The 55330-nt window shown below is 72.7% G+C and carries 54 protein-coding genes and 2 pseudogenes (1 of these 56 cut by a window edge); 31 read left to right on the forward strand and 25 right to left on the reverse strand.

What is annotated here, in order from left to right; all coding sequences use genetic code 11:
- The first annotated feature begins 3 nt into the window (after nt 1-3).
- Nucleotides 4-414 carry a hypothetical protein gene (locus tag ACWGKU_RS11050; protein WP_452191411.1) on the forward strand — a complete coding sequence of 137 codons (411 nt, stop codon included), beginning with the start codon at nt 4-6 and terminating at the stop codon, nt 412-414.
- Nucleotides 415-532: 118 nt separating this feature from the next.
- Here ACWGKU_RS11050 and ACWGKU_RS11055 read toward each other — a convergent pair whose 3' ends face one another.
- Nucleotides 533-826 (reverse strand): hypothetical protein, encoded by a 294-nt coding sequence (locus ACWGKU_RS11055; RefSeq protein ID WP_380542257.1) that lies wholly within the window; start codon nt 824-826, stop codon nt 533-535.
- Between the two features lie 73 nt (nt 827-899).
- On the opposite strand from ACWGKU_RS11055, the gene holA reads away from it, so the two are divergent.
- Nucleotides 900-1898, forward strand: a complete 999-nt coding sequence (gene holA / locus ACWGKU_RS11060; RefSeq protein WP_401054372.1) for a DNA polymerase III subunit delta — start codon at nt 900-902, stop codon at nt 1896-1898.
- A gap of 76 nt (nt 1899-1974) precedes the next feature.
- Here holA and ACWGKU_RS11065 read toward each other — a convergent pair whose 3' ends face one another.
- Both ACWGKU_RS11065 and rpsT read right to left on the reverse strand, forming a co-directional pair.
- Nucleotides 1975-2790, reverse strand: coding sequence for a hypothetical protein (locus ACWGKU_RS11065; RefSeq protein WP_401054371.1), 816 nt, complete (start codon nt 2788-2790; stop codon nt 1975-1977).
- Nucleotides 2791-3067: 277 nt separating this feature from the next.
- Complete coding sequence (gene rpsT / locus ACWGKU_RS11070; RefSeq protein WP_030309778.1) at nt 3068-3337, reverse strand: 30S ribosomal protein S20; 270 nt, start codon at nt 3335-3337, stop codon at nt 3068-3070.
- Between the two features lie 397 nt (nt 3338-3734).
- Here rpsT and lepA point away from each other — a divergent pair, with 397 nt between their 5' ends.
- Nucleotides 3735-5603: a translation elongation factor 4 gene (gene lepA / locus ACWGKU_RS11075; RefSeq protein ID WP_401053709.1), complete on the forward strand. Its 1869-nt coding sequence runs from the start codon at nt 3735-3737 to the stop codon at nt 5601-5603.
- Between the two features lie 130 nt (nt 5604-5733).
- Here lepA and ACWGKU_RS11080 read toward each other — a convergent pair whose 3' ends face one another.
- The 4 genes from ACWGKU_RS11080 to ACWGKU_RS11095 form a co-directional block, all read right to left on the reverse strand.
- Nucleotides 5734-6813, reverse strand: coding sequence for an NAD(P)/FAD-dependent oxidoreductase (locus tag ACWGKU_RS11080; protein ID WP_452178217.1), 1080 nt, complete (start codon nt 6811-6813; stop codon nt 5734-5736).
- Nucleotides 6814-6901: 88 nt separating this feature from the next.
- The gene (gene sigJ / locus ACWGKU_RS11085; RefSeq protein ID WP_452191409.1) at nt 6902-7927 is read right to left on the reverse strand and encodes an RNA polymerase sigma factor SigJ; all 1026 of its coding nucleotides are present in this window, start codon (nt 7925-7927) and stop codon (nt 6902-6904) included.
- Between the two features lie 82 nt (nt 7928-8009).
- Entirely contained in the window at nt 8010-9908 is a 1899-nt protein-coding gene (locus ACWGKU_RS11090) for an ABC transporter ATP-binding protein (RefSeq protein ID WP_452178219.1), read from the reverse strand.
- 155 nt (nt 9909-10063) lie between these two features.
- Nucleotides 10064-11797 (reverse strand): ABC transporter ATP-binding protein, encoded by a 1734-nt coding sequence (locus tag ACWGKU_RS11095; protein ID WP_452178216.1) that lies wholly within the window; start codon nt 11795-11797, stop codon nt 10064-10066.
- A gap of 306 nt (nt 11798-12103) precedes the next feature.
- Here ACWGKU_RS11095 and ACWGKU_RS11100 point away from each other — a divergent pair, with 306 nt between their 5' ends.
- From ACWGKU_RS11100 to ACWGKU_RS11110, 3 genes are read left to right on the forward strand one after another with little or no spacing between them, the layout of a single operon-like run.
- Nucleotides 12104-14026 (forward strand): AMP-dependent synthetase/ligase, encoded by a 1923-nt coding sequence (locus tag ACWGKU_RS11100; protein WP_380542275.1) that lies wholly within the window; start codon nt 12104-12106, stop codon nt 14024-14026.
- 57 nt (nt 14027-14083) lie between these two features.
- Nucleotides 14084-15313, forward strand: coding sequence for a radical SAM family heme chaperone HemW (gene hemW, locus ACWGKU_RS11105; protein ID WP_452178215.1), 1230 nt, complete (start codon nt 14084-14086; stop codon nt 15311-15313).
- A 40-nt stretch (nt 15314-15353) separates the two neighbouring features.
- Complete coding sequence (locus ACWGKU_RS11110; RefSeq protein ID WP_401047066.1) at nt 15354-15911, forward strand: Uma2 family endonuclease; 558 nt, start codon at nt 15354-15356, stop codon at nt 15909-15911.
- 6 nt (nt 15912-15917) lie between these two features.
- On the opposite strand, the gene ACWGKU_RS11115 is transcribed toward ACWGKU_RS11110, so the two are convergent.
- Genes ACWGKU_RS11115 through htpX form a run of 3 tightly spaced genes read right to left on the reverse strand, consistent with a single transcriptional unit; the run spans nt 15918 to nt 18314 of the window.
- Nucleotides 15918-16745, reverse strand: a complete 828-nt coding sequence (locus ACWGKU_RS11115) for a DUF3097 domain-containing protein (RefSeq protein WP_452178214.1) — start codon at nt 16743-16745, stop codon at nt 15918-15920.
- Nucleotides 16746-16776: 31 nt separating this feature from the next.
- Complete coding sequence (gene pspAB, locus ACWGKU_RS11120; protein WP_380542287.1) at nt 16777-17361, reverse strand: PspA-associated protein PspAB; 585 nt, start codon at nt 17359-17361, stop codon at nt 16777-16779.
- A gap of 32 nt (nt 17362-17393) precedes the next feature.
- On the reverse strand, nt 17394-18314 hold the full coding sequence (gene htpX / locus ACWGKU_RS11125; protein WP_401047062.1) for a zinc metalloprotease HtpX: 921 nt from the start codon (nt 18312-18314) through the stop codon (nt 17394-17396).
- Between the two features lie 289 nt (nt 18315-18603).
- Between htpX and hrcA the strand changes: the two genes are divergently transcribed.
- The 16 genes from hrcA (at nt 18604) to ACWGKU_RS11205 (ending at nt 33843) form a co-directional block, all read left to right on the forward strand.
- Entirely contained in the window at nt 18604-19638 is a 1035-nt protein-coding gene (gene hrcA / locus ACWGKU_RS11130) for a heat-inducible transcriptional repressor HrcA (protein ID WP_359903053.1), read from the forward strand.
- 75 nt (nt 19639-19713) lie between these two features.
- Nucleotides 19714-20853 carry a molecular chaperone DnaJ gene (dnaJ, locus tag ACWGKU_RS11135; protein ID WP_380542290.1) on the forward strand — a complete coding sequence of 380 codons (1140 nt, stop codon included), beginning with the start codon at nt 19714-19716 and terminating at the stop codon, nt 20851-20853.
- Between the two features lie 75 nt (nt 20854-20928).
- Nucleotides 20929-21678 (forward strand): 16S rRNA (uracil(1498)-N(3))-methyltransferase, encoded by a 750-nt coding sequence (locus ACWGKU_RS11140; protein ID WP_452178213.1) that lies wholly within the window; start codon nt 20929-20931, stop codon nt 21676-21678.
- A 131-nt stretch (nt 21679-21809) separates the two neighbouring features.
- A complete protein-coding gene (locus ACWGKU_RS11145; protein WP_452178212.1) occupies nt 21810-25073 on the forward strand; it encodes a S41 family peptidase in 3264 nt (1087 codons plus the stop codon).
- Between the two features lie 114 nt (nt 25074-25187).
- The gene (locus ACWGKU_RS11150; RefSeq protein ID WP_452178211.1) at nt 25188-25934 is read left to right on the forward strand and encodes an RDD family protein; all 747 of its coding nucleotides are present in this window, start codon (nt 25188-25190) and stop codon (nt 25932-25934) included.
- 52 nt (nt 25935-25986) lie between these two features.
- Nucleotides 25987-26340 (forward strand): histidine triad nucleotide-binding protein, encoded by a 354-nt coding sequence (locus ACWGKU_RS11155; RefSeq protein WP_359903038.1) that lies wholly within the window; start codon nt 25987-25989, stop codon nt 26338-26340.
- 6 nt (nt 26341-26346) lie between these two features.
- Entirely contained in the window at nt 26347-27270 is a 924-nt protein-coding gene (locus ACWGKU_RS11160; RefSeq protein ID WP_401049201.1) for a ribonuclease Z, read from the forward strand.
- 194 nt (nt 27271-27464) lie between these two features.
- Entirely contained in the window at nt 27465-28598 is a 1134-nt protein-coding gene (locus ACWGKU_RS11165; RefSeq protein ID WP_452178210.1) for a PhoH family protein, read from the forward strand.
- Between the two features lie 14 nt (nt 28599-28612).
- Entirely contained in the window at nt 28613-29107 is a 495-nt protein-coding gene (gene ybeY, locus ACWGKU_RS11170) for an rRNA maturation RNase YbeY (RefSeq protein ID WP_359903032.1), read from the forward strand.
- 19 nt (nt 29108-29126) lie between these two features.
- Complete coding sequence (locus tag ACWGKU_RS11175) at nt 29127-30452, forward strand: hemolysin family protein (RefSeq protein ID WP_401049207.1); 1326 nt, start codon at nt 29127-29129, stop codon at nt 30450-30452.
- Between the two features lie 33 nt (nt 30453-30485).
- On the forward strand, nt 30486-30722 hold the full coding sequence (locus tag ACWGKU_RS11180; RefSeq protein WP_359903026.1) for a hypothetical protein: 237 nt from the start codon (nt 30486-30488) through the stop codon (nt 30720-30722).
- Nucleotides 30723-30748: 26 nt separating this feature from the next.
- The gene (locus tag ACWGKU_RS11185) at nt 30749-31297 is read left to right on the forward strand and encodes a DUF4383 domain-containing protein (RefSeq protein WP_452178208.1); all 549 of its coding nucleotides are present in this window, start codon (nt 30749-30751) and stop codon (nt 31295-31297) included.
- 28 nt (nt 31298-31325) lie between these two features.
- Nucleotides 31326-31679 (forward strand): cytidine deaminase, encoded by a 354-nt coding sequence (locus ACWGKU_RS11190; RefSeq protein WP_359903020.1) that lies wholly within the window; start codon nt 31326-31328, stop codon nt 31677-31679.
- Nucleotides 31680-31838: 159 nt separating this feature from the next.
- Entirely contained in the window at nt 31839-32015 is a 177-nt protein-coding gene (locus ACWGKU_RS11195) for a hypothetical protein (protein WP_452178207.1), read from the forward strand.
- A gap of 70 nt (nt 32016-32085) precedes the next feature.
- The gene (gene era, locus ACWGKU_RS11200; protein ID WP_316521324.1) at nt 32086-33015 is read left to right on the forward strand and encodes a GTPase Era; all 930 of its coding nucleotides are present in this window, start codon (nt 32086-32088) and stop codon (nt 33013-33015) included.
- A 123-nt stretch (nt 33016-33138) separates the two neighbouring features.
- Nucleotides 33139-33843, forward strand: coding sequence for an alpha/beta fold hydrolase (locus tag ACWGKU_RS11205; protein WP_401055555.1), 705 nt, complete (start codon nt 33139-33141; stop codon nt 33841-33843).
- 61 nt (nt 33844-33904) lie between these two features.
- On the opposite strand, the gene ACWGKU_RS11210 is transcribed toward ACWGKU_RS11205, so the two are convergent.
- Nucleotides 33905-34171, reverse strand: coding sequence for a protealysin inhibitor emfourin (locus ACWGKU_RS11210; RefSeq protein ID WP_359903011.1), 267 nt, complete (start codon nt 34169-34171; stop codon nt 33905-33907).
- Nucleotides 34172-34346: 175 nt separating this feature from the next.
- The gene (locus ACWGKU_RS11215) at nt 34347-35369 is read right to left on the reverse strand and encodes a M4 family metallopeptidase (protein WP_401047059.1); all 1023 of its coding nucleotides are present in this window, start codon (nt 35367-35369) and stop codon (nt 34347-34349) included.
- A 341-nt stretch (nt 35370-35710) separates the two neighbouring features.
- On the opposite strand from ACWGKU_RS11215, the gene leuA reads away from it, so the two are divergent.
- The 4 genes from leuA to ACWGKU_RS11235 all read left to right on the forward strand — a co-directional run bounded on the left by leuA (nt 35711) and on the right by ACWGKU_RS11235 (nt 40278).
- The gene (gene leuA / locus ACWGKU_RS11220) at nt 35711-37507 is read left to right on the forward strand and encodes a 2-isopropylmalate synthase (RefSeq protein WP_359903005.1); all 1797 of its coding nucleotides are present in this window, start codon (nt 35711-35713) and stop codon (nt 37505-37507) included.
- Between the two features lie 359 nt (nt 37508-37866).
- Nucleotides 37867-38412 carry a TerB family tellurite resistance protein gene (locus ACWGKU_RS11225; RefSeq protein WP_359903002.1) on the forward strand — a complete coding sequence of 182 codons (546 nt, stop codon included), beginning with the start codon at nt 37867-37869 and terminating at the stop codon, nt 38410-38412.
- Nucleotides 38413-38693: 281 nt separating this feature from the next.
- Nucleotides 38694-39440 (forward strand): DNA repair protein RecO, encoded by a 747-nt coding sequence (recO, locus tag ACWGKU_RS11230; RefSeq protein WP_401047053.1) that lies wholly within the window; start codon nt 38694-38696, stop codon nt 39438-39440.
- A gap of 4 nt (nt 39441-39444) precedes the next feature.
- Nucleotides 39445-40278: an isoprenyl transferase gene (locus ACWGKU_RS11235; protein WP_401047051.1), complete on the forward strand. Its 834-nt coding sequence runs from the start codon at nt 39445-39447 to the stop codon at nt 40276-40278.
- A gap of 106 nt (nt 40279-40384) precedes the next feature.
- On the opposite strand, the gene ACWGKU_RS11240 is transcribed toward ACWGKU_RS11235, so the two are convergent.
- The 4 genes from ACWGKU_RS11240 to ACWGKU_RS11255 are packed head-to-tail and all read right to left on the reverse strand — an operon-like array spanning nt 40385 to nt 43606.
- The gene (locus ACWGKU_RS11240) at nt 40385-40795 is read right to left on the reverse strand and encodes a Fur family transcriptional regulator (RefSeq protein WP_189918013.1); all 411 of its coding nucleotides are present in this window, start codon (nt 40793-40795) and stop codon (nt 40385-40387) included.
- Between the two features lie 35 nt (nt 40796-40830).
- Nucleotides 40831-41760 (reverse strand): metal ABC transporter permease, encoded by a 930-nt coding sequence (locus ACWGKU_RS11245; protein ID WP_401047048.1) that lies wholly within the window; start codon nt 41758-41760, stop codon nt 40831-40833.
- Nucleotides 41757-42521: a metal ABC transporter ATP-binding protein gene (locus ACWGKU_RS11250; RefSeq protein WP_380348007.1), complete on the reverse strand. Its 765-nt coding sequence runs from the start codon at nt 42519-42521 to the stop codon at nt 41757-41759. Before ACWGKU_RS11250 ends, ACWGKU_RS11245 begins: the two co-directional genes overlap by 4 nt.
- Nucleotides 42522-42535: 14 nt before the next feature.
- Entirely contained in the window at nt 42536-43606 is a 1071-nt protein-coding gene (locus tag ACWGKU_RS11255; protein ID WP_452178206.1) for a metal ABC transporter substrate-binding protein, read from the reverse strand.
- A gap of 191 nt (nt 43607-43797) precedes the next feature.
- On the opposite strand from ACWGKU_RS11255, the gene ACWGKU_RS11260 reads away from it, so the two are divergent.
- On the forward strand, nt 43798-45180 hold the full coding sequence (locus tag ACWGKU_RS11260) for a glycine--tRNA ligase (RefSeq protein WP_359902988.1): 1383 nt from the start codon (nt 43798-43800) through the stop codon (nt 45178-45180).
- A 156-nt stretch (nt 45181-45336) separates the two neighbouring features.
- On the opposite strand, the gene ACWGKU_RS11265 is transcribed toward ACWGKU_RS11260, so the two are convergent.
- The 4 genes from ACWGKU_RS11265 to ACWGKU_RS11280 all read right to left on the reverse strand — a co-directional run bounded on the left by ACWGKU_RS11265 (nt 45337) and on the right by ACWGKU_RS11280 (nt 50081).
- Complete coding sequence (locus ACWGKU_RS11265; protein ID WP_452178205.1) at nt 45337-46479, reverse strand: hypothetical protein; 1143 nt, start codon at nt 46477-46479, stop codon at nt 45337-45339.
- A 68-nt stretch (nt 46480-46547) separates the two neighbouring features.
- Nucleotides 46548-47666 (reverse strand): hypothetical protein, encoded by a 1119-nt coding sequence (locus ACWGKU_RS11270; RefSeq protein ID WP_452178204.1) that lies wholly within the window; start codon nt 47664-47666, stop codon nt 46548-46550.
- Entirely contained in the window at nt 47663-48241 is a 579-nt protein-coding gene (locus tag ACWGKU_RS11275) for an NADAR family protein (protein ID WP_401049683.1), read from the reverse strand. Before ACWGKU_RS11275 ends, ACWGKU_RS11270 begins: the two co-directional genes overlap by 4 nt.
- Before the next feature lie 73 nt (nt 48242-48314).
- Nucleotides 48315-50081 carry a threonine aldolase family protein gene (locus tag ACWGKU_RS11280; protein ID WP_452178203.1) on the reverse strand — a complete coding sequence of 589 codons (1767 nt, stop codon included), beginning with the start codon at nt 50079-50081 and terminating at the stop codon, nt 48315-48317.
- A 163-nt stretch (nt 50082-50244) separates the two neighbouring features.
- Here ACWGKU_RS11280 and ACWGKU_RS11285 point away from each other — a divergent pair, with 163 nt between their 5' ends.
- The gene (locus tag ACWGKU_RS11285) at nt 50245-50775 is read left to right on the forward strand and encodes a hypothetical protein (protein WP_452178202.1); all 531 of its coding nucleotides are present in this window, start codon (nt 50245-50247) and stop codon (nt 50773-50775) included.
- Here the strand turns inward: ACWGKU_RS11285 and ACWGKU_RS11290 are convergent.
- Together ACWGKU_RS11290 and ACWGKU_RS11295 are read right to left on the reverse strand one after the other, a co-directional pair.
- Nucleotides 50750-51187: a nucleoside deaminase gene (locus ACWGKU_RS11290; RefSeq protein WP_401049678.1), complete on the reverse strand. Its 438-nt coding sequence runs from the start codon at nt 51185-51187 to the stop codon at nt 50750-50752. The genes ACWGKU_RS11285 and ACWGKU_RS11290 overlap by 26 nt on opposite strands.
- Nucleotides 51184-51993 carry an LLM class flavin-dependent oxidoreductase gene (locus ACWGKU_RS11295; protein WP_452178201.1) on the reverse strand — a complete coding sequence of 270 codons (810 nt, stop codon included), beginning with the start codon at nt 51991-51993 and terminating at the stop codon, nt 51184-51186. Before ACWGKU_RS11295 ends, ACWGKU_RS11290 begins: the two co-directional genes overlap by 4 nt.
- Before the next feature lie 93 nt (nt 51994-52086).
- Here ACWGKU_RS11295 and ACWGKU_RS11300 point away from each other — a divergent pair, with 93 nt between their 5' ends.
- Together ACWGKU_RS11300 and ACWGKU_RS11305 are read left to right on the forward strand one after the other, a co-directional pair.
- Nucleotides 52087-52533, forward strand: coding sequence for an Lrp/AsnC family transcriptional regulator (locus ACWGKU_RS11300; RefSeq protein WP_359902968.1), 447 nt, complete (start codon nt 52087-52089; stop codon nt 52531-52533).
- A gap of 138 nt (nt 52534-52671) precedes the next feature.
- Entirely contained in the window at nt 52672-53784 is a 1113-nt protein-coding gene (locus ACWGKU_RS11305; protein ID WP_452178218.1) for a serine hydrolase domain-containing protein, read from the forward strand.
- A 23-nt stretch (nt 53785-53807) separates the two neighbouring features.
- On the opposite strand, the gene ACWGKU_RS11310 is transcribed toward ACWGKU_RS11305, so the two are convergent.
- The 3 genes and pseudogenes from ACWGKU_RS11310 to ACWGKU_RS11320 form a co-directional block, all read right to left on the reverse strand.
- Nucleotides 53808-54041: a hypothetical protein gene (locus ACWGKU_RS11310; RefSeq protein WP_401049228.1), complete on the reverse strand. Its 234-nt coding sequence runs from the start codon at nt 54039-54041 to the stop codon at nt 53808-53810.
- Nucleotides 54042-54144: 103 nt separating this feature from the next.
- Nucleotides 54145-54554 (reverse strand): annotated as a pseudogene (locus ACWGKU_RS11315) (MarR family transcriptional regulator).
- A gap of 94 nt (nt 54555-54648) precedes the next feature.
- Nucleotides 54649-54795 (reverse strand): annotated as a pseudogene (locus tag ACWGKU_RS11320) (MarR family transcriptional regulator); the annotation flags it as partial.
- 71 nt (nt 54796-54866) lie between these two features.
- On the opposite strand from ACWGKU_RS11320, the gene ACWGKU_RS11325 reads away from it, so the two are divergent.
- Nucleotides 54867-55330 carry the 5' end (the start) of a sensor histidine kinase gene (locus tag ACWGKU_RS11325; RefSeq protein ID WP_452178200.1) on the forward strand. It continues 1084 nt past the right edge of the window, so 464 of the gene's 1548 nt are visible here — the first part of the coding sequence; the start codon lies at nt 54867-54869; the stop codon falls past the right edge of the window.

The following is a 55330-nucleotide window of genomic DNA, read 5'->3' on the forward strand; positions in this document are numbered from 1 at the left end:
TAAATGTCACCGGTCGCGGCGCCGCGCCAGCACAAAGTTGCGGGGGGGCGGGGGGCGGGGCCCGTCCCGCGCCGGAGAAATGCCACAAGCTCAGGGGCGGTGAGGGCAGCCCGCGGCAAGGTGCCACAGGAACGCGCAAAGGCCTGGAAATGCGGGTTGCGGCGCGCTCCGGGCAAGCCGGAGCGCGGCACGGCCGCGCCGGCCCGCCGGTTCGCGCACCGGGCCTGCCGGGAGGCGGTCCAACTCCTGTACGACGCCGTGGGATCGGCCGCGATCTACACCGAGCGCACCCCGCTCGACCGCTGCCTGCGCGACGTCATCACCGCGGGCCGGCACGTAGCCCCGGCGGAGAAGGTCCTCGACGGCGTCGGCGACCTCCGGCTCGGGGGCGCCCCCGGCTCCCCGCACTTCTGATCCGGCCGGGCCGGGCGGGCAGGGGCGCCGACGGCGGGGGCCGGCTCGCCGCCGCGGTGGTCGAGCCGGCCCGGAAGGTGTTGGGGCGCGGGCGCGGGCGCGGGCGCGGGCGCGGGCCTCAGGCCTCCTCGCGCCAGCCCTCGTAGCCGGTCGCGAGGGTGTCGAGGGCGTGCAGCAGGGCGGGGGTCCAGCCGTTCTCCGGGGCCTCGGCGACGACCAGCCACTGGGCGTCCTCGGCGTCGTCCTCGCCCGCGAGCGCGTCACGGACGACTTCGAGCTCGCCGAGGTCGGGTTGGGTGGCGCCGAGTTCCTCGGCCGCCTCCTGGGCGGTGTCGCGGTCGGGCAGGACGAGCAGCTGCCGGGCGTACGGGTCGTCGACGTCCGGGAGGTCGGTGGTCTGGTTCTCGCTCACCGGGCCATTGTCCAGGTCGGGCCGCCCGCTCCGTCGGGCGGGAGTGTCCGCGGCCGTGGGATGCTGGTAGGCGATGGCCAGGAAGAGTGCACCCGACGACCTGCTCGCCCCGCTGACCCTCGCGGTCGGCCAGGAGGAGCTGCTGCTGGACCGCGCGGTCGCCCAGGTGGTGGCGGCGGCGAAGGCGGCGGACCCGGACACCGACGTGCGGGACCTGCCGCCCGGCGGCCTGCAGCCCGGCAGCCTGGCCGAGCTGACCACGCCGTCGCTGTTCGCCGAGCGCAAGGTGATCGTGGTCCGGGCCGCACAGGACCTCTCCGCCGACTCGGTGAAGGAGGTCAAGGCGTACATCGAGGCGCCGGCCGAGGAAGTGATCATGGTGCTGGTGCACGCCGGCGGCGCCAAGGGCAAGGGCCTGCTGGACGCCGGGCGCAAGGCCGGCGGGCGTGAGGTGGCCTGCGCCAAGCTGGCCAAGGCGAGCGAGCGGCTGGCCTTCGTCAAGGGCGAGTTCCGCACCCTGGGCCGCTCCGCGACCCCGGAGGCCTGCCAGGCGCTGCTGGACGCGCTCGGCAGCGACCTGCGCGAGCTGGCCGCCGCCTGCCACCAGCTGACCTCGGACGTCGAGGGCGCGATCGACGAGACGGTGGTGGCCCGCTACTACAGCGGCCGGGCCGAGGCGACCGGCTTCGAGGTGGCGGACCTGGCGGTCACCGGTCGGGCCGCGGAGGCGCTGGAGCGGCTGCGCTGGGCGCTGGCCGTCGGCCAGCCGCCGACCGGCATCACCTACGCGCTGGCCTCCGGGGTGCGCAGCATCGGCCGGCTGGCGAGCGCCGGGCGGAACATGCGCCCGGGCGACCTGGCCCGTGAGCTGGGCATGCCGCCGTGGAAGGTCGACCGGGTCCGCCAGCAGATGCGCGGCTGGACGGGCGACGGGGTGGCCACCGCGCTGACCGCGATCGCCCAGGCCGACGCCGCGGTCAAGGGCGGATCGGACGACCCGGCCTACGCCCTGGAACGCGCGGTGGTCGCCGTCGCCCGGGCCGCCCGGGCCGGCTCCCGGCCCACCTACTGACGGCCCGCCCACTGATGGTCCGCCCACTGACGGCCCGCCCACTGGCGGCGCGGGGCGGCGGTGCGAGCGGTCCGGCCTACTTCTTCATGGCCCGGAGGGCGTCCTGCCCGTCGGACTGGAGGGCGCCGCGCAGCTCGTCCTTGGACGGCGGCTTGCCCTTGCCCTCGGTGTAGCTGGCCGAGTAGGTGACGTAGTACGTCATCCCGCCGTCGCGGATGTCCAGCTCGGCGTAGACGCTGTGGTACTGGTCCGAGCCGTCGTCCTTGTACAGGAAGTACGCCTCCTCGCCGAGCCCCGCGATGTCGGTGACCTGGTAGCCGCGCGCCCGGTAGAGCTCCTTGTTGGCCTCCAGCTCGGGTGCCGGGTTGACCGCCTTGTGCAGGTCGACGCGCATGTAGAGATTGGCGTACTCGCTGTCGCTGGTGCCGCCGGTGCGCTTGAGCGACATCGAGCAGTTCATGCTGTCCAGCGCCGGGTGCCGGTCGGTGTGGTGGGTCGGCTTGGAGGTGTCCGAGACGGAGTACGTCTGGAGGATCTTCGTGGGCTTGCCGGTGGTGCAGAAGTCGTCGGAGAGCCGGTAGCCGCGCAGGTCGCGCGGGGAGGACTGGCTGGTGACGAGGCCGGGGACGGTCATCACGGCGGCGGCCCAGCCGACCGAGACGATCACCGCTCCGACGAACGCCCAGACGGCGTTGCGCCGCAGGTTCCCGCTCCGTCCGGGGCCCGGGGCGGCGGGCAGGCCGGGCGCGGTGGGCAGCCCCGGCGGCGGTCCGAAGCCGCCCGCGCCCGCGGGCCCCGGAGCGCCCGGTACCGGCTGCGCGCCCCCGCCCGGTTGCTGCGGGAAGCCGTACCCCGGTCCGTTCGGTGCCGGTGGCGGCGGTGGCGTCGTCATGGAAGTTCCCCCTGGACCTGGCGTCGGGGTGCTCCCCGCACCTCGAACCGCACCTCGAACGGACCCGACCGACCATAGCGGCCGGACCGCGGAACGCGACAGGCGCCGCAGTGGTCTCCGGGGAGGAGGCCGACTGCGACGCCTGTCGCACTGCTTGGTTGCACCGCACCCGCGTGGCGAACGCAGGCCGCGTACGGTGCGAGTCTCGCGCGCCTCGGGGGTCCGGGTAGAGGGCCGGGTCGTCCCGAAGCGATGGGGGTCACCGCCCCCGGGGGCGTCAGGCCTGGACGGCCGTGTTGACGCGCTTGGTGATGGCCGACTTCTTGTTGGCGGCCTGGTTGGCGTGGATGACGCCCTTGCTCACGGCCTTGTCCAGCGCCTTGGAGGCGGCGCGGGCCAGCTCGGTGGCCTTCTCGGTCTCGCCGGCGGCAGCGGCCTCACGGGCCTTGCGCAGAGCGGTCTTCAGCGAGGACTTGACGGCCTTGTTGCGCAGGCGCGCCTTCTCGTTGGTCTTGTTGCGCTTGATCTGGGACTTGATGTTCGCCACGAAGGAGCCTCAGTCTGTCTAAAGATTGTGAACGGGGTTGCAACCGGCGGCCTTCGGTCAGGCTGAGAGGGCATGCCGAGGCCAGGTGCAGCAGCCCACGCTACCAGGGGCCCGCTGCCCGCCCCAAACCGGGCGCCCGCGAGGACCGCACCCGGGCGCCCGCGAGGACCGCCCCCGGACGTTCGCGAGGACCGCCCCCGACGCCCGAGAGGAGCTTCCCCGACGCCCCCGGGGACCGCCCCGGGTGCCCGGGAGACTCCCGGACGGTGCCCCGGGCCGCAGTCGTGGGAAGATGGGAGGAACTATTTCGATCGGACGAGACTGTCCGGTCCCCGGGAAACCGGTCAGCGATGATCCGGACACCCCCGGCCCCGGACCAACGGAGAATCGGACCAAGGTGCCCGCGACCCCCAGCAATGTGCCAGAGCCCAGCCGTACCGACCCGGCGCTGATCCGCAACTTCTGCATCATCGCCCACATCGACCACGGCAAGTCGACGCTCGCAGACCGGATGCTGCAGATCACCGGCGTCGTCGACCCCCGGCAGATGCGTGCCCAGTACCTCGACCGCATGGACATCGAGCGTGAGCGCGGCATCACCATCAAGTCGCAGGCGGTCCGCCTCCCGTGGGCGCCGAAGACCGGCCCGAACGCCGGGGCGACGCACATCCTCAACATGATCGACACCCCCGGCCACGTGGACTTCACGTACGAGGTGTCCCGTTCCCTCGCCGCGTGCGAGGGCACCGTCCTGGTGGTCGACGCGGCCCAGGGCATCGAGGCGCAGACCCTCGCCAACCTGTACCTGGCGCTGGAGAACGACCTCACGATCGTCCCGGTCCTCAACAAGATCGACCTCCCGGCCGCCCAGCCGGAGAAGTACGCCGCCGAGATCGCCCACATCATCGGCTGCGACCCGTCCGACGTGCTCCAGGTCAGCGCCAAGACCGGCCTGGGCGTCGAGGACCTGCTGGACCACATCGTCAACACCGTCCCGGCCCCGGTCGGCGTCAAGGACGCCCCGGCCCGCGCGATGATCTTCGACTCGGTGTACGACTCCTACCGCGGCGTGGTCACCTACGTCCGTGTCGTGGACGGCCAGCTCACCAAGCGCGAGCGCATCGCGATGATGTCCACCGGCGCCACCCACGAGCTGCTGGAGATCGGCGTCATCTCGCCCGAGCCGAAGGTCGCGGACGGCCTCGGCGTCGGCGAGGTGGGCTACATCATCACCGGTGTGAAGGACGTCCGGCAGTCCAAGGTCGGTGACACGATCACCTCGATGCACAAGGGCGCCACCGAGCCGCTCGGCGGCTACAAGGACCCGCGCCCGATGGTGTTCTCCGGCCTGTACCCGCTGGACGGCTCGGACTACCCGCTGCTGCGCGACGCCCTGGACAAGCTGCGTCTCAACGACGCCGCGCTGGTGTACGAGCCGGAGACCTCGGTCGCGCTCGGCTTCGGCTACCGCTGCGGTTTCCTCGGCCTGCTGCACCTGGAGATCATCCGGGAGCGCCTGGAGCGCGAGTTCAACCTCGACCTGATCTCCACCGCCCCGAACGTGGTCTACCGGGTGGTGATGGAGGACGGCACCGAGCACACGGTCACCAACCCGAGCGAGTTCCCGACCGGCAAGATCTCCGAGGTGTTCGAGCCGGTCGTGCGCGGCACCATCCTGGCGCCCAACGAGTTCGTCGGCGCGATCATGGAGCTCTGCCAGTCCCGCCGCGGCAACCTCCAGGGCATGGACTACCTCTCCGAGGACCGGGTCGAGCTGCGCTACACCCTGCCGCTCGCGGAGATCGTCTTCGACTTCTTCGACCAGCTGAAGTCCAAGACCCGCGGCTACGCCTCGCTGGACTACGAGCCCATCGGCGAGCAGGCCGCCCAGCTGGTGAAGGTCGACATCCTGCTGCACGGCGACCCGGTGGACGCGTTCTCCGCGATCGTCCACAAGGACAAGGCCTACAGCTACGGCGTGATGATGGCGGGCAAGCTCCAGAAGCTCATCCCCCGCCAGCAGTTCGAGGTCCCGATCCAGGCGGCCATCGGCTCCCGGGTGATCGCCCGTGAGACGGTCCGCGCGATCCGCAAGGACGTCCTCGCCAAGTGCTACGGCGGTGACATCTCCCGTAAGCGGAAGCTGCTGGAGAAGCAGAAGGAAGGCAAGAAGCGGATGAAGATGGTCGGCAGCGTGGAGGTCCCGCAGGAGGCCTTCATCGCCGCGCTGTCCACCGACGCCGAGACGCCGAAGGACAAGAAGTAGCGGCACGGCGGCGACGCACGCCGGAAGGGCCCGGGCACCCGCCCGGGCCCTTTCGGCGTTTCCGGAGCCCCCGGCCCCCCGGCCCCGGCACGTCCGGCGCTTCCGGCAGCGGCCGGCGGGGACGGCGGGCCTACTTCAGGCTGTTGAGGACCACGGCGACGATCGCCGCCTTCGCCAGCCGCCCCGCGGTGCCGGTGAATACGGTGGGCCGCATCGAGTCGTCCGGGCGGACCACCTGGAGCAGCCCGTCCCGCCGGCCGAGGCTCACGCACTGCACCTGGTACCGGAACGAGAACGGCCCCTCGGTGCGCCCGTCCAGCAGCCTGCCGAGGTACTGGCCCTGCGGCAGGGCGGTGGCGCAGCCCATCCGCAGGGTGCCGATGCCGGGGACGGTGACCGCGGCGGCGTCGCCGATCACATGGACGTCCGGGTGGGAGACCGACCGCAGGTGGTCGTCCACCACGGCCCGGCCGCGCCCGTCCACGGCCAGTCCGGCCTCGGCGGCCAGCGGGTGCGGCTCCAGCGAGGCGGCCCAGACGACGAGGTCGGCCTCGATCGGGCCGGCGGTGGTGCGCAGCCCGTCCGGGGTGACCTCGGTGACGGTGGTGTTCTCGTGGACGCTCGCGCCGAGCCGGGCGAGGACGCGCCGGACGTGGGCCCGGCCCTTGGCCGAGTAGACGCCGCCGACCAGGCCGGACGCGACGATCCGTACCTGCCAGGAGGGGTGGGCCTCGGCGAGTTCGGTGGCCAGCTCGATGCCGGTGGCGCCGCCGCCGACCACGGCCAGGGTGCCGGGCCGGTCGGCCGTGTCGATCCGGCGGCGCAGCTCGGCGGCGCGCTCCGCCGGGTAGGCGAGCTGTTCGGCGCCGGGGACGGCGTGCCAGGCGGTGCGGCTGCCGAGGGCGTGGACCAGGGTGTCGTACCCGAGGGTGGTGCCGTCGTCGAGCCGGACCTCGTGCGCGGCCGGGTCGAGTCCGACGGCCCGGGCCCGGCGGTGGGTGATCCGGCCGCCGCGGGTGAGTTCGCCGACGGTGGGCCAGTCGCGGCCGCGGCCGGCCGCGGTCTCGTGCTGGCGGATGCGGTGCAGGATCCGCTCCTCGGGGGCGACCAGGGTGACGTCGTGGTGCCGGCCGGCGCCCTTGGCCGCGGTGAGCCCGGCGTACCCGGCGCCCAGTACGACGATCCGTTGCCCGGTGGTGGTGCTGCTCATCTCGTCCGCCTCCTCGCGAGGGCGCTCCGGTGGAGCGCTGTTCGGGAAGGGGACGAGGCAGCCGGCCGGGGTGTGACGGTGACCCGTGTCACAGCTCCACGGCGGGGACCCGGGCGAGCTTCTCGGGGTTGACCACGACGTGCGCCTCGGCGATCCGCCCGTCGGCCACGGTGAAGGCGAGGACGCCGCCGACCGTGCCGGTGGCCCGGTCGTACCAGACCAGTCCGGGCTCGCCGTTGACCACCGCGGTGGTGGTGGCGGTGTCGGGGGTGAACCACTTGGCGACCAGGCCGGCCACCATCCGGGCCACCCGGTCGGCGCCGTGGATCGGGCGGACTCCGGCGCGGACGATGCCGCCGCCGTCGGAGTGCCAGACCACGTCGGGGTCGAGGACCTCCATCAGGGCGAGGATGTCGCCGCGGGTGCTGGCGGCGGCGAAGGCCTCGACGGCCTGGCGGTGCTCGGCCCGGTCGGTCCCGCCGGTGCGCCGGGCGGCGTCCTGCGCGCGGCCGCCGTCGCGGACCCGGCGGCGGGCCCGGGAGGCGAGCTGGCGGGCGGCGTCGGGGGTGCGTTCCAGGGAGGCGGCGATCTCCTCGAAGCCGACCGCGAAGACGTCGTGCAGCACGAAGGCGGCCCGTTCGGCGGGGGTGAGCTGTTCCAGTACGGCCAGCAGGGCGAGCGAGACGGACTCGCCGCGTTCGGCCAGTTCGGCCAGTTCGGCGGGGGAGTCGGGGCCGGTGGCGTAGGTGACGGCGGGCTCGGGCAGCCACTCGCCGTAGTAGGCCTCGCGGCGGGCCCGGGCGGAGCCCAGCTGGTCGTAGCAGAGCCGGGTGACGACGGTGGTGAGGAAGGCGCGCGGGTCGGCGACGGCGGAGCGGTCGGCGGCCCGCCAGCGCAGCCAGGCGTCCTGGAGGACGTCCTCGGCGTCGGTGAACGAGCCGAGCAGCCGGTAGGCGACCGAGCCCAGGTAGCGGCGGTTCGCCTCGAAGGCGTCCGGCGTCCGCGGAGTACCGGAGGCAGCGGGAGTACCGGAGGCAGCGGGAGTACCGGAGGCAGTGGGGGTGCCGGGGGCGGCAGGGGTGTCCGGGCGGTCCGGGGCCTGGTCGTCGGTCACGGGCCCAACGTAGCGCGCGGTGTCCGCGAAGCGAAGGGCCGGGGCGGGAAGTCCCCGCCCCGGCCCTCCGGTCGGCCGGACGTCAGTCCATCTCGACCGCGGCCTCGGCGAACTGTGCCTGGTAGAGCCGGGCGTAGGCGCCGTCGGCGGCGATCAGCTCGTCGTGCGAGCCCTGCTCGACGATCGAGCCGTTCTCCATCACCAGGATCACGTCGGCGTCCCGGATGGTGGAGAGCCGGTGGGCGATCACGAAGCTGGTGCGGCCGGTGCGCAGCCGGGCCATGGCCCGCTGGATCAGCACCTCGGTGCGGGTGTCGACGGAGCTGGTCGCCTCGTCCAGGACCAGGATGGACGGCTGGGCGAGGAACGCCCGGGCGATGGTGATCAGCTGCTTCTCGCCGGTGCTGACGTTGGTGCCCTCGTCGTCGATGACGGTGTCGTAGCCGTCCGGCAGGGTGCGCACGAAGCGGTCGACGTGGGCGGCCCTGGCGGCCTCGACGACCTGTTCGCGGGTGGCCGACTCGGCGCCGTAGGCGATGTTGTCGGCGATGGTGCCGCCGAACAGCCAGGTGTCCTGGAGCACCATGCCGATGCCGGAGCGCAGTTCCTCGCGGGACATCGCGGCGATGTCCACGCCGTCGAGGGTGATCCGTCCGGAGCTGACCTCGTAGAACCGCATCAGCAGGTTGACCAGGGTGGTCTTGCCGGCGCCGGTGGGGCCGACGATGGCGACGGTCTGCCCGGGTTCGACCTTGAGCGAGAGGTCCTCGATGAGCGGCTTCTCGGGGTCGTAGCGGAAGGCCACGTCCTGGAAGGAGACCCGGCCGTGCAGCACGTCGGGCCGTTCGGGCATGGCCGGTTCGGGGCTCTGCTCGGGGGCGTCCAGCAGCTCGAAGACGCGTTCGGCGGAGGCGACGCCGGACTGCACCAGGTTGGCCATGCTGGCGACCTGGGTGAGCGGCTGGCTGAACTGCCGCGAGTACTGGATGAACGCCTGGACGTCGCCGATGGACAGCGAGCCGCTGGCCACCCGCAGGCCGCCGACGACGGCGACCAGCACGTACTGGAGGTTGCCGATCAGCATCATCGCGGGCTGGATGGTGCCGGAGATGAACTGGGCCTTGTAGCTGGCCTGGTAGAGCGCGTCGTTGTGCTCGCGGAAGGTCTCCGCGGACTCCTGCTGGCGCCCGAACACCTTGACCAGGGTGTGGCCGGTGTACATCTCCTCGATGTGGGCGTTGAGCTGGCCGGTGGACTTCCACTGCTGGACGAACTGCGGCTGGGCCCGCTTGCCGACCTTGGTGGCGACGATCACCGAGGCGGGCACCGAGACCAGTGCGATCACGGCGAGCAGCGGGGAGATCCAGAACATCATCGCGAGCACGCCGACCACGGTGAGCAGCGAGTTGACGACCTGTCCGAGGGTCTGTTGCATGGACTGGCCGATGTTGTCGATGTCGTTGGTGACCCGGCTGAGCACCTCGCCGCGCGGCTGCTTGTCGAAGTAGCTGAGCGGCAGCCGGGAGAGCTTGGCCTCGACGTCCTGGCGCAGCCGGTAGCCGGCGGCCTGGATGGCCCGGGTGGCCAGTCGGCCCTGGAAGATCCCGAAGACGGCGGAGGCGACGTAGATGCCGAGCACCCAGAGCAGGACGGTGCCGATGGCGCCGAAGTCCATGCCCTGGCCGGGGGTGAAGTCGACGGAGGAGAGCAGGTCGGCGACGCCGCCCTCGCCGTGGGCGCGCAGCCCGTCGACGACCTGTTCCTTGGAGGTGCCGGCCTGGAAGCGGGCGCCGACGACGCTGGCGAAGATCAGGTCGGTGGCGTCGCCGAGGATCTTGGGGCCGATGACGGCGCAGCCGATGCCGATGACGCCGAGGAGCAGGACGCCGATCAGGGTGTTGCGTTCGGGGCGCAGCAGGCCGAGGACGCGCTTGCCGGAGCCCTTGAAGTCCATGGACTTCTCGGTGCCCTGGCCGCCCATGAAGCGGCCGGGGCCGGCGGGGCCGCGGCGGGCGGCGGCGGCCTGGGAGTCGCTGGGCAGTCCGGTGTCCTCCGGCGGGGCGTCCCTCTTCAGGGTGTCCGTGGGGGCGCCGCCGGGGGCCTGCCCCTTGTCCAGGTCGGGCTTTCCGGGCGTGGTCACGCCGCCTCCTGCTCGGTGAGCTGGGAGAGCACGATCTCCCGGTACGTCGGGTTGTCGGCCATCAGCTCGTGGTGGGTTCCGGTGCCGACGACGGCGCCCTCGTCGAGGACGACGATCCGGTCGGCGTCGCGGATGGTGGACACGCGCTGGGCGACGATCAGGACGGTGGCGTCGGAGGTCTCGCGGGCGAGGGCCTTGCGGAGCTTGGCGTCGGTGGCGTAGTCGAGCGCGGAGAAGGAGTCGTCGAAGAGGTAGACGGATGGCCGGCGGACCAGGGTCCGGGCGATGGCCAGGCGTTGGCGCTGGCCGCCGGAGACGTTGCCGCCGCCCTGGGCGATGGGGGCGTCGAGGCCTTCGGGCAGCTTCTCGACGAACTCCTTGGCCTGGGCGATCTCCAGGGCGTGCCAGAGCTCCTCGTCGGTGGCGTCGGGCCGGCCGTAGCGGAGGTTGCTGGCGACGGTGCCGGAGAAGAGGTAGGGCTTCTGCGGGACGATGCCGACGTTCTCGGCGAGCGCGGCGGGGGCGAGTTCGCGGACGTCGACGCCGTCGAGCAGGACCTGGCCGGAGGTGGCGTCGAAGAGCCGGGGGACGAGGCCGAGCAGGGTGGACTTGCCGCTGCCGGTGGAGCCGATGATCGCGGTGGTCTCGCCGGGGCGGGCGGTGAGGTCGATGGCGCGCAGCACCGAGGCCTCGGCGCCGGGGTAGCGGAAGTCGACGTCGCGCAGTTCCAGGTTGCCGCGGCGCAGCACCTTCTGGACGGGGTCGGTGGGCGGGACGACGCTGCTGTGGGTGCCGAGGACCTCCTCGATGCGCTCGGCGCAGACCTCGGCGCGCGGCACCATCATGAACATGAAGGTGGCCATCATGACGCTCATCAGGATCTGCATCAGGTAGGAGAGGAACGCGGTGAGCGCGCCGATCTCCATGGCGCCGCTGTCGATGCGGTGGGCGCCGAACCAGAGCACGGCGACGCTGGAGACGTTCACCACCAGCATGACGGTGGGGAACATGATGGACATCAGCCGGCCGACCTGGCGGGCGACCTGGGTGAGGTCCTCGTTGGCGTCGGCGAAGCGGGCCTGCTCCTGGTCGTCCTTGACGAAGGCGCGGATGACCCGGATGCCGGTGATCTGCTCGCGCAGGACCCGGTTCACGGTGTCGATCCGCTCCTGCATGCTGCGGAACCGGGGGCGCAGCGCGCGGACCAGCAGGACCACGACGACGCCGAGCGCGGGGATGACGGCGAGCAGCAGGCCGGACAGCGGGACGTCCTGGTTGAGCGCCATGATGATGCCGCCGACGCACATGATCGGCGCGGCGACCATGAGCGTGAAGCTCATCAGGGCGAGCATCTGGACCTGCTGGACGTCGTTGGTGGTCCGGGTGATCAGCGAAGGGGCGCCGAACTGGCCGACCTCGCGGGCGGAGAAGCTCTGCACCCGGTCGAAGACGGCGGCGCGGACGTCCCGGCCGAAGGCCATGGCGGTGCGCGCGCCGATGAAGACGGCGCCGACCGAGCACAGGGCCTGGAGGACGGTGACGGCGATCATCACCCCGCCGACGCGCAGGATGTAGCCGGTGTCGCCCTTGACCACGCCGTCGTCGATGATGTCGGCGTTGAGCGTCGGCAGGTAGAGCGCCGCGAGGGTGGACACCAGCTGGAGCAGTACCAGCAGGGTGATCGGTCGGGAGTACGGGCGCAGGTACGCCCTCAGCAATCTGATCAGCACTAGCACACTCTTGTCGTCGCCGGTCGGGTTCGCACCCCAATTCTCCGTGTTCTGTAGCGTCGTACAGGTCATTCGGCGTGCGGGAGCCGGAGGTTTGCCGGGCCTTTGCCGAACGGACGGGTCCGGCACCGGTGGCGCGGGGGCGTGCCGTCGGGCGCTGCCCTCTTACGGAATGACCGGTTTCCCCCTAGGCTGCTGATTGCCCCTTTGTTACTGACCGGTACCGTTCAGGTGAACCGGGGCCCGGCGACCGCCCCCACGGACGCCGCGACAATCCAGACGGCCACCCGCCCCCGGAGGTCCTCGTTGAGTTCCGCGCAGTCCCTGATCGGCTCCGGCAGGTCCGACCTCGTCGCCGGGCGTCCGGCCTCCGTCGCCCACCTGTTCCTGGAGCGGGTCGCCCTGACCCCGAACGCCGAGGCCTACCGCTACCCCTCGCCCGTGGACGAGCAGGCCGCCGACGGCGCGCCCGGCGCCGAGCAGTGGCGTTCGCTCACCTGGGCGCAGACCGCGACCCGGGTCAAGGCCGTGGCCGCCGGCCTGATGGCACTCGGCATCCACCCCGAGGACCGGGTGGCCCTGGCCTCCTCGACCCGGCTGGAATGGATCGTCGCCGACCTCGGCGCCATGTGCGCGGGCGCCGCGATCACCACCGTCTACCCGAGCACCAACGCGGACGAGACGGCGTTCATCCTCTCCGACTCCGGTTCCCGGGCGCTGTTCGCCGAGAACGCGGCCCAGCTGGCCAAGGCCGTCGAGCAGCTCGACCAGCTGCCCGAGCTGCGCACCGTGATCCTCTTCGACGCGCCCGCCGAGGCCCCCGAGAGCGCCGGCCTGGAGCTGCTCACCCTCGCGGAGCTGGAGGAGCGCGGCGCCCGGTACCTGGCGGAGCACCCGGACGCGGTGGAGAAGGCCGTCGACGGGCTCGACAAGGAGCAGCTGGCCACCCTCATCTACACCTCCGGAACCACCGGCCGCCCCAAGGGCGTGCGCCTGGTGCACGACTGCTGGGCGTACGAGGGCCGGGCGCAGGAGGCCAGCGGACTGCTGGGCCCCGACGACGTGCAGTTCATGTGGCTGCCGCTGTCGCACGTGTTCGGCAAGACGCTGATCTCCGGGCAGATCGCCACCGGGCACGTGATGGCGGTGGACGGCCGGGTGGACCGGATCATCCACAACCTGCCGGTGATCCGGCCGACCATCATGGCCTCGGCCCCGCGCATCTTCGAGAAGGTCTACAACGGCATCGCGGGCAAGGCCCGGGCCGAGGGCGGCGCCAAGTACAAGATCTTCCTGTGGGCGGCCAAGGTCGCCCGCGAGCACGCCCGGGCGGTCCAGGAGAGCCGGGTGGCCACCGGCACCGAGACGGCCCCGCTGGGCCTGCGGGCGCAGCACGCGCTCGCCGACAAGCTGGTGTACGCGAAGATCCGGGCGGCCTTCGGCGGCCGGCTGCGCGGTGCGGTCTCCGGCAGCGCCGCGCTCGCCCCGGAGATCGGCTACTTCTTCATCGGCGCCGGCGTGCCGATCCTGGAGGGCTACGGCCTGAGCGAGACCAGCGCCGGCTCCTGCGTCAACCGCGCGGAGGACGTGCGGATCGGCACGGTGGGCCGCCCGCTGCCCGGCACCGAGGTGCGGATCGCCGAGGACGGCGAGATCCTGCTGCGCGGCCCGGGCGTCATGCGCGGCTACCACAACCTGCCGGAGAAGACCGCCGAGGTGCTGGAGTCGGACGGCTGGTTCCACACCGAGGACATCGGCGAGCTCACCCCGGACGGCTTCCTGCGGATCACCGACCGCAAGAAGGACCTGTTCAAGACCTCCGGCGGCAAGTACGTGGCGCCCAGCGAGGTCGAGGGCAAGTTCAAGGCGGTCTGCCCGTTCGTCAGCAACATCCTGGTGATCGGCAACGGCCGCAACTTCTGCACCGCGCTGATCGGCCTGGACGAGGCGGTCCTCCTGCCGTGGGCCGCCGAGCGCGGCCTGGCCGGCAAGAGCTACGCCGAACTGGCCGCCGAGCCGGCCGTGCACCAGCTGATCGAGGGCTTCGTCAAGCGGGTCAACGCCGACCTCCAGCGCTGGCAGACGATCAAGAAGTTCCACCTGCTGCCGCGCGACCTGGACATCGAGCACGGCGAGCTCACCCCGAGCCTGAAGATCAAGCGCCCGGTGGTCGAGCGGACCTACGCGGACGCCGTGGCGGCCATGTACGCGGGCGCCAACGAGGCCTGAGCCGCCCCGCCCCGTACGGCTCACCCGAACGGGTGCGCCGTACGGGACAATGGGCTCATGCCCTCCGCACTCCCCGACGGCGATCCGGTGCCGTCCGACGGTTCCCTGCCCGCGCACGCCCTCGACGGGCTGGGCGACCGGCCGTTCGGCTTCTACCTGCACGTCCCGTACTGCGCCAGCCGCTGCGGCTACTGCGACTTCAACACCTACACCGCCACCGAGCTGCGCTCCTCCGGGGCGGTCGCCTCGCAGGACACGTACGCGGACAACGTGGTCGCCGAGATCCGCCTCGCCCGGAAGGTGCTGGGGGACACGGACCTCCCGGTGCGGACCGTCTTCCTCGGCGGCGGCACCCCGACCCTGCTGCCCGCCCGCGACCTGGTGAAGATGCTCGCCGCGATCCGCGAGGAGTTCGGGCTCGCCGAGGACGCCGAGGTCACCACCGAGGCCAACCCGGAGTCGGTCGACCCGGCGTACCTGGCCGAACTGCGCGAGGGCGGCTACAACCGGCTCTCCTTCGGCATGCAGAGCGCCCGCCCGCACGTCCTGAAGCTGCTCGACCGCCACCACACCCCGGGCCGCCCCGAGGCCTGCGTGGCCGAGGCCCGCGCGGCCGGCTTCGAGCACGTCAACCTCGACCTCATCTACGGCACCCCCGGCGAGTCCGACGACGACTGGCGGGCCTCCCTGGACGCCGCCATCGGCGCCGGGCCCGACCACGTCTCCGCGTACTCGCTGATCGTCGAGGAGGGCACCCGGCTCGCCGCCCGGGTCAAGCGCGGCGAACTGCCGATGATCGACGACGACGTGCACGCCGACCGCTACCTGATCGCCGAGGAGGCGCTCGCCGCCGCCGGCTACTCCTGGTACGAGGTCTCCAACTGGGCCACCGCCCCCGAGGGCCGCTGCCGCCACAACGAGCTGTACTGGACCGGCGCCGACTGGTGGGGCGCCGGCCCCGGCGCCCACAGCCACGTCGGCGGCGTCCGCTGGTGGAACGCCAAGCACCCCGCCGCCTACGCCCAGGCCCTCGCCGAGCAGCGCACCCCGGCGCTGGCCCGCGAGGTGCTGGCCGAGGAGGACCGCCGCGTCGAGCGCATCCTCCTGGAGCTGCGCCTGGTCGACGGCATCCCCCTCGACCTGCTCACCGACACCGGCCGCAAGGCGGCGGACCGGCACCTCGCCGACGGCCTCCTCGCCGCCGGGCCGTACCGGCAGGGCCGCGCCGCCCTGACCCTCCGGGGCCGCCTCCTGGCCGACGCGGTGGTACGTGACCTGGTGGACTGATTGTCGTTAACGTGGTGTCAGCCGTCGGAGGGAGAGCGCCATGACCGCCATCGATGATCGGATGACCGGGATCTTCGAGAACCTGGAGGTGCCGGAAGGCGTCAAGGCCGAGCTCATCAGGGGGGAAATCGTGATGATGGCCGGGCCTGACATGGTCCACAACCTCATCGTCCTGGCGATTCAGCACCAGCTTCCGTACGGTCGGTGGCGCCCTCTCACCACGCAGGACCTGGGGATCCCCGGCCAGGCCAGCGAACCTCAGCCCGACCTGGTCGTCTTCGAACGCGGGGCGGTCGAGGAGCACGGACGGCTACTGCCGTCGCCGGCGGTCTCCCTGGTGGTCGAGGTGGTGTCGAAGACCAGTGTCGACCGCGACTACCGGACCAAGCGGGAGCTCTATGCCGAGGGCACTGTCCCCGCGTATCTGATCGTCGACCCGATCAAGGGAGTGTGTGTGCTGCTGACCGAGTTGGGTCAGGAGCCCGGCTCCGGTCTCCCGAGGTACATGTCCGAGCGGACCAGTAAGTTCGGCGAGCCCGTCCCCATCGAGCTGCTTGAAATCAATCTGGACACCACGGACTTTCAGAAATACGTCTGACCGGCCTCACTCCGGCAGGGCCGTGAAGTCGATCAGCTCCTCCACCCGGCCCAGCAGTTCGGGCTCAAGGTCCCTGTAGCTGTTCACCTTCGACAGGATGTGCTTCCAGGCCGCCGGGGTGTCCACCGGCCAGCCGAGGCGGCGGCAGGTGCCCTCCTTCCAGTCCTCGCCCCGCGGGACGGCGGGCCAGCCGGGGATGCCCACGCTGGAGGGCTTCACGGCCTGCCAGATGTCGATGTAGGGGTGGCCGGCGACCAGCACCGAGTCGCCGGTGACCTGGGCGGCGATGCGGTGCTCCTTCGTCCCCGGCAGCAGGTGGTCGACCAGGACGCCGAGGCGGCGGCCGGGGCCGGGGGCGAAGTCGGCGACGATCGCGGGCAGGTCGTCGATGCCGCGCAGGTACTCGACGACGACGCCCTCGGTCCGCAGGTCGTCGCCCCAGACCCGCTCGACCAGCTCGGCGTCGTGCCGGCCCTCGACGTAGATCCGGGACTCGCGGGCGACCCGGGCGCGGGCGTTCGGGACGGCGACGGAGCCGGAGGCGGTGCGGCCCGGCGTCCGGGCGGGAGCCGGGCCGGCCGGCCGGACCAGGGTGACGGCCCGGCCCTCCAGCAGGAAGCCGCGCGGCACCAGCGGGAACACCCGGTGCTTGCCGAACCGGTCCTCCAGGGTGACGGTGAACCCCTCGGCGGTCTTCTCGCAGCGCACCACCGCCCCGCAGAAGCCGGTCGCCGTCTCCTCGACCACCAGGTCCCGCTCGGCGGGCACCTCCGGGGCGGGCTGCTGCTTCTTCCACGGCGGGGTCAGGTCGGGTCCGTACTGGCGGCTGCGCATACGGGTGATCATAGGGACGGCGGACGGTGTGTCAGAGGCCCGGCGCGCCCCAGACCGGGAACCAGCGGCTCAGGTCCTTCTCCAGCCGCAGGTCGTTCCCCAGCATCGCGTTGACCTGCAGCTCCAGCGGGCTGTTGCGCTTCTCCCCACCGCCGGGCATCGGGGCGAAGGGGTAGAACGTCCCGCGCTTGTAGAGGTAGACCAGGGCCAGCGACCGCCCCTGCGGATCGCGGAAGCCGACCAGCGAGCAGAGCAGCTGCGGCCCGAAGCCGTTCGCCTCCAGCTCGCTGTTGACCGCGTGCAGGTCGTTGACCAGCTCCGGCAGCTCCTCGGGCCGGTGCCGGGCGAGCAGCCAGGAGTAGCCGTAGTCGTCCTTGGAGGCCTCCACCGGGACGCCGCCGCGCTCGGTGTCGGCGTCCAGCAGGGCCCGGACCTGCTGCTCGACCTGGACGAAGGCCGCACCCTCGACGGCCGCGAAGCAGACCGAGCCGAGCCCGGTGGGGGTGAACCCGGCCCCGGCCTCCAGGGTGAGCGCGGCGGACGGCACGCCGAACAGCTGGTCGAGGTCGGGCTTGACGGGCTTGGTGCGGCCGAACAGGGTGTCCAGGATTCCCACGGCGGTCCTCTCGCGTCAGGGGCTCGGCGGGTTCAGCGGCCGAGCTGCTCGGAGATCCTCGCCAGCTGCTCCAGCCGCTTCTCCAGGCTGGGGTGGGTGGAGAACAGCTGCGAGGCGGCCTCCCGGGCGCTCAGCGCGGGGGCGAAGTAGAAGGCGTTGTACGGCTGCGCCTGGCGCAGGTCCTTGCTGGGGATGGCCGCGATCTGCCCGGTCACCTTGGTGAGCGCCGAGGCCAGGGCGCTGGGCCGGCCGGTGAGCTGGGCGGCGGCCCGGTCGGCGGCCAGTTCGCGGTAGCGGGAGAGCAGCCGGGTGAGCAGGAAGCTGATCGCGTAGACGACGATCGACACCAGCGGGATGATCAGCGCCAGGATGGCGGCGTTCTGGTCGTTGTTGTTGCGCCCGCCGCCCATGAAACCGCCGTACACGGCGATCCGGGTCATCGCCCCGGCGAGGACGCCGAGGAACCCGGCGATCGTCATCACCGCGACGTCCCGGTGGGCGACGTGCGACAGCTCGTGCGCGAGGACTCCCTCCAGTTCCTCCGGTTCCAGCCGGCGCAGCAGCCCGGTGGTCACGCAGATCACCGCGTTCTGCGGGTTGCGGCCGGTGGCGAAGGCGTTCGGCATGTCGTTGTCGGCGACCGCCACCCGCGGTTTGGGCATGTCGGCCAGGGCGCAGAGCCGGTCGACGGTGCCGTGGAGTTGGGGGAACTGTTCCGGGGACACCTGGTGGGCGCCCATCGCCCGTTCGGTGATCTTGTCGCTGAACCAGAACTGGGCCACGAACAGCCCGCCGGAGATCAGGACGATCAGTGGCCAGGCGCCGCGCAGCAGCGCGATCAGCAGGCCGGTGAAACCGACGTACAGCAACCCGATCACGAACATCGTCGCGACCATGCGGCCGGTCAGGCCGCGGTCGGGCGCGAAACGGGTGTGCTGGCCCGAGCTCGACATCGCTTGCTCCTCCGTTCGCCGTCGCTTTCGATGCTGCCACCCGGACGGCCTCCCGGCACCACCCCGGTGCCGGGAGGATCGAACCGCCGGGGCCCCGCGGGCCGTGTCCGGAACTGCGGGGAGGATCACGCCCCTCGGGCCGTTCCTGCCGTGGGACCCGGGCCTTACACTGGCAGGTACGGTTCTGGCACTCGTAGGTTCAGAGTGCCAAGACCAGGGGCCTCCCGGAGCGGCCCGCAGCAGCGAGGGACACAGTCGGACAACGTGCGAAGACGGAGGTGCGTGCCCCATGGCCGGTGAGGTCCGCCAGCTGGACGAACGCAAGCTCGCCGTACTCCGCGCGATCGTGCAGGACTACGTGGGCACCGAGGAGCCGGTCGGCTCCAAGGCCCTGGTGGAACGGCACAACCTCGGGGTCTCGCCGGCGACCGTCCGCAACGACATGGCGGCGCTGGAGGAGGAGGGCTACATCCACCAGCCGCACACCAGCGCCGGCCGTATCCCGACCGACAAGGGGTACCGCCTCTTCGTCGACAAGCTCGCCGAGATCAAGCCGATGAGCGCCCCCGAGCGCCGGGCCATCCGGCACTTCCTGGACGGCGCGGTCGACCTGGACGACGTGGTCGCCCGCACCGTGCGGCTGCTCGCCCAGCTGACCCGGCAGGTCGCGGTGGTGCAGTACCCCTCGCTGACGCGCTCCACCGTCCGGCACATCGAGCTGGTGGCGCTGGCCCCGGCCAAGGTGATGCTGGTACTGATCACCAACACCGGCCGGGTCGAGCAGCGGATGGTCGACTGCCCGGGCTCGGTCGGCGAGACGGTGCTGGCGGACCTGCGGGCCCGGATCAACGCGAGAGCCGCCGGCCGGCGCCTCCCGGAGGTCCCGGGGCTGCTGGAGGAGCTGCCGGCGCTGTTCGAACAGGCCGACCGGCCGACGGTCAGCACGGTCCTGGCGACCCTGTTCGAGACGCTCGCCGAGCAGAACGAGGAGCGGATCATGCTGGCCGGCACGGCCAACCTGACCCGCTTCGGGCACGACTTCCCGCTCACCATCCAGCCGGTGCTGGAGGCCCTGGAGGAGCAGGTCATCCTGCTCCGCCTCCTGGGTGAGACCGCGGACGCCGCGATGACGGTCCGGATCGGGCGGGAGAACGCCTATGAAGGGCTGAATTCCACCTCGATCGTTTCGGTCGGCTACGGTTCGGGCGACGAGAGCGTGGCGAAACTGGGTGTGATCGGTCCGACCCGGATGGACTACCCCGGCACAATGGGGGCGGTGCGAGCGGTGGCGCGGTACGTGGGCCAGATCCTGGCCGAGTCCTAGCAAGGGCCACCGTTAGAATTTCAACGGTGGCGTCCAGTCGCAGCACTACTACAGGCGGAACAAGCGGAGCATTTGGTGGCCACGGACTACTACGCGGTACTCGGCGTCCGACGGGATGCGGGGCAGGACGAGATCAAGAAGGCGTTCCGGCGCCTGGCACGCGAACTGCACCCGGACGTCAACCCGGACCCGAAGACGCAGGAGCGGTTCAAGGAGATCAACGCCGCCTACGAGGTGCTCTCCGACCCGCAGAAGCGTCAGGTCTACGACCTCGGCGGGGACCCGCTGTCCCCGGGCGGCGGCGGTGCCGGCGGCTTCGGCGCCGGCGCGGCGGGCTTCGGCTTCTCCGACATCATGGACGCCTTCTTCGGCGCCGCGGCCGGCCAGCGCGGCCCGCGCTCGCGCACCCGCCGCGGCCAGGACGCCATGATCCGGCTGGAGATCACCCTGGAGGAGGCCGCGTTCGGCACCACCAAGGAACTCCAGGTCGACACCGCCGTCACCTGCACCACCTGCAGCGGCGAGGGCGCGGCCCCCGGCACCTCGGCGCAGACCTGTGACATGTGCCGCGGCAAGGGCGAGGTCTCCCAGGTCACCCGGTCCTTCCTGGGCCAGGTCATGACCTCCCGCCCCTGCCCGCAGTGCCAGGGCTTCGGCACCGTCGTGCCGACCCCGTGCCCGGAGTGCGCCGGCGACGGCCGCGTGCGCGCCCGCCGCACCCTGACCGTCAAGATCCCGGCCGGGGTCGACAACGGCACCCGGATCCAGCTGGCCGGCGAGGGCGAGGTCGGCCCCGGCGGCGGCCCGGCCGGCGACCTGTACGTCGAGATCGCCGAGACCACCCACGCCATCTTCCAGCGGCGCGGGGACGACCTGCACTGCACCGTCACCATCCCGATGACGGCGGCCTCGCTCGGCACCCGGGTGCCGCTGCAGACCCTGGACGGCCTGGAGGAGGTCGACATCCGGCCCGGCACCCAGTCCGGCCAGTCGATCCCGCTGCACGGCCGGGGCATCACCCACCTGCGCGGCGGCGGCCGGGGCGACCTGATAGTGCACGTCGAGGTGAAGACGCCCACCAAGCTCGACGCCGAGCAGGAGGAGCTGCTGCGCCGCCTCGCGGTGCTGCGCGGCGAGGAGCAGCCGTCCGGCCAGTTCGCGCCGGGCCAGCAGGGCCTGTTCTCCCGCCTGAAGGACGCCTTCAACGGCCGGTAGTCGTCCGCGGAGGGGTGCCGGGGGATCCCGGCACCCCTTCCGTGTTCCCGTCCCACTCCTGGAGGTTCCCCCGTCATGACCGCGCCCGTCTTCGTCGTCGAGACCGAGCGGATCGCCGCCGCCGTGCCCGGGGCCGTGGTGCGTCTGGACGGCCCGGAGGGGCGGCACGCGGCCGCGGTGAAGCGGCTGGAGCGGGGCGAGGCGGTCACCCTGGCCGACGGGCTGGGACTCGGGGTGGACGGCACGGTCGCCGAGGTGCTCGGCAAGGACGCGATCGACGTGACGGTCGCCGCCGTGCGCCGGGAGCCGGAGCCCGCGCCGCGGATCGTGGTCGTCCAGGCGCTGCCCAAGGGCGACCGCGGCGAGCTGGCCGTGGAGACGATGACCGAGGTCGGCGTGGACGTGGTGGTCCCGTGGTCCGCCTCGCGCTGCATCACCCAGTGGAAGGGCGAGCGCGGCGCCAAGGCGCTCGCCAAGTGGCGGGCCACCGCCCGGGAGGCGGGCAAGCAGTCCCGCCGGCTGCGCTTCCCCGAGGTCCGCGAGCCGATGACCACCCGGCAGCTGGCGCCGGTGCTGGCGCAGGCCGCGTTCGCCGCCGTGCTGCACGAGGAGGGCGCCGAGCCGCTGGCGCACGCCGGGCTGCCGGAGGGCGGGGACATCGTGCTGGTGGTCGGCCCCGAGGGCGGGGTCTCCCCGGAGGAGCTGGCCGTCTTCGCCGAGGCGGGCGCCAAGCCGTACCGGCTGGGCTCCTCGGTGCTGCGCACCTCGACCGCCGGGGTGGCCGCCGGCGCGCTGCTGCTCGGGCGCACCGGCCGCTGGTCGTGACGGCGGCCGTGCAGGCGGTCGGGGCGGCCTGCGGGGCGGTTCCCGGGAGGGCGTAACAGCCCTCCGCGGGCGGCGCCGGAAGTCTGGGAAAAACGGCGCGGATCGTACGCGCACCTGCTTAGGCTGGCCGGGTGACGGACTCCCTGAGCACCTCCTCGAACAGCTCGGCGGGCGCCTACCTGCGCCATCCCCACCTGCACGGCGACCTGGTCGCCTTCGTCGCCGAGGACGACCTCTGGCTCGCCCCGCTGGACGGCGGCCGGGCCTGGCGGCTGACGGCGGACCACCTGCCGGTCCACCACCCGAGGTTCTCCCCGGACGGGCGGCACCTCGCCTTCACCTCCACCCGGGACGGCGCGCCCGAGGTGCACGTGGTGCCGGTGGACGGCGGCCCGGCGCGCCGGCTCACCCACTGGGGCAGCCACCAGACCCGGGTGCTCGGCTGGACCGCCGACGGCCGCCCGATCGCCGCCACCGCCGCGGGCGAGGCCAGTTTCCGCCGCACCTGGGCGCACGCCGTGCCGCTGGACGGCGGCGAGCCGCAGCGGCTGCCGTACGGGCCGGTCGGCGGGCTCGCCTTCGAGCCGGGCGGGGACCGGGTGCTGCTGAGCAGCGTCAACGGTCGCGACCCGGCCTGGTGGAAGCGGTACCGGGGCGGGCGGGCCGGCAAGCTGTGGCTGGGCCGGGACGAGTTCGTCCGCGTCCACGCGGAGCTGGACGGGCAGCTGGACTCCCCGCTGTGGGTGGCCGGGCCGGGCGGGCGGGGCGGCCGGATCGCCTTCCTGTCCGACCACGAGGGCGTCGGCGAGCTGTGGTCCAGCGGCCCGGACGGCACCGACCTGCGCCGCCACACCGCCGACCCGGACGGCTTCTACGCCCGCGGCGCCACCACCGACGGCACCCGGGTGGTCCTCCACCGGGCCGGCGACCTCTGGCTGCTGGACGACCTGGACGGCGCCGAGCCGCGCCGGCTGGAGGTCCGCCTCGCCGGTCCGCGGGCCGGGCGCCGCCCCCGCCCGGTGCCCGCCGCGCACTGGCTGGACTCCGTCGCCCCCGACCGCACCGGCCGGGGCAGCGCCGTGGTGGTGCGCGGCAGCGTGCACTGGCTGACCCACCGCGAGGGCCCGGCCCGGGTGCTGGACGAGACCCCGGGCGTGCGCGGGCGGCTGGTCCGGGTGGTGCCGGGCGAGGACGGCACCCAGGGCGTGCTGTGGGTGTCCGACGCCGAGGGCGAGGACGCCCTGGAGTTCGCCCCCGACCTGCACGGCGCCGAGCGCCGCCGGCTGGCCGCCGGGCAGCTCGGCCGGGTCAACTCGCTGGTGGTCTCGCCGGACGGCAAGCAGGCCGCGCTCGGCGTGCACGACGGCCGGGTGCTGCTGGTCTCGCTGGCCGACGGCGCCGTGCACGAGCTGGACCGCAGCGCCGACGGAGAGGCCGGCGGGCCGGCCTTCAGCCCGGATTCGGCCTGGCTGGCCTGGTCGCGCCCGGTGCGCGGGATGGGCCCCCACTCGCTGCGCCAGATCGTGCTGGCCAACCTGGCCACCCGGACGGTCGGCGAGGTCACCCAGCCGCGCTTCGTGGACACCTCGCCCTCCTTCACCGCGGACGGGCGCTACCTGGCCTTCCTGTCGGTGCGCAACTTCGACCCGGTCTACGACGCGCACGTCTTCGACCTGTCCTTCCCGAACGGCTGCCGCCCCTACCTGGTCACGCTGGCCGCCGACACGCCCTCCCCGTTCGGGCCGCAGCGGGCCGGGCGCCCGCTCGGTGGGGAGGAGGACGAGCCGAAGGCCCGGAAGGCGGACGGCGAGGAGGCGGCGGCCGACGCCGCGCCGGTGACCAGGGTGGACCTGGACGGCATCGCCGACCGGATCGTCCCCTTCCCGGTCGAGGGCGGCCGCTTCGAGGACCTGGCCGCCGCCAAGGACGGCGTGCTCTGGACCAGGGCCCCGCTGATGGGCGAACTCGGCGACGAGGCCGCCTCGTTGGACGACGACCGGCCCCGCCCGGTGCTGGAGCGCTTCGACCTGAGGAAACGCCGGGTCGAGCAGCTGGTGCACGGCCTGGACGACTTCTCGGTCAGCGCGGACGGCACCCGGGCGGCCGTGCTGGACGAGGGCGAGCTGCGGGTCGTCCCGGCCGACCACAAGGGCGGCGACGACGAGGAGACCACCGTCGACCTCGCCCGGCTGCGGGTGACCGTCGACCCGGCCGCCGAGTGGCGGCAGATGTACGCCGAGAACGGCCGGCTGATGCGGGACAACTTCTGGCGCCCCGACCTCTCCGGCGTCGACTGGGACGGGGTGCTGGAGCGCTACCGGCCGCTGGTCGAGCGGGTCGGCTCGCACGACGAACTGGTCGACCTGCTCTGGGAGGTGCACGGCGAACTGGGCACCTCGCACGCCTACGTGATGCCCTACGGCCGGTACACCGAGCCCGCCCGGCGCCAGGGCCTGCTCGGCGCCGACCTGGTCCGGGACGGCGAGCAGTGGCGGATCGCCCGGATCCTGCCCGGGGAGTCCTCCGACCCCAGGGCCCGCTCGCCGCTGGCCGCGCCCGGCGCGGCGGTCCGCCCGGGCGACGCGGTGCTGGCCGTCAACGGCCGCCCGGTGGACCCGGTCACCGGCCCGGCCCCGCTGCTGGCCGGCACGGCGGGCCAGCCGGTCGAGCTGACCGTGGCCGGGAAGGACGGCACCGACCGGCGCCACCCGGTGGTCGTCCCGCTCGCCGACGAGGAGGCGCTGCGCTACCACGACTGGGTGGCCGGGCGGCGGGCCGCGGTGCGCGAGCTGTCCGGCGGGCGGCTGGGCTACCTGCACCTGCCCGACATGCAGACGGCCGGCTGGGCCCAGCTGCACCGCGACCTGAGCAGCGAGATGGCCAGGGAGGGCCTGGTCGTCGACGTCCGGGGGAACCGGGGCGGCCACACCTCGCAGCTGGTGATCGAGAAGCTGGCCCGCCGGATCATCGGCTGGGACGTCATCCGGGACACCGACCACCCGGTGCCCTACCCGGCGGACGCCCCGCGCGGTCCGGTGGTCGCGCTCGCCGACGAGTTCACCGGCTCGGACGGCGACGTGGTCAACGCCGCCGTCCAGGCGCTCGGCATCGGCCCGGTGGTCGGCACCCGCACCTGGGGCGGGGTGATCGGCATCGACAGCCGCTACCGGCTGGTCGACGGCACCCTGGTCACCCAGCCCAAGTACGCGCTCTGGCTGGAGAACTACGGCTGGGGTCTGGAGAACCACGGCGTCGACCCGGACGTCGAGGTGCCGTTCGCCCCGCACCACTGGGCGGCCGGCGAGGACCCCCAGCTGGCCGAGGGCGTCCGGCTCGCCCTGGAGCGGCTCGCCGAGACCCCGGCCCGTACGGCGCCGCCGCTGCCCTGGCGGTAGCGGGGCTCCGCCCCCGGAGCGGGAGGCCGTACCGGCCGGCTTCCCGCTCCGGGGTTTGGGGGCGTGGGTAGGATGCGGGGCTGTTTCTTGATCCACAGCTCACGGGGGAACCACATGGCGCAGGGCTACCCGCCGCCGCAGTACGGCCAGAATCCTTACGCACAGCAGCCGCAGCCCCATCCGTCGGCGCAGCCGTACCAGCAGCCGCCGGCACAGCCGTACCCGCCGCAGCCGTACCCGCCGCAGGGGTACGCCGCGCCGCAGCCGTACCCGCCGGCACAGCCGTACCAGCAGCCGCCGGCGCAGCCGTACCCGCCGCAGGGACATGCCCCGCAGGCGTACCCGCAGCCGTACCCGGACCCCTACCCGCGGAGCGAGCAGCCGCGGCGGGCGCTGCCGCCCTGCCCCAAGGAGGCGGGCGGCGGCCGGCGGTTCCTGGCGATCGTGCTGGACTGGCTGTTCGCGATCGGCCTCGGCTTCGTCGCCGCCAACGCCGCGAGCCGCCCGAGGACCGGGCACGCGGCCGGCCACGCCGTGCAGAGCGGACCGGTGGTGCCCTACTTCGTGGCGCTGCTGGTCGTCGGCCTGGCCGCGTCCTTCCTCAACCAGGTGGTGCTCGCCCGGCTGACCGGCTTCAGCGTCGGCAAGGGGGTCATGGCGATGCGGGTGGTGCGCCGCAAGGGCGTGATGCGGCCCAACACCTGGCGGCTCACCAGGCGCTGGCTGATCGGTTTCGTCATCCTCGCGGTCTCCTTCCTCACCGAGGACTTCGACACGGACGAGGGCGACATCGTCGGCATGCGCTCGGTGCGCCGGAAGCACCTCCAGGAGTACCAGCAGGCCGTCGCCCCGCTCGGCTAGGCTGCGCCCGTACGGCCCCACCACCCGACGTACCGATCCCGAGGAGGGAACCATGGCCGGCGAGCCGCAGCCCGACTGCCTGTTCTGCAAGATCGTGGCGGGCGAGATCCCGGCGACCGTGGTGCGCAAGACCGAGCGCACCCTCGCCTTCCGCGACATCGCCCCCAAGGCGCCCGTGCACGTGCTGGTGGTCCCGCACGCGCACTACCCGAACGCGGCCGCGCTGGCCGCCGCCGAGCCGGAGATCGCCGGCGAACTGCTCGCCGAGGCGGGCGCGGTGGCCAGGGACGAGGGCATCGAGGACTACCGGCTGATCTTCAACACCGGTGCGGGCGCCGGACAGACCGTCTTCCACGCGCACGTCCACGTGCTCGGCGGGGCGAAGATGACCGAGAGCATGGTCTGACCGCAGGTGTCCCAGCGCGAACTCGTCGTCCTCGGCACCGCCAGCCAGGTGCCCACCCGGCACCGCAACCACAACGGCTACCTGCTGCGCTGGGACGGCGAGGGCCTGCTGTTCGACCCCGGCGAGGGCACCCAGCGCCAGATGCTGCACGCCGGGGTCACGGCCACCCAGATCACCCGGATCGCCGTCACCCACTTCCACGGGGACCACTGCCTGGGCCTCGCCGGGGTGATCCAGCGGATCAACCTCGACCGGGTCCCGCACCCCGTCGACGTCTACTTCCCGGCCTCCGGCGAGGTCTACTTCGAGCGGCTGCGGCACTCCACCGCCTACCACGAGACGGCCGTGCTGCGGCCCCGCCCGATCGACGAGCCCGGTCCGCTGCCCGCGCCCGGCGCCCGCTTCGCGCTGGACGCCGTCCGGCTGGACCACCCGGTGGAGTCCTTCGGCTACCGGCTGTCCGAGCCGGACGGCCGCCGCCTGGTGCCGCAGCGGCTCGCCGAGCTCGGCGTGCGCGGCCCGGCGGTCGGCCGGCTCCAGCACGAGGGCGCGATCGAGGTGGACGGCCGCACCGTCACGCTGGGCGAGGTCAGCGAGCCGCGGCCGGGCCAGAAGTTCGCCTTCGTGATGGACACCCGCCTGTGCGAGGGCGTGCACACCCTCGCCGAGGGCGCCGACCTGCTGGTCGTCGAGGCGACGTTCACCGACGCCGACGTCCGCCTCGCGGAGGAGCACGGCCACCTCACCGCCGGGCAGGCCGCCAAGGTCGCCGCCGAGGCCGGGGTGCGCACCCTGGTGCTGACCCACTTCTCGCAGCGCTACCCGGACCTCGGCCAGCACCTGGCCGACGCCCGCAAGCACTTCGACGGGGAACTGGTGCTGGCCGCCGACCTCGACCGGGTGCCCGTCCCGGCCCGCCGCCCGTCGTGACCGGCCCGGGAACCACCGAGCCGCGGCCGGCGGGAAAAATACGCTCGCATCGGCCTCCGATCTGCCGCAGCATCGTCGGGTGCGGCCCCGCCGCCCGCCACGGCGATCACGCTCGCGGCGTACCCTGGTGCCCCGGAGACACCGAGCGGCACCCGAGACCACGGATGGGATGAGGCAGGCCCCAGCGCCGACCTATGAGTGACACATCGCAGACCCGTACCAACGGACAGTCGCGCCCCGAACCGGCCGACGACGTCCGCGTCAGCGCCCGGATCGTCATCCCCGAGAAGCACCCGATGGTCACCCTGCTCGGCACCGCGGACTCGCTGCTGCGCGTGATCGAGCAGGGCTTCCCCGCCGCCGACATCCACGTCCGCGGCAACGAGGTGACCGCCACCGGAGCCCGGGCCGAGGTCGCCCTCGTGCAGCGGCTCTTCAACGAGATGATGCTGGTGCTGCGCACCGGCCAGCCCCTGACGGAGGACTCCGTGGAGCGCTCCATCGCCATGCTCCGCAGCCAGGACCAGGACCCGGACAGCCCGGCGCCCTCCCAGGTGTTCACCGCGAACATCCTGTCCAACCGGGGCCGCACGATCCGCCCGAAGACCCTCAACCAGCAGCGCTACGTCGACGCGATCGACAAGCACACGATCGTCTTCGGCCTCGGACCGGCCGGCACCGGCAAGACCTACCTGGCGATGGCCAAGGCCGTCCAGGCCCTCCAGGCCAAGGAGGTCAACCGGATCATCCTGACCCGCCCGGCGGTCGAGGCGGGGGAGCGGCTGGGCTTCCTGCCCGGCACCCTCTACGAGAAGATCGACCCGTACCTGCGCCCGCTGTACGACGCGCTGCACGACATGATGGACCCGGACTCCATCCCGCGCCTGATGGCGGCCGGCACCATCGAGGTCGCCCCGCTCGCGTACATGCGCGGCCGCACCCTCAACGACGCCTTCATCATCCTCGACGAGGCCCAGAACACCTCGCCCGAGCAGATGAAGATGTTCCTCACCCGCCTCGGGTTCAACTCCCGGGTGGTGGTCACCGGCGACACCAGCCAGATCGACCTCCCGGGCGGCACCCGCAGCGGACTCAAGGTCGTCCAGGAGATCCTGGCCGACGTGCCCGACATCCACTTCTCCGTCCTCACCAGCACCGACGTGGTCCGCCACAAGCTGGTCGGCCGGATCGTGGACGCCTACGAGCGCTGGGACGCCCGGCAGGAGGCCGAGGACGGCTCCCCGGCTCCCCGCAAGCCCGCCCAGCGGCGCCCCGGCAAGGCCACCGCGCCCCGCGCTCCCCGACAGTCCCATCGCACCGAAAGCTGAGCACACAGCCCGTCATGTCGATCGACATCGCCAACGAGTCCGGTTGGGAAGCCGACGAGGAGTCCATCCTCGACGTCGCCCGCTTCGCCCTGGACAAGATGCGGATCCACCCGCAGTCAGAACTGTCCGTGATCCTGGTGGACAGTGCGGCGATGGAGGAGCTGCACATCCAGTGGATGGACCTGCCCGGGCCCACCGACGTGATGTCCTTCCCGATGGACGAGCTGCGTCCCGGCAAGGAGGGCGAGGAGCTGCCGCAGGGCCTGCTCGGCGACATCGTGCTCTGCCCCGAGGTCGCCGAGCAGCAGGGCCAGGCCGCCCCCTCCAAGCACTCGATGGACGAGGAGCTGCAACTGCTCACCGTGCACGGGGTGCTGCACGTCCTCGGCTACGACCACGAGGAGCCGGAGGAAGAGGAGGAGATGTTCGCCCTCCAGAAGCGCATCCTGGACGACTGGCGGGCGGGCCGCGGCCTCGGCGGCATCTCCCCGGCCCCCACCACCCACTGAGCGCGGAGCCCGAACCCCTGTGAGTGGTGAGAGTACGAGCTTCATCCTCGGTGCCGTGCTGCTCGTCGTGCTCGGCTGGCTGGCCGCGTGCGCCGAGGCGGGCATCTCCCGGGTCTCCCGGTTCCGGGCGGAGGAGGCGGTGCGCAGCGGCCGGCGCGGCTCCGCGCGGCTGCTGACCGTCGCCTCCGACCCGATCCGCTACCTCAACCTGGCCACCCTGATCCGGGTGGCCAGCGAGATGGCGGCGGCCGTCCTGGTCACCGTGGTGTGCGTGCGCAACGTCAGCCCGACCTGGCAGGCCGTGCTGCTGGCGTTCGGCGTGATGGTGCTGGTGTCCTTCGTCGCGGTGGGGGTCTCGCCGCGCACGATCGGGCGCCAGCACCCGATCACCACCGCGACCGCGGCCTCCTTCGTCCTGCTGCCGCTGGCCGCGGTGCTGGGCCCGATCCCGCGGCTGCTGATCCTGCTCGGCAACGCGCTGACCCCGGGCAAGGGCTACCGGGAGGGTCCGTTCGCCTCGGAGGCGGAGCTGCGGGCCCTGGTGGACCTCGCCGGGAAGGACGACCTGATCGAGGACGAGGAGCGCCGGATGGTGCACTCGGTCTTCGAGCTGGGCGACACCATCGTGCGCGAGGTGATGGTGCCGCGCACCGACCTGGTGATGATCGAGCGGCACAAGACCGTCCGGCAGGCGCTCACCCTGGCGCTGCGCTCCGGCTTCTCGCGCATCCCGGTGGTCGGCGACAACGAGGACGACGTGGTCGGCATCGTCTACCTCAAGGACCTGGTGCGGCGTACCCACATCAACCGGAACGCGGAGTCCGAGGAGGTCGGCGCGGTGATGCGCCCGGCCGTCTTCGTCCCCGACTCCAAGCCGGCCGGCGACCTGCTGCGCGAGATGCAGCAGCGCCGCTCGCACGTGGCGATCGTGATCGACGAGTACGGCGGCACGGCCGGGCTGGTCACCATCGAGGACATCCTGGAGGAGATCGTCGGCGAGATCACCGACGAGTACGACCGGGAGATCGCCCCGGTGGAGGACCTCGGCGACGGCTCGTACCGGATCACCGCCCGGCTGCCGGTGGAGGACCTGGGCGAGCTGTTCGGCTTCGAGCTGGAGGACGAGGACGTCGAGACCGTCGGCGGCCTGCTGGCCAAGCACCTGGGCCGGGTGCCGATCCCCGGCTCGTCCTGCGAGATCCCGCTGCCCGAGCCGGTGGGGGGCGGCCTGACCGGCATCCTGCTGACCGCCGAGTCCTCGGCCGGCCGCCGCAACCGGATCGGCTCCATGGTCGCCGCCCCCGTCCGCCGCACCGAGGGCGCCGGGGCCCCGGCGGGCGAGTAGCGGGCGGGCGGTCGCCGAGCGACCATGGAGGGCATGACGCACAAACTTCGCGCGGAGTACGGCCCGCAGGGGGCGGCCGGCGGAGTCAAGTCCTGGCACGTGGTGCGGGACGAGGACCTGTCGGTGGCGCTCTGCGGCCGGGACATGCCCGACGACGCCGAGACGCGGCCCGAGGAGGAGTGGGGCACCGGGTTGCGCTGCTGCCAGCAGTGCGGCTCGCTCTACATGCACGAGACCCCGCACATGGAGAAGCTCCATCCCTACAGCTAGACCATGGCCGAGCTCTGGAGGTCGCCATGAAGCTGCAAGACACGCTGAAGCCCGTCGACCGCCGTCTCGCCATGGTGTGGCGGATCGGGGCGGGGGCCGGGGGGGTTTTCCTGATCGTGTTCGGGTGCCTGGGGCTGGCCGACCACCCCGGGTTCCTGTCCACCCACGGCGACCAGGTCACCGGGCTGTCGACCAACGGGGCGCTGAGCATCCTGTCCATCGTGGCGGGCGCGGTCCTGCTGGTGGGGGCGGTGATCGGCGGGAACTTCGCGTCCAACCTCAACATGGCGGTGGGCGTGCTGTTCGTCCTGTCCGGTTTCTACGGTCTGACGGTGCTGGAGCGGCCGGACGCGAACATCCTCAACTTCCGGATGTCGAACGTGCTGTTCGCGTTCATCTTCGGGATCGTCCTGACGACCTTCGGGATGTACGGCCGGGTGAGCAGCCACCTGCCGCACGACAACCCGTTCTGGCGCGAGCGCGTCGAGCACGAGGAGCCGCAGCCGTCCGGGCCGAAGACCTTCGTCAAGGTCCTGCACCCGAACCCGGGGCCGACCCACCCGGTCGGCCACTGAGCGGCGCCGGGTGCCTATGCTCGGCGGCATGAGTGACATCGTCGAGCTCGACCCCGAAGACAAGAAGATCATCACCCTGGCCCGCTCGGCCCGTGCCCGCAACGGCGTCGCCGAGGGGGCCGCGGTGCGTGACGAGACCGGACGCACCTACGTGGCCGGGACGGTCGCGCTGGAGTCGCTGCGGCTGAGCGCCCTCCAGGCGGCGGTGGCGATGGCGGTGGCCAGCGGCGCCAGGTCGCTGGAGGCGGCGGCCGTGGTGAGCGAGGCGGAGCAGCCGGCCGAGGCGGACCTGGCGGCCGTACGGGACCTGGGCGGGGCCGGGACGCCGGTGCTGCTGGCCGGGCCGGACGGGGCGCTGCGGGTGTCCGCCGAGGCTCGCTGAGGCCCGGCGGGGCCCGCTGTGAGGCCCGGTGGGAGGCCTGGGCGGGGCCGCCGGGGGCCGTGCCCCGGGCCTTCGGCGGCCGTGCCGAGGGGCATGGTCCCGGCCCACGCCCGGCAGATAATCTCACCGGGGGAGTGGATGCGCTGAGGGGGCTGGGGCATGGGGGCGGTGGCGTTCTTCGCCGGGCTGCTGCTGTTCGTGATGGGGCTGGGCAAGTGGCAGGAGACCAAGTCGGAGCTCTGGCTCTTCGGCTCGCTCGGCTTCCTGCTGGTGCTGGTGGTGGTCTCGCTGATCCCCACCGACGGCAAGGGCGGAAAGGGCGGGAAGAAGGCCTGAACGCGCCCCCGGACACCCCCGGGGGTGGGCCCGGACGGCGGGGCTCCGGTGATCAGGGAGAATGGAGCCCATGAATGCCCCTTCCTCCTCGTACCGCTCCGGGTTCGCGTGCTTCGTCGGCCGGCCCAACGCGGGCAAGTCGACCCTGACCAACGCCCTGGTGGGGACGAAGGTCGCGATCACCTCCGACCGCCCGCAGACCACCCGGCACACCGTGCGCGGCATCGTGCACCGCCCGGACGCCCAGCTCGTCCTGGTCGACACCCCCGGCCTGCACAAGCCGCGCACCCTGCTCGGCGAACGCCTCAACGACCTGGTCCGCACCACCTGGGCCGAGGTCGACGTGATCGGCTTCTGCCTGCCCGCCGACCAGAAGATCGGCCCCGGCGACAAGTTCATCGCCAAGGAGATCGCCGGGATCAAGAAGACCCCGAAGGTCGCCATCGTCACCAAGACCGACCTGGTCGACTCCAAGCGCCTGGCCGAGCAGCTGATCGCCATCCACCAGCTCGGCATCGAGCTGGGCTTCGAGTGGGCCGAGATCATCCCGGTCTCCGCCGTGGGCGACAAGCAGGTGGAACTGGTCGCCGACCTTCTCACCAAGCTGCTGCCGGAGGGCGACCAGCTCTACCCGGAAGGCGACCTCACCGACGAGCCCGAGCAGATCATGGTCGCCGAGCTGATCCGCGAGGCCGCGCTGGAGGGCGTGCGCGACGAACTCCCGCACTCGCTGGCCGTGGTGGTCGAGGAGATGCTGCCGCGCGAGGGCCGCCCGGCGGACCGCCCGCTGCTGGACATCCACGCCAACGTCTACATCGAGCGGCAGAGCCAGAAGGCGATCGTGATCGGCGCGAAGGGCTCGCGGCTCAAGCACGTCGGCACCACCGCCCGCAAGCACATCGAGGCGCTGCTCGGCACGCCGGTCTACCTGGACCTGCACGTCAAGGTCGCCAAGGACTGGCAGCGCGACCCCAAGCAGCTGCGCAAGCTCGGCTTCTGAGTCCGGGCTCCGGACCGGCGGGTTCGAGCCACCGGGAGGCCTGGGGCCCGTTCGGACGTTGTGCGTCCGGGCGGGCCCTTGCCGTGGTCCGGCCGGACGCGACGTCAGAAGGGGCACAGCGCGATGAAGTTGCACACCCGGGAGTGGGGCCGCGGGGACCGGCTGGCCGTGCTGGTGCACGGCATCATGTCCGACCACCGCACCTGGCGGCTGATCGGTCCGGCGCTGGCCGAGCGGGGCTACCGGGTGCTCGCGGTGGACCTGCGCGGGCACGGGCGCAGCCCGCGCGGCACCGGCGGGAGCCCGCTGGAGCGCTACCCCCTGGAGGCGTACTCCGACGACCTGGTGGAGAACCTGCCGACCGGCGTCGAGCTCGCGATCGGCCACTCGCTGGGCGGCATCGCGCTGGCGGGCGCGGTCGAACGGCTGGAGCCGGCCCGCGCGGTGTACGTCGATCCGGCCTGGCGGTTCGCCCAGACCGGGATGGACCCGCGGGTGATGGCGGAGCTGAGGCACCTCACCCGGGAGCAGATCGTCGCGCTCAGCCCGAGCTGGGAGCCGGACGACGTGGACGCCGAACTCGCCGCCGCGGCCGCCTGGGACGAGGACTCGGCGTGGGCCCTGGCCGACCAGCGCTCGGACCTGCCGACCCGGCCGGCGGTGCCCTCGCTGGCGGTGCTGGCCGACCGCAGCCTGCTGGTGGACGCGTCCAGCGCCCGGGCGCTGCGCGCCCGGGGCTTCGAGGTGCGCACCGTGCCCGGCTCGGGCCACACCGTCCACCGGGACGACCCGGCCGGCTTCCTGGCCGCGCTCGACGGCTGGCTCTGACCCTCCCGGGCCGCCGGGTCCTCCGCGCTCCGCGGGCGGGCCCTGCCGCGCGACCCCGGTGCTACGCGCCCTCGCGCAGCACCAGGGAGATCAGCTCGCGCTGCGAGTCGGTGAGCTTCGGGTCGGCGCAGTACACCGACCGGCCGTCGACGGTGATCTCGTAGTGGAAGCCGTCCGGCACCCCGTACGAGGGCGCGCGCAGCCCGCCCGCGACGGCCTCGCGGGCGAGCGCGTGCACGTGCGGGGCGTCCGTGCGGTCGGCGGTGTCGATCTCCGCCTGGCGGACGAGCCCCGCGAAACCGCCGGTCCGGGTCACCTGGATACGCATGGTGTCCATGGTGCTACGCAGGGAGGGGGTTTGCCGGGCTTTTCCCGGACCGTGACCTTAAGCCCGCCTCAACCCGGTCTCAACCACCCTTCAGGCTCGCTCCGGTGGCTCCGGACGGGCTCCGGACGGGCTCCTGGGGCTCCGGGCGAGCCCCGCGGGCCGCGCCCCCGGAGGGTCACCCCGGGCTGACCCCGACCTGCGCCCAGGAGGCCGTGACGGTGTCCACCACCGACCGGTCGTCGGGGTAGCGGGCCTTGGCGGCGGCCACGGTGGCCCGGGCGAAGGCGGTGAAGTCGGCGTCGGCGGGCAGCGTGCGCCCGGTCAGCGCGTCGTACCAGATCCGCCCCGCGCGCTCCCAGGCCGAGCCGCCGAGCGCGGTGGCCAGCAGGTAGAACGCGTGGTTGGGGATGCCGGAGTTGATGTGCACCCCGCCGTTGTCCTGGGAGGTGTTCACGTAGTCCCGCATGTGCGCGGGCTGCGGGTCCTTGCCCAGCTGCGGGTCGTCGTAGGCGGTGCCGGGCGCCTTCATCGAGCGCAGCGCCACGCCCTGCACGCCCGGGGCGAGCAGCCCGGCGCCGATCAGCCAGTCGGCGTCGGCGGCGCTCTGGTGCAGCGAGTACTGCTTGACCAGCGAGCCGAAGACGTCGGAGACCGACTCGTTGAGCGCGCCGGGCTGGTCCTGGTAGTCCAGCCCGGCGGTGAACTGGGTGACGCCGTGGGTGAGTTCGTGGCCGATGACGTCGATGCAGGCGGTGAAGTCGCCGAACACCACGTTGTCGCCGTCGCCGAACACCATCTGGTGGCCGTTCCAGAAGGCGTTGTCGTAGTCGCGGCCGTAGTGGACGCTGGCGTCCAGCCGCAGGTTCCGGTCGTCGATCGAGTGCCGGCCGAAGACGTCGGCGTAGAGCGCGAAGGTGGCGCCGAGGCCGTCGTAGGCGTGGTTGACGGAGCTGTCGGAGGACGCGCCGCGGCCCTCGGTGCGCACGCTGCGCCCGGGCAGCCGCTGGCCGTGTCCGGCGTCGTAGATCACCCGGTTGAGGCCCGGGGCGGCGGCGACGGGCGGGGGCGGGGAGAGTCGGGCCGCGCGGTGCGCCGCGTCGAGGGCCAGGGAGTGGACGGCGGGCTCGTGGCCGGCCTCGGCGAGGCGGTCCAGGACGTACGGCGGGACGATCGTGCAGATCGGTACTGCTGCAGTCATGTGGCCCAGGGTGAGGCCTCGATGACCGGTTGTCACCACCTTCGGCATGACCGGTCGACGTCTCAAGGAGTGGAACGGAAGCCCGGATCACTTCGGGGGCGCGCGGCGCTGGGTTACGCTGGGGCCATCATGCGCAACGGGCTGCTTCTTCTTAGCTGCCGCGTCGAGGGCCTGTAGTCCACCGGGCCGGCACCCTCGCCGCGGGGAACGAGCTGTGCGCGCGATCGGCGATCCACTGGTGTATCGCGAGCGGCAGCCGAGGCCGGCCAGTCGGTGTCGACCAGGTGTTGACCCCTCCCGACCCGCCCGCACCACGCATCACAGGAAGCCGAGTCACCTCCATGACCGAGCAGAACTCCGCCGCGTCCGTTCCCGCCGGCCGTCCCTTCGTCGACCGCCCCACCCCGATCACCGCCGCCTCGGTGCGCCAGCGGCCCTCGGGCATGCGTCACGGGCGCTACCTGCCGTTCGGCACCGTCGACCTGGCGGACCGCAGCTGGCCGGAGAAGGTGATCACCAAGGCGCCGCGCTGGCTCTCCACCGATCTGCGGGACGGCAACCAGGCGCTGATCGACCCGATGTCGCCGGCCCGCAAGCGCATGATGTTCGACCTGCTGGTGAAGATGGGCTACAAGGAGATCGAGGTCGGCTTCCCCTCCTCCGGGGCCACCGACCACGCCTTCGTGCGCTCGCTGATCGAGGAGGGGGCGATCCCCGAGGACGTCACCATCTCGGTGCTGACGCAGGCCCGCGAGGAGCTGATTGAGAAGACCGTGGAGTCGCTGGTCGGCGCCCCGCGGGCGACCGTCCACCTGTACAACGCGACCGCGCCGCTGTTCCGCCGGGTGGTGTTCCGCAACGACAGGGCGGCCACCAGGGCGATCGCCACCGAGGGCACCCGGCTGGTGATGGAGTACGCGGAGAAGCTGCTGGGCGACGACACCGTCTTCGGCTACCAGTACTCGCCGGAGATCTTCGTCGACACCGAGCTGGACTTCGCGCTGGAGGTCTGCGAGGCGGTCATGGACGTCTGGCAGCCGGGCGAGGGCCGCGAGATCATCCTGAACCTGCCCGCCACCGTCGAGCGGGCCACCCCGAACGTCCAGGCCGACCAGTTCGAGTGGATGTCGCGCCACCTGTCCCGCCGTGAGTTCGTCTGCCTGTCGGTGCACCCGCACAACGACCGCGGCACCGCCGTCGCCTCCGCCGAGCTGTCCTACATGGCGGGTGCCGACCGCATCGAGGGCTGCCTGTTCGGCCAGGGCGAGCGGACCGGCAACGTCGACCTGGTGACGCTGGGGATGAACCTGTTCTCGCAGGGCATCGACCCGCAGATCGACTTCTCCGACATCGACGAGGTGCGCCGCACCGCCGAGTACTGCAACCAGATGGAGGTGCACCCGCGCCACCCGTACGCCGGCGACCTGGTGTACACCTCCTTCTCCGGCTCGCACCAGGACGCCATCAAGAAGGGCTTCGACGTCCTGGAGGCGGACGCCAGGGCCGCGGGCGTACCGGTGCACGAGCACACCTGGGGCGTGCCGTACCTGCCGATCGACCCGAAGGACGTCGGCCGCACCTACGAGGCGGTCATCCGGGTCAACAGCCAGTCCGGCAAGGGCGGCGTGGCGTACGTGCTGAAGAACGACCACAAGCTGGACCTGCCGCGCCGGATGCAGATCGAGTTCTCCCGGATCATCCAGGCCAAGACCGACGCCGAGGGCGGCGAGGTCAGCCCGGCCGAGATCTGGCGGGTCTTCGAGGACGAGTACCTGCCGACCACCGACAACCCGTGGGGCCGGATCTCGCTGAGCGGTTCGCGCACCCTGACCACCGAGGACGGCCGGGACGCGCTGACCGCCGAGGCCCTGGTGGACGGCGTCCCGACCACCCTGACCGGTACCGGCAACGGCCCGGTCTCGGCCTTCGCCGACGCGCTGGCCCGGATCGGCGTGGACGTGCGCGTCCTGGACTACGCCGAGCACGCGCTGAGCGAGGGCGGCGACGCCCAGGCCGCCGCGTACGTGGAGTGCGCGGTGGACGGCAAGGTGCTGTGGGGCGTGGGCATCGACGGCAACACCGTGCTGGCCTCGCTGAAGGCCATGATCAGCGCCGTCAACCGCTCGCAGCGCGGCTAATTCGAACGGGTGGTGTGCGAAGGGCCGTCCCGCGGGGCGGCCCTTCGCCGTGCCGGCCTGGGGTTGTGTCCTGCGCCACATTTTTTCGAATCGGAAGCCGTTCGAGGTACTGACACGTGCCGGTAACCGTGGCAACATCGATCCACCGGAAAGCCGGGTCGGTGGGACGGCCTCGGTGTCCGGTCGCGTGACCTGCCCATTGTCGAGCAGGCCGCCTGCCATGTCTGGGGAGTGGCGCCGTGACCAGGTTGTGGGGTGTTCGCCCGCGGTGGCGGACTGACGTTCTCGGTGACTTCTTCTGCCCGGGCTGTGGCGGGGACCGCAACTACCGTCGGCAGCACGGCCGGCGGTGGCTGCGGTTGCTGGGGACCCCGGTGGTCCCGCTCGGCCCGGTGATCGGCAGTGTGCAGTGCACCAGCTGCCACGGCCGGTACGGCGTCGAGAGCCTGGAGCAGCCCACCAGCGTGCGCCTCGGCGCGATGCTGCGGGACGCCCAGTACACCATCGCGCTGGCCCTGCTCGCGGCCGGCGGCACCGCCCACCGGGCGGCCCGCGACGCGGCCTGCGCGGCGGTCCGCGAGGCCGGGTTCGAGGACTGCGGCGAGGCCCAGGTGCTGGCCGCGCTCGCCGCGCTCTCCGGGCTCGGCGGCGAACTCCACGACGCCCGGGGGATGTCCGGCGGACTGGCCGTCGAACTGCACGCGGTGCTCGAACCGCTCACCCCGCACCTGGCCCACCACGGCCGCGAGCGGCTGCTGCTGCAGGGTGCGGCGATCGCCCTGGCGGACGGGCGCTACCTGCCGCAGGAGCGCGACGCGCTCGCCGCGGTCGGGGGCTGCCTGGACCTGCCGAAGTCCCGGGTCGGGGCGCTGCTGGAGGCGGCGACCAGGACCCCGTACAAGTAGCGCCGCCCGCCGGCCCGCCCGCAGCGCTGCTCGCCGACCACCTCTCACCGCTCACGATCACCGCTCACGATCACTGCTCGTGATCACCGGCCACCACCACCGCCCGCCGAGCACCGTCCTGACCTCCGGAATCCGCAGACCATCTCCGAATCCCCCACAACGGGCCTTGGACTCCCCACCCCGGGCCCGCCGTGACCCGCACCGCATGGCCTCCCCCACGGCCGCCGGTGCGGGCAACACGGCTGTCCGGCGCCGGCGGGCGGTGGGGGAGAATGGTCCCCATGAGTCTTTTCCGGGACGACGGCGTCGTGCTGCGGGCGCAGAAGCTCGGCGAGGCCGATCGGATCATCACCCTGCTGACCCGCCAGCACGGCAAGGTGCGGGCGGTGGCGCGCGGGGTGCGGAAGACCAAGTCCAAGTTCGGTGCCCGCCTGGAGCCGTTCTCGCACGTGGACGTGCAGTTCTTCAGCCGGGGGAGTGAGCTGATCGGCCGGGGATTGCCGCTCTGCACCCAGGTGGAGACCATCGCGCCGTACGGCGGCCCGATCGTCGCCGACTACGGCCGCTACACGGCCGGCACCGCGATGCTGGAGACCGCCGAGCGGTTCGCCGAGAACGAGGGCGAGCCGGCCGTCCAGCAGTACCTGCTGCTGGTCGGCGGGCTGCGCACGCTGGCGGCCGGGCTGCACGAGTCGCACCTGGTACTGGACGCCTTCCTGCTGCGCTCGCTCGCGGTGAACGGGTACGGCGCGAGCTTCACCGACTGCGCCAAATGCGGCCTGGAAGGGCCGAACCGTTTCTTCTCCCTCCCCGCGGGCGGGGTGCTCTGCGGGGACTGCCGAGTGCCCGGATGTGCCGTACCCTCCCCTGAGACACTGGTACTGCTCGGGGCGCTGCTGTCAGGGGACTGGCGGACGGCCGACGCCTGCGAGCCGCGGTACTGGCGGGAGGGCAGCGGCCTGGTCGCGGCCTATCTGCAGTGGCACCTGGAGCGGGGCATCCGCTCGATGAGATACGTGGAGAAGTGAGCACATGGCAGCGCGACGGCTCTTCGGCGGCGGCAAGCAGCGGACGTACGTCCCCCCGACCCCGCACCCCAGCGGCGCACAGCCCCCGAAGATCCCCGGCGAGCTGGTCCCCGAGCACGTCGCGATCGTGATGGACGGCAACGGCCGCTGGGCCAAGGAGCGCGGGCTGCCCCGCACCGAGGGCCACAAGGTCGGCGAGTCCGTGGTGCTGGACGTCCTCAAGGGCGCCATCGAGCTCGGCGTCAAGAACATCTCGCTGTACGCGTTCTCCACCGAGAACTGGAAGCGCTCGCCCGACGAGGTGAAGTTCCTGATGAACTTCAACCGGGACGTCATCGCCCGCCGCCGCGACGAGATGGACGCGATGGGCGTGCGGATCCGCTGGGCGGGCCGGATGCCCAAGCTGTGGAAGAGCGTCGTCCAGGAGCTCCAGGTCGCCGAGGAGCAGACCAAGGACAACGACGCCGTCACGCTCTACATGTGCGTCAACTACGGCGGCCGGGCCGAACTCGCCGACGCGGCGCAGGCGATCGCCCAGGACGTCGCGGCCGGGAAGCTCGACCCGAAGAAGGTCAACGAGAAGACCCTGGCCAGGTACATGTACCACCCGGACATGCCGGACGTGGACCTCTTCCTGCGCCCCAGCGGCGAGCAGCGCACCTCCAACTTCCTCCTCTGGCAGTCGGCTTACGCCGAGTTCGTGTTCCAGGACGTGCTCTGGCCGGACTTCGACCGCCGTGACCTGTGGCGCGCCTGCGAGCAGTACGCGATGCGCGACCGGCGCTTCGGCGGGGCGATCCCCAACGAGGTCGGCGCGCCGGTGCCGTCCCAGCGCTGACGGGCGTACGGTCCCGAGGCCGTGCCGGACGCGACGGCCGTGCCGGACGAAAAGGAGAGGACCCGCCGGGATCTGCCCGGCGGGTCCTCTCCTTCGTGTCGGCGGCTCAGGCCTTCTTGGCGCACTCCGCACAGGTCCCGAAGATCTCCAGGGTGTGCGCGATGTCGCTGAAGCCGTGCTCGGCGGCGACCGAGTTGGCCCAGCGCTCCACCGCGGGGCCCTCCACCTCGACGGTCGCGCCGCAGTGCCGGCAGACCAGGTGGTGGTGGTGCCCGCTGCTGCACCGGCGGTAGACCGCCTCGCCGTCGGCGGTGCGCAGCACGTCCACCTCACCGGCGTCCGCGAGCGACTGGAGCGTGCGGTAGACCGTGGTCAGACCGACGGAGTCCCCGCGGTGCTTGAGCAGGTCGTGGAGCTCCTGCGCGCTGCGGAAGTCCGCGATCTCGTCCAGGGCTGCCGAGACGGCGGCACGCTGCCGGGTCGAGCGGGCGCGCGGCGACGGGCCTGCGGTGGTCACCGTGGGTCCTCCTGGGGTCGTGGGCGTCTCGCACATCATTGTGCCAGCCCGGCCCGCCGCTCAGGGGTGGTCGTGCCGGACGGCCCGGAGACGGCCTGCCCCGGCAGTTCGACGTCGCACACCTTCGGTCCGTTCTCGCCCGTGCCGCGGTGGCGCCGTCGGGCCAGTGGCGCGGCGAGCAGGCTGAACACCGCGAAGACCGCGATGGCGAGCAGCACGATGGCCGGGCCGGAGGGCACGTCGAGCTGGTAGGAGCCCGTGACGCCGGCCAGCGAGACGACCACGCCGAGCGCGATCGAGGCGGCCTGGGTGGCGGCGAAGGAGCGGGTGAGCTGCTGGGCGGCGACCACCGGGACCACCATCAGTGCGCTGACCAGCAGCAGCCCGACCACCCGCATGGCGACCGTGACGGTGACCGCGGCCATCACCGCGAGCAGCAGGTTGAGGGTGCGCACCGGCACGCCGGTGACCCGGGCGAAGTCCTCGTCCTGGCAGATCGCGAAGAGCTGGCGGCGCAGGCCGACGGTGACCGCGATGACCACCGTGCCGAGCACCGCGATGGTGGCCAGGTCCGCGGGGGCGACGGTGAGGATCGAGCCCCACAGGTAGCTCTCCAGCGAGCCGGCCCCGGCCTGGGCGGACATCGAGACCAGCAGCTTGCCGCAGGCCATGCCGCCGTAGAAGAGCATCGCGAGGGCGATGTCGCCGCGCTGGTTGCCGCGCGAGCGGACCAGCTCCATGGTGACGGCGCCGAGCACGCAGACCAGCACGGCCATCCAGACCGGGCTGGTCTGGAAGATGAAGCCGAGGCCGACGCCGGTCATCGCGACATGGCCCATGCCGTCGCCCATCAGGGCCTGGCGGCGCTGCACCAGGTAGATGCCGACGGCCGGGGCGGTGATCCCGACCAGGACGGCGGCGAGCAGGGCCCGCTGCATGAAGTCGTAGGACAGCATCTCGGTCATGCGAGCAGCCTCGGCGGGGTCAGGTCGGCGTGCGGGTGGACGTGGTCGTGGCCGGGCAGCGCGTGCAGGCCGGTGTTGGGCACGGGCGGGCCGTCGTGGGCGACGCAGCCGTCCCGCAGCACCACGGCGCGGTCGATCAGCGGTTCCAGCGGTCCGAGTTCGTGCAGCACGAGGAGGACGGAGGCGCCGCGGCCGACCTCGGTGCGCAGGGTGTCGGCGAGCACCTGCTGGCTGGCGGCGTCGACGCCGGCCATCGGCTCGTCCATGATCAGCAGGTCGGGGGAGCCGACCAGGGCGCGGGCGATCAGCACCCGCTGCTGCTGGCCGCCGGACAGGTCGGCCACGCCGTCCGAGGCCCGCTCCAGCATGCCGACGGCGGCCAGCGCGCGGTCCACCGCCTCGCGGTCCTTGCGGCGGAAGGGCAGCAGCCGGTGCTGCGGCAGCCGTCCGGTGGAGACCACCTCGCGCACGGTGGCGGGGACGCCGGAGGCGGCGGTGGTGCGCTGCGGGACGTACCCGATCCGGTGCCAGGCGCGGAAGGAGCGGAACGGGGTGCCGAACAGCTCCAGGGTGCCGTGCTCCAGCGGGACGGACCCGATCACGGCCTTGACGGTGGTCGACTTGCCGGAGCCGTTGGCGCCCAGCAGGGCGACGACCTCTCCGGGCCGGACGGTGAGGTCGACGCCGCGCAGCACCGGCCGGCCGCCGCGCGAGGCGACGGCGTCACGGAGGCGGACGGCCGGGGGTATCGGGTCGGTCATGGTGCTCGGTCCCGTCAGTTCGCGGGGGCGGGGGTGGCGGCGTCGGTCCCGGCGGGGGCGGTCGGGGCGGTGCCGGTCGGGGCGGTCCCGGACGGGGCACCGAGGGCGGCCCGCAGGTTGGCCAGGTTCTGCTTCATCACGGTCAGGTAGTCGTCCTTGGACGGGTCCTTGACGCCCTCCAGCGGATCCAGGACGGCGGTCCTGAGGCCGAGGTCCTTGGCGACGGTCTCGGCGAGCTTGGGGCTGACCAGGGTCTCGAAGAAGACGGTGGAGACGCCGTTGTCCTTGGCGGCCTTCTGCACCGCGGCGAGGCGGGCCGGGGTGGGCTCGGACTCCGGGTCGACGCCGTTGATGGCGACCTGGGTGAGGCCGTAGTGGTCGGCGAGGTAGCCGAACGCGGCGTGGCTGGTGACGAAGGTCCGGGTCCTGGCGTCCTTCAGCCCGTCCCGGAACTCCTGGTCGAGCGCGGTGAGCCTGGTGACCAGCTCGTCGGTGTTCTTCCGGTAGTCCTCGGCGTGGGCCGGGTCGGCCTTGGCGAACTCGTCGCCGACGCTCTTGGCGATCGCCGCGTAGCGGGTCGGGTCGAGCCAGATGTGCGGGTCGCCGGCCGGGTCCTCGTGCTTGTGGCCGTCGGTCCCGTGGCCGTCGCCGCCGTGGTCGGCGTCCCCGGTGCCCTCGTCGAGGTGGTGGTCGACCAGCGGGCTGGCGGCGGTGGCGTCGATCTTGTGCTTGCTGGACGACTGCGCGACGGCCTGGTCGACGGTGGGCTGGAGGCCCTTGAGGTAGATGATCGCGTCGGCCTTCTGGACCGTGCCGACCTGCTTGGCGGTGAGCTCCAGGTCGTGCGGCTCGACGCCGGCGGCGGTCAGGTCGGTGACCGCGACGTGCTCCTTGCCGATCTGCTGGGCCAGGTACTCCATCGGGTAGAAGGAGGCGACGACCTTCAGCTTGCCCGTGCCGCTGTCGGCGCTGCTGCTGCCTCCGCAGGCGGTGAGGACGAGGGAGGCGGCGAGGGCGGTGGTGCCGAGGGCCATGGAGCGGCGGGTCCGGCGAGACAGTCCGAGTCGAGGCAGTCCGATCATCATGACAATCATTCTCATCTCACATGGAAATGATTGTCAAATCACTCGGACGGGTGAACGGAAGGTGACGGAGGGTGGGGGCGGCCGGACGATACCGATTTGAATCACGTACCCGTAGGGCCGGTAACCTGAGGTATTCGGGTACGCGCAACCAGCCGTGCCCTGACCGTGCCGTACGTACTGAAGAGAGCACTGTGGCCGCCGACAAGATCGACACGATCGTCAGCCTGAGCAAGCGCCGTGGCTTCGTCTACCCCTGCAGCGAGATCTACGGCGGCACGCGTGCCGCCTGGGACTACGGGCCGCTGGGTGTCGAGCTCAAGGAGAACATCAAGCGCCAGTGGTGGCGCGCGATGGTCCAGGCCCGTGAGGACGTCGTCGGACTCGACTCGTCGGTGATCCTCGCCCGCGAGGTGTGGGAGGCCTCCGGTCACGTCGCCACCTTCAATGACCCGCTGACCGAGTGCCTCTCCTGCCACAAGCGCCACCGGGCCGACCACCTGGAGGAGAAGTACGAGGCCAAGCACGGCTTCCCGCCGCCGAACGGTCTCCAGGACGTCAACTGCCCCGACTGCGGCACCAAGGGCCAGTTCACCGAGCCCAAGGACTTCTCGGGCATGCTGAAGACCCACCTCGGTGTCACCGAGGAGGCGAGCGGCCTGGCGTTCCTGCGCCCGGAGACCGCCCAGGGCATCTTCACCAACTTCAAGGCCGTCCAGACCACTTCGCGCAAGAAGCCGCCGTTCGGCATCGCCCAGACGGGCAAGAGCTTCCGCAACGAGATCACCCCCGGCAACTTCATCTTCCGGACCCGCGAGTTCGAGCAGATGGAGATGGAGTTCTTCGTCAAGCCGGGCGAGGACGAGCAGTGGCACGAGTACTGGCTCCAGCAGCGCTGGGACTGGTACGTCGGCCTCGGCCTGCGCACCGAGAACATGCGCTTCTTCGAGCACCCGAAGGAGAAGCTCTCCCACTACGCCAAGCGCACGGTGGACATCGAGTACCGCTTCAACTTCGGTGGCAGCGAGTTCTCCGAGCTGGAGGGCGTCGCCAACCGCACCGACTACGACCTGCGGGTGCACAGCGAGGCCTCCGGCCAGGACCTGAAGTACTTCGACCAGGAGTCCGGCGAGCGGTACTTCCCGTACGTCATCGAGCCGGCGGCCGGCCTCAACCGCGCCATGCTGGCCTTCCTGATCGACGCCTACTTCGAGGACGAGGCGCCGAACGCCAAGGGCGTCATGGAGAAGCGCGTCGGCATGCGGCTCGACCCGCGCCTGGCCCCGGTCAAGGTCGCCGTCCTGCCGCTGTCGCGCAACGCCGAGCTGTCCCCGAAGGCCCGCGGCCTGGCCGCCGACCTGCGCACCGCGTGGAACGTCGAGTTCGACGACGCCGGCGCCATCGGCAAGCGCTACCGCCGCCAGGACGAGATCGGCACGCCGTTCTGCGTCACCGTCGACTTCGACACCCTTGAGGACAACGCGGTGACCGTCCGCGACCGCGACACCATGTCGCAGGAGCGCGTCTCGCTGGACCAGGTCAAGGCGTACCTGGGCGCGCGGCTGATCGGCTGCTAGCAGCCTCCGGCACGGCCCGGGAGCCCTCGTCCGCCCTGGTGGGGCGGACGGGGGCTCCTTGCTGTCCGGGACCCGGGTCGGGAGCGGGGTCGGGGGCCGAGTGCCGGCCCAGGCCGTCCCCGGTCCGTCCCGCGGCCGTTTCCCGTGCGGCCGCCGCTACCGCCGTCCCCAGCGCGAGCGCGGGGCCGTGGGCGGGCGGGTCGGGAGGCCGGCGGTGCGCAGGGCCGCGAGCGTGGTGCGGTGGCGGGCCTCGTCGGCGAGCAGCGCGGCCAGCAGCTGCGCGTAGAGCCCGGAACTGCCGGCGCCGTCCAGGGCGGCGGCCAGCCGGACCACCTCGACGGGCGGGCGCAGGACGGCCAGCTCGCTCAGCAGGAGGGCGGCGAGCGCCGGCGGCAGCCCGGCCGCGAGGTCGGCGAGGTCGGCGGTGGAGCGGCCCGCGGCCTGGCGCAGCAGGGTCCTGACGTCGGCGGACCGGCCGTGCTGCTGGAGGCAGGCGGCCAGGGAGGTCAGCTCGGGCATCGGCGCGGACCCCCACTCCCAGAGCAGCGTCGCGCTGTCGGCGGCCAGCCCGGCCCGGTCCAGCGCGGAGAGCAGGCCGGGGACGGAGGCGGCCGGGTAGCCCCAGAAGGCGTGGAACACCTCGGCCGCCTCCTCGGCCAGGCCCAGTTCGCGCAACTCGGCGAGCACGGTGACGGAATGGTCGGGTGCGGACCGGGCGATGCTGCGGGCGAGGAGGAGCGAGCCGCCGGTCGGACCGTACCGGGCCAGCATGCCGACCAGCAGCGCGGCGTCGGAGGGGGTGAGGCGGGCGGCGGCCGCGTCTATCACCCCGGTGGCCTCGGCGAGGGAGCCGGCCCGGTGGAGGGCGGTGATCCGCTCGGTGAGAGCGCCGAGGTCGGGGCGGGCGGGCGCCGGCTGCTGCTGAGGTGGCTGCTGCTGTCGCGGTGGCTGCTGTGCGGGCTGCTGATGGGCCGGTGCCTGTTGATGCTGCGGTGGCGGCGGTGGCTGCTGCCGCTGTCTGATCCTGCTCTCCAACTCCTCCAGCTGGTCGCTGAGTTGGAGGCAGCGGGCGCCCAGGCCCTCGCGGAGCGTGCGGGCCTGGGCGAGCTGGCGCAGCAGCTCCCCGTCCGGCCGCTGGCGGCCCGGGGCGGCCCGGATCGCCTCGTTCAGGCGCCGTTCACGTTGGCCCGCGTAGCGGCTCGCACGGAGTAACTCGTCCAGTTCTGCGCGGAGTTCCTCGGCCTGTTGCTCGCCTTCCGGCCGCTGGCCTGCGGATTGTGCCGTCGGCCGCATGCGCATGATCGCCCCAACCTGTCCATCTGCACCCTGACTGTGTGACATCCTGGCGTCAGTATGTGGCGTGGGAGTTAAGAGTGCACGACCAGTCGTGTCCGAGTGGTGTCAAGGAGCGCGCAGACGGCGGTCGTTGCGAGAAGTGCGCCGGTCGCGCTCCGGAGGAGGGTCGCCTCGTAGTACGGGCCGGGAGCGAGCGCCGCGACGGCGTATCCGACCAGCGCGCCCACGAGCGCGGGTGGCAGGAGGAGCGGCGCGTCCCGGCGGACCGCCGCCCCGATCACCAGGAGCCCGGCCAGGGTGGAGAGTTCGGGCGTGCCGAAGGACTGCGCGTAGCGGATCGACAGGGCGGGGACGAGGAACAGCGCCAGTGCCCGGCCGACCGTCCCGGAGAGTGCGGCGGTGTACGGGCCGGGCCGCCCGCGCGGGATCCGGCGCGGAAGGGTGCGGGTGGCGACGAGCACCGCCAACGCGGCCGCGGCGGACGGGAGATGGTCCCCGAGCCGGGCGAGGTTGTAGAGCAGCGCGGTGTCGTACAGCACCAGCATCAGCTGGCCGTATGCCCACAGGTCGAGCGCGAAGCGGAACGGGCCGCGGGCGGGCTCGGCGTCCGCTTCGGGTTCGCGTCGGGCCAGCCGGGCGATCAGCGGCGGCGTGAGGCAGGCCGCGAGCACCCGCAGGACGAGGTCGTCCACGGTGTACGGGTTCCGCAGGTCCCACTCCACCGCGCAGAACGCCACCGTGTACGAGACGGCGGCGAGCGGGATCAACGGCGAGCGGGCCAACCGGACGTACAGCGCGCGGTCCAGCCGCCGGACGACGGCGACGAACGCCAGCAGCACCAGCGGCAGTTCGAGGAACGCCTGCACCCGGAGCACCGACGGCGCGAGGAGCTCCGGGGCCGGGAAGCGGGCGGCGAGGAAATCCAGGCGGGGCACGTCGAACCAGCCGGGCGGCAGGTGGCGGGCGATGAAGGAGACGTCCCCGTGGTGCACCCGGTTCACGTAGACCGCGACGAGTACCTGGTTGAGGTGGATCAGTGCGACGACGGCCGCCAGCAGCGGCTCCGGCCCGTACGTTCCTTCTCGCCGCGGGGGCCGGGCCTTCCGCCGCAACACCCCCGGCGCCAGGAACAGGGCGGCGGCGGCCGAGGCCACCACCGTCCCGTCCAGCAGCGGAGCGATCGCGCTCATGCGGCCAACCGCGCCCGCGCCTCCATCAGGGCGAAGCCGAGCAGGTTCAACCCGCGCCACTCGGCAGGCTGTTGGGCCCGGATGTCGTCGGCGGCGAGCCCGATGCCCCAGATCCGGTCCAGCGGGCTGGCCTCGACCAGCACCCGGTCGCCCGTGCCCAGGAGGTAGTCGCGCAGTGCCTCGTCCTGTCCGAACTTCGCGACGTTGCCCGCCACCACCAGCTCGAACCGGCCGGCCGTCCAGACCTTCTCGTCGAAGTCCTTGACCAGCCGCCCCAGCTTCTTCGCCTCGGCGGGGGTCCGGGCCGAGAGCACCCGCCGCGCGATCTCCTCGTCACCGAACATCCGGGCCTTGCCGGCCATCATCCAGTGCTCGGCGGAGGTGTAGGTGAGCCCGTCGACGGTGAACTCGCCGGGCCACCACTGGCTCAGGCACTCCTGTCGGGTGCCACCGCCCTTGCGCTCGGTGTGCCCCCAGAACATCACCCACTTCGGCCGCAGCCCGTCGGCCATCAGCGCGGTCAGCTCCTCGCGGCTGCGGACGGCGGCCAGGTCCCCCACGTGCATCTCGCTCATATCGTCAGTCTGACACAAAGGGGTGGTGGCCGCGAACCGTTTGACTGCGGCGCTCCTCGCGGGATCCCCGCCGTCAGCCCCTGGCCGCCAGCTCCAGGAAGCGCAGCCCGACGTCCGTCACCTCCTCCGCCGTCCACGCCTGCGCCGGCTCGCCGAGGCTGACCTCGGCCACGGCGAGGCCGGGGGCGGCGTCCTCCCAGTGGGGGACGAACCAGACGCCCTCCTGCTCGGCCAGGGCCAGATGGGCGGCGTTCAGGGCCTCGGCCGGGTGCGGGAGCCAGAGTCGGTACTCGTGGGTGGGCGGCACCTCGGGATACAGGCGGGCGCCGGGGAGCGCGGCCAGCGCCGGGGTGAGGGTGGACGCGGCGTGGCGGATCAGGCCGGGGATGCGCGGCAGGGCGGTGTCCAGGCCGTGGAGGGCGGCGATGGCGGCCGGCCACTGCTGGGAGAGCTGGCCGCCGTAGCGGTGGCGCCAGGTGCGGGCGTAGGAGGTGAGGGCGGCATCGCCGGCGAGGGCGGCCCCGCTGATCCCGCCGAGGTCCTTGTAGTAGGAGACGTAGACGCTGTCGGCGAGGGCGGCGATCTCGTCGAGCCGCTTGCCGAAGTGGACCGTGGTGTTCCAGAGCCGGGCGCCGTCGAAGTGCACCCGGGCGCCGGCCTCGCGGGCGGCGGCGACGAGGGCGGTCAGCTCCTCCCAGTCGGGGAGCAGGTAGCCGGGGTCGCGCAGGGGGAGTTCGACCGTCAGGGTGCCGAACGGCTCGCCCAGCGCGCCGAGTTCGCCGGGCGTCGGCTGGCGCTGCCCGGTGGTGGGCCAGAGGCCGCGCAGGCCGGTGAGCTGGGTGTAGGCGTGCCGCTCGTGCCGCTCGATGTGGCTGAGCGGGTGCAGGGCCACCGCCGTGTTGCCGGTGCGTTCGGCGTGGTGGCGCAGGGCCACCTGCTGGGCCATCGTCCCGGTGGGGAAGAAGACCGCGTCCTCCTTCCCGAGCAGTGCGGCGGTCCGTTCCTCCAGCTGCCGCACGGGACCGTCGCTGCCGTAGAAGTCGTGGGGGACGTCCAGGCCGTCCAGGGCGGAGAGTTGGGCGAGGCGCTCGCGGATGCTGAGGACGCGGTCGCCGGAGAGGAGGCGCTTGCAGGTCGTGCGGGCCGCGCGGCGCCGCTGGACCGCGCTCTGGTCATCGGTCATCCGGTGATTGTCGAACTCGTGACGCGGTCGGACCAACTGCTTTTCCCCAGGGCGGGGCGGGCGCCGGAAGGGCGGTCCGGGCCGGGGCTGTCGGGGCTGCCCGTCCGTGTCGCCCTCGTCGGGCCAACGGCCCTCCAGGTGGAGCCGGATGAGCGCGGCGTGGGAGAGCGGGCTGGTCGGGTCGGCGACGTTGCCGTTGGTGGTGTAGTCCAGGAGCACGACCTCGTCCTTCTCCCGGAGCCGCTCGACCAGATCGGCGGCGCGGTGTTCGAGGACCCAGCGGTAGGCCGGGAGGTAGATGCGGCGGCGGGCCGTCTCGTAGGGCAGGAGCCGGTCGCCGTGCAGGCCGGCCCGGTGGCCCTGGACGGGGCCGTACCGGCGCACCGTCCGCTTGAGGCCCTTCATCGAGGTGACGCGCAGCTTCGCGGGGTCGACGTCGGCGTCCCGGAAGACCTTGAGGGCCTGCCAGACGCCTTCCACGGACTCGCTGGTCACGCCGTCGCTCCAGGGGACCGGGATGCCGCCGTGCGGATGGAACGGGCTCAGCCGGACCCACGGGTCCGGCGCCCTGGAGGTGACGTCGATGATCTCCGCGCCGGGGAAGGCGGCGGTCAGCGAGGCCGTCGTGCGGCGGCGGCTCGCGACGTGGATCGGCATCGGTGGGCTCCCCTGGTCGGCGGTGCGGGCCACCGAGCGTCCCAGGTGGCACTGACATTCCGGCTCCGGAACCGGCCCCGCCGCGGTCGGCCGAGGCCCGGGAGGAGCGGACCCCTGCTGGATTGAACGTGTTCAAATATGCCGTGCCAGGAGGGGGATGACCATGGTGACGGTTCCTGCGAGTGCCCGAGGGTTCGTCGGGTTGGCGGTCGCGGTGTTCGTATGGCCGGTGGCGGCCTTCGTCGTGAGGTTCGGCTTCCACGCCGCGCCCGTGCACGTGGTCGTGGCGGTCTGCTCGGTGCCCTGTGCGGTGGCACTCCTCTGCGGTCGCCCGAGAGTGTTCCGGATCGCCGCCACCGTGGCCGGGACGGCGATGGGAGCCGTGGCGGGGCTCGCCGCGCTGGGGCTACTCGTGATCGGGACGGAGTTCGGCCCGAGGACCGCGCTCCTGGTCGGGGTCACCCTGCCGGTCGCGACGATCGCCCCGCTGGTCGCCGCCTTCCAGCGGGCCGAGGGGGTCGAGCAGGGCCGGCCGGCGGCCGTGGTCGGCTGGTCGGCGGCCGTCCTCTCGGCCGGCGGCTGGCTCCTGCTGTTCTTCCAGGGCCCGGGTCGCTCGGGGCTCCGGCGGGAGCGGGCCCGGTGCGGCCGGAGCCCGGCGCGGCCGGGGCTCAGCGCGGACCGTAGTAGGCCGTGATCGGGGCCCGGGCCTCGTCGGGCAGGGCCGGGCCGTCCGTCGGCACCGGCCTCCAGGCGCCCGAGTCGGGGTTGAGCTCGACGAGCTGCTCGGTGGAGAGCGCGTACACGACCCGGCCGAGGCCGGAGCGGAGGATGCCTCCTTCGCACATGCCGCAGGGCTGGCAGCTGGTGTACATCGTGGTGCGCGCGGCGGTGCCGGGGGCCAGTTCGCGGGCGGCCCAGCGGGCGAGCTTCAGTTCGGGGTGGGCCGTGATGTCGTCGTCGCGCCGTACGGTGTTGTGGGCCTCGGCGAGGATCCCGCCGTCCGGGCCGGCGAGCAGGGAGCCGTAGGGCGCGTCGCCCAGGGTGATCGCGTGGGCGGCGATGGCGAGGGCGCGGCGCAGCAGGGCCCGGTCGGCGTCGGTGATCACACGGCCCTCCACCGGGTGGCCACGGTGGTGAGGTTCTGCCAGGCCCGCTGCGGCCGACGGGTTTCCTCCGGATCGCCGTGGTAGGGGTCGAGGACGACGGTCTCCGCGCCGAGATCGCGCAGGTGGCGGAGGTCGTCGAGGATCTGGTCGACGGTGCCGACGCCGGCGGGCCGCTCGGGGTCGTCGACCGGCGTGCCGGTGGGCCGCAGGGCGATGCGGGGCGCGAACCCCGGCATCGGGTGCTCGGCCAGGACCGACCGCATCCGGGCGAGGGGCAGCCGCAGCGGGTGCCAGGCGTCGCCGAACCGGCGTGCCCGCCGGAGCGCGGCCTCGCTGTGGCCGCCGACCCAGACCGGTACCGACCGGCGGTCGGACTCCTCGGCCCGGGCGTCGCGCAGGGTGCTCAGGTACTCGTCGGTCAGTCTGCCGCGCTCGCCGAACGGCACGCCGAGGGCGGCGAACTCCCGGCGGGCCCAGCCGACTCCCACGCCCAGGACGAACCGGCCGCCGCTGAGCCGGTCGAGGGTGTCCGTCATCCGCGCCACCAGCAGCGGGTTCCGGTAGGGCAGGATGAGCACGGTCGTGCCCAGCCGCAGGTTCGGGGCGACTCCGGCGAGCCAGGACAGCGTGGTGAAGGGCTCGTAGAAGGGTTCCGGGTACCGCTCGGCGACGTCCGGGGTCACCGCCACGTGGTCCGACACCATGAGGAGGTCGAAGCCGAGGCCCTCCGCGGTCCGGGCCCACTCGCGCAGCACGCCGGGGTCGGTTCCCGGGCCGAAGTTCGGTACGTTGACGCCAAGTTGCATGCTTCGAGGCTATCCCCGCGATCATGGCGGACGGAACGGGGTTCTCCCGCTGTGACCGGCGGATCGCCGTGGTTCTCCCGGTAGATTCGCGTCATGGCCGTGAATCTTGACGACACCGACTGGGCGATCATCGAGCAGCTGCAACGGGAGGCCCGCATCTCGCTCAGCGAGCTGGGACGGCGGGTGTCGCTGAGCGCGTCGGCGACCACGGAACGGGTGCGGAACCTGGAGTCGCTGGGCGTCATCACCGGCTACCGCGCGACGGTGGACCTGGCGAAGGTCGGCTACCCGGTGCTCGCCGTCGTCCGGCTGAAGTACCCGGGCAACCGGCACGAGCCGCTGCGGCGGCTGCTCGACGAGCGGCGGGAGATCCTGGAGTGCCTGCGCACCACCGGCGACGACTGCTACACCCTGAAGGTGGCGGCGACGTCCATGGAACACCTGGAAACCCTGGTGGACGAGCTGGCCGGCTTCGGCAGCACCACCACGAGCGTCGTCTACAGCCGGACACTGCCCCTGCGGGGACCCGGCCGGCCCTGACGCCTGCGGAGGTGCTCCCTCGATCGGGGGAGGCCGGCCGTCCGCCGCGCGGCCAGACTGGCGATCGTGACCGGGAGCGGTCCCCGATCCCCACGATCCCACAGGAGTTGACCCGTGCGTCCTTCGCGTGTCCGCCACATGGCACTCGCCCTCGCCCTCTCGACCGCCGCGGCCGTCGGGGCGCTGACACCGCCCGCGGCGTCGGCCGCGTCCGCCGCTGCCCCGCCGGACGTCGTGCAGCAGGGCCTGAACGCGCTGGTGCGGACGGACGGGGTGCCCGCCGCGCTCGCGACCGTCCGGGACGGGCGGGGCCGGACCCGCGACTACACGGCAGGGGTGGGGGACCTGGCCACCGGCGCGAAGGTCCCCGTCGACGGGCAGGTGCGGATCGGCAGCAACACCAAGACCTTCACCGCCGTCGCCGTGCTCCAGCTGGTGGGGGAGGGGAAGGTCGACCTCGACGCCTTCGTCGACACCTACCTCCCCGGACTGGTCCGCGGCGAGGGAGGGGACGGACGCGGCATCACCGTCCGGCAGCTCCTCCAGCACACCAGCGGCCTGCCCGACTACGAGGGGCTGCTGGACGAAGCCTCCCTCCGGCACCGGTACTTCGAGCCCCGGGAGCTGCTGGACCTCGCCCTCGGGCAGAAGCCCGTCTCCGCGCCCGGGGAGAAGTTCGGCTACAGCAGCACCAACTACGTGCTGGCCGGCCTGATCGTCCAGCGGGTGACCGGCCGGCCGCTCGCCGAGGAGATCGACCGGCGGATCGTCCGGCGCATCGGGCTGCGGCACACCTACTTCCCGGCCGCCGGCGACCGGACCATCCGGGAAGCCCACCCCAAGGGGTACCGCAAGGACTCCGCCGACGGGCCGCTGACCGACTTCACCGAGCTGGACCCGTCGGCGGGCTGGGCGGCCGGGCAGATGATCTCCACCAACGCGGACCTCGACCGCTTCTTCACCGAACTGCTGGTCCCGGACCGCCTGCTGCCCGCCGCCCAGCTCGCCCAGATGCGCACCACCGTCCCGGTCGGGGACAGCGGCATGGGCTCCGGGCTGGGCGTCTTCAGCCGGCCGCTCTCCTGCGGCGGGGTCTACTGGGGGCACGGCGGCGACATTCCGGGCTACGAGACCCGGGGCGGCGCCACCGACGACGGGCGCGCCGTGAACATCGCGGTGACCACCATTCCGGCCGACTACGCCGTCACCCGGCACCTGGAGGACGTGGTGGACGCCGCCCTGTGCCGCTGAGCCGGCCGCCGGGCCGGGAGCCGTCAGGAGCGGTAGTGGTTCCCCTCGTCGCCGATCACGCCGGTGCCGTGGTGGACCGAGATGCTGGAGTACGTCGCCCGCATGCGCGTGGCCTGGGCGGTCCGCTGCTGTTCGATCAGCAGGCCCTCGGCGTCGTCGAACTGGTGCCGGCGAGCGCGTTCCCGGAGCACCAGGAAGACCGTGGCACCGACGACCGTGCCGACGAGCACGAGCAGGAACACCAGGACGAGAGCCATGACGTCACCGTTCCCCCGGTTCGAGTGCGTCTGACTTTTATCTCACGGACGTTCGACGGCCGCACTCGAATCGTCCGAATTCGCCGTACGGCCGTGCGGGGCCTCAGGTGCGGGCGGGCTCGGCGTTCGCGCGTTCCGTGACCCGCGCCAGGACGCGGCCCGCGACGGCGAGGTCCTCGGTGGGGATCCCGGCGTACAGCCGCGCGGTGATCCCGGCGGACTCGGCGGTGGTGCGCTCGTACAGTCCGCGGCCGGCCGCCGTGAGGCGCAGCCGGGAGGAATCCGCCGGGTCCTGCTCCGACAGGCCGGCGGCCGTCAGTTCCCCGATCACGCCGTGGACCAGGGACTCGTCGGCCTTCAGCGAACCGGTGACTCGCGGACGAGCGCGTCCCGGGCGACGGAGCCGCCTTCGACCGCGACGACCCGGAGCGTCACGCTCTGGTGGAAGGTGGCTCCGTGGCGGTCCAGCACGTCCTCCAGGAGGGCGCGCGCCGCGTAGTGGGCCAGGGCGATGACCCGGCCGTTGACGGGGTGGGTGCGGCGGGCCCGTCGGCCGCGGAGGGTTCGGCGGGCGTGGCGGTGGTGGTGGCGGTGGTGGCGGTGCTGGTCATGTCGGCTCCTCGTCGTTCTCGGCGTGCAGCGGATCAAGAGGTGCGTCGAGCAGGGCGGTCAGTTCGCGGGTGAACTCCCGTGCGCGGGGGCTGTCCTGGCCGCCGAGCGGCTCCAGCAGCTGGTCCAGGAGGCCCTGGACCACCGTGCGCGGGGCGGCTCGGGCATGACTTTCGACAGATCCGCCGCAGCAACGGCTTTCGTAGGGTCGTGGGCATGCGGATGAGTGGGGCGGCGCTGCCCGTGGTGGCGGCGGTGTGTATCGGGCTGGGTGTCACGAGCCTCTGGTGGGCGCTGCCCGCGATCGGGGTCTCCTTCCTGGCCGGGCTGCGGATGGAGCGGGTACGGCCGGCGGCGGTGGTGTTCGGCGTCCTGGTGGCGGCCGGGGTGCTGGTGGTCGGCTCGGTGCCCTCCTGGATCGTTCTGGGCCTGCGGTTCGTCGCGCTCGCCGTGAGCACCGGGATGGGCCCGTGGCTGCTGGGCCGGTTCTGGCGGCAGTCGCAGGAGCTCGTGCGGGCCGGGTGGGAGCGGGCCGAGCGGCTGGAGCGCGAGCGGCAACTTGTCGCGGAGCAGGCCCGGTTGCGCGAACGGGCCCGGATCGCCCAGGACATGCACGACGCCCTCGGGCACGACCTCAGTCTGATCGCCCTGCGCGCCGGGGCCCTCAAGCTCGCCCCCGG

It is taken from the genome of Kitasatospora sp. NPDC054768 (assembly GCF_053612025.1).

Bases quoted from the DNA above. Each gene is read 5' to 3' on its own strand.
- ACWGKU_RS11245 (WP_401047048.1), bottom strand. From the start codon at position 41,760: ATGACCGAGATGCTGTCCTACGACTTCATGCAGCGGGCCCTGCTCGCC.
- ACWGKU_RS11190 (WP_359903020.1), top strand. From the start codon at position 31,326: ATGAGTGACATCGTCGAGCTCGACCCCGAAGACAAGAAGATCATCACC.
- ACWGKU_RS11210 (WP_359903011.1), bottom strand. From the start codon at position 34,171: ATGCGTATCCAGGTGACCCGGACCGGCGGTTTCGCGGGGCTCGTCCGC.
- ACWGKU_RS11115 (WP_452178214.1), bottom strand. From the start codon at position 16,745: ATGCGCAGCCGCCAGTACGGACCCGACCTGACCCCGCCGTGGAAGAAG.
- recO (WP_401047053.1), top strand. From the start codon at position 38,694: ATGAGTCTTTTCCGGGACGACGGCGTCGTGCTGCGGGCGCAGAAGCTC.
- ACWGKU_RS11140 (WP_452178213.1), top strand. From the start codon at position 20,929: ATGACCGCGCCCGTCTTCGTCGTCGAGACCGAGCGGATCGCCGCCGCC.
- ACWGKU_RS11165 (WP_452178210.1), top strand. From the start codon at position 27,465: ATGAGTGACACATCGCAGACCCGTACCAACGGACAGTCGCGCCCCGAA.
- ACWGKU_RS11235 (WP_401047051.1), top strand. From the start codon at position 39,445: ATGGCAGCGCGACGGCTCTTCGGCGGCGGCAAGCAGCGGACGTACGTC.
- ACWGKU_RS11050 (WP_452191411.1), top strand. From the start codon at position 4: ATGTCACCGGTCGCGGCGCCGCGCCAGCACAAAGTTGCGGGGGGGCGG.
- ACWGKU_RS11255 (WP_452178206.1), bottom strand. From the start codon at position 43,606: ATGATGATCGGACTGCCTCGACTCGGACTGTCTCGCCGGACCCGCCGC.
- ACWGKU_RS11080 (WP_452178217.1), bottom strand. From the start codon at position 6,813: ATGAGCAGCACCACCACCGGGCAACGGATCGTCGTACTGGGCGCCGGG.
- era (WP_316521324.1), top strand. From the start codon at position 32,086: ATGAATGCCCCTTCCTCCTCGTACCGCTCCGGGTTCGCGTGCTTCGTC.
- leuA (WP_359903005.1), top strand. From the start codon at position 35,711: ATGACCGAGCAGAACTCCGCCGCGTCCGTTCCCGCCGGCCGTCCCTTC.
- hemW (WP_452178215.1), top strand. From the start codon at position 14,084: ATGCCCTCCGCACTCCCCGACGGCGATCCGGTGCCGTCCGACGGTTCC.
- ybeY (WP_359903032.1), top strand. From the start codon at position 28,613: ATGTCGATCGACATCGCCAACGAGTCCGGTTGGGAAGCCGACGAGGAG.
- ACWGKU_RS11110 (WP_401047066.1), top strand. From the start codon at position 15,354: ATGACCGCCATCGATGATCGGATGACCGGGATCTTCGAGAACCTGGAG.
- ACWGKU_RS11305 (WP_452178218.1), top strand. From the start codon at position 52,672: ATGGCACTCGCCCTCGCCCTCTCGACCGCCGCGGCCGTCGGGGCGCTG.
- ACWGKU_RS11270 (WP_452178204.1), bottom strand. From the start codon at position 47,666: ATGAGCGCGATCGCTCCGCTGCTGGACGGGACGGTGGTGGCCTCGGCC.
- ACWGKU_RS11155 (WP_359903038.1), top strand. From the start codon at position 25,987: ATGGCCGGCGAGCCGCAGCCCGACTGCCTGTTCTGCAAGATCGTGGCG.
- ACWGKU_RS11250 (WP_380348007.1), bottom strand. From the start codon at position 42,521: ATGACCGACCCGATACCCCCGGCCGTCCGCCTCCGTGACGCCGTCGCC.
- holA (WP_401054372.1), top strand. From the start codon at position 900: ATGGCCAGGAAGAGTGCACCCGACGACCTGCTCGCCCCGCTGACCCTC.
- ACWGKU_RS11285 (WP_452178202.1), top strand. From the start codon at position 50,245: ATGGTGACGGTTCCTGCGAGTGCCCGAGGGTTCGTCGGGTTGGCGGTC.
- htpX (WP_401047062.1), bottom strand. From the start codon at position 18,314: ATGTCGAGCTCGGGCCAGCACACCCGTTTCGCGCCCGACCGCGGCCTG.
- ACWGKU_RS11265 (WP_452178205.1), bottom strand. From the start codon at position 46,479: ATGCGCATGCGGCCGACGGCACAATCCGCAGGCCAGCGGCCGGAAGGC.
- ACWGKU_RS11275 (WP_401049683.1), bottom strand. From the start codon at position 48,241: ATGAGCGAGATGCACGTGGGGGACCTGGCCGCCGTCCGCAGCCGCGAG.
- ACWGKU_RS11090 (WP_452178219.1), bottom strand. From the start codon at position 9,908: ATGGGCGGCCAGGGCACCGAGAAGTCCATGGACTTCAAGGGCTCCGGC.
- ACWGKU_RS11065 (WP_401054371.1), bottom strand. From the start codon at position 2,790: ATGACGACGCCACCGCCGCCACCGGCACCGAACGGACCGGGGTACGGC.
- ACWGKU_RS11185 (WP_452178208.1), top strand. From the start codon at position 30,749: ATGAAGCTGCAAGACACGCTGAAGCCCGTCGACCGCCGTCTCGCCATG.
- ACWGKU_RS11180 (WP_359903026.1), top strand. From the start codon at position 30,486: ATGACGCACAAACTTCGCGCGGAGTACGGCCCGCAGGGGGCGGCCGGC.
- ACWGKU_RS11300 (WP_359902968.1), top strand. From the start codon at position 52,087: ATGGCCGTGAATCTTGACGACACCGACTGGGCGATCATCGAGCAGCTG.
- ACWGKU_RS11150 (WP_452178211.1), top strand. From the start codon at position 25,188: ATGGCGCAGGGCTACCCGCCGCCGCAGTACGGCCAGAATCCTTACGCA.
- ACWGKU_RS11280 (WP_452178203.1), bottom strand. From the start codon at position 50,081: ATGCCGATCCACGTCGCGAGCCGCCGCCGCACGACGGCCTCGCTGACC.
- ACWGKU_RS11215 (WP_401047059.1), bottom strand. From the start codon at position 35,369: ATGACTGCAGCAGTACCGATCTGCACGATCGTCCCGCCGTACGTCCTG.
- ACWGKU_RS11310 (WP_401049228.1), bottom strand. From the start codon at position 54,041: ATGGCTCTCGTCCTGGTGTTCCTGCTCGTGCTCGTCGGCACGGTCGTC.
- ACWGKU_RS11205 (WP_401055555.1), top strand. From the start codon at position 33,139: ATGAAGTTGCACACCCGGGAGTGGGGCCGCGGGGACCGGCTGGCCGTG.
- hrcA (WP_359903053.1), top strand. From the start codon at position 18,604: ATGGCCGGTGAGGTCCGCCAGCTGGACGAACGCAAGCTCGCCGTACTC.
- ACWGKU_RS11295 (WP_452178201.1), bottom strand. From the start codon at position 51,993: ATGCAACTTGGCGTCAACGTACCGAACTTCGGCCCGGGAACCGACCCC.
- ACWGKU_RS11195 (WP_452178207.1), top strand. From the start codon at position 31,839: ATGGGGGCGGTGGCGTTCTTCGCCGGGCTGCTGCTGTTCGTGATGGGG.